This window comes from Mesorhizobium sp. WSM4849 (assembly GCF_055811385.1).
The window spans coordinates 1-56,581 of sequence record NZ_JBVVPW010000015.1 but is presented as its reverse complement, the minus strand read 5'-3'; the positions used below and the strand labels follow the sequence as shown (position 1 = coordinate 56,581).

The 56,581-nt window shown below is 62.9% G+C and carries 50 protein-coding genes, 2 pseudogenes and 1 riboswitch (1 of these 53 cut by a window edge); of the genes and pseudogenes, 35 read left to right on the top strand and 17 right to left on the bottom strand.

The window, feature by feature from the left end; translation table 11 throughout:
* Both AC0L3L_RS18520 and AC0L3L_RS18515 read left to right on the top strand, forming a co-directional pair.
* Positions 1-69: the 3' end of a heme-binding protein gene (locus tag AC0L3L_RS18520; protein WP_258121605.1), read on the top strand. It extends 954 nt beyond the left edge of the window; 69 of the gene's 1,023 nt are visible here — the last part of the coding sequence; its start codon lies beyond the left edge, outside the window; it ends in the stop codon at positions 67-69.
* A 307-nt stretch (positions 70-376) separates the two neighbouring features.
* On the top strand, positions 377-1,285 hold the full coding sequence (locus AC0L3L_RS18515; RefSeq protein ID WP_473638647.1) for a metallophosphoesterase: 909 nt from the start codon (positions 377-379) through the stop codon (positions 1,283-1,285).
* A 133-nt stretch (positions 1,286-1,418) separates the two neighbouring features.
* Here AC0L3L_RS18515 and AC0L3L_RS18510 read toward each other — a convergent pair.
* Positions 1,419-1,796, bottom strand: a pseudogene (locus tag AC0L3L_RS18510) (glycosyl hydrolase); the annotation flags it as partial.
* 135 nt (positions 1,797-1,931) lie between these two features.
* Here AC0L3L_RS18510 and ybgC point away from each other — a divergent pair.
* The 9 genes from ybgC (at position 1,932) to ftsH (ending at position 11,941) form a co-directional block, all read left to right on the top strand.
* Entirely contained in the window at positions 1,932-2,405 is a 474-nt protein-coding gene (gene ybgC / locus AC0L3L_RS18505; protein ID WP_473638646.1) for a tol-pal system-associated acyl-CoA thioesterase, read from the top strand.
* 290 nt (positions 2,406-2,695) lie between these two features.
* Positions 2,696-3,406 carry a protein TolQ gene (tolQ, locus tag AC0L3L_RS18500; protein ID WP_023799988.1) on the top strand — a complete coding sequence of 237 codons (711 nt, stop codon included), beginning with the start codon at positions 2,696-2,698 and terminating at the stop codon, positions 3,404-3,406.
* Between the two features lie 9 nt (positions 3,407-3,415).
* Entirely contained in the window at positions 3,416-3,874 is a 459-nt protein-coding gene (gene tolR / locus AC0L3L_RS18495) for a protein TolR (RefSeq protein ID WP_473638644.1), read from the top strand.
* Positions 3,875-3,881: 7 nt separating this feature from the next.
* The gene (locus AC0L3L_RS18490) at positions 3,882-5,039 is read left to right on the top strand and encodes an energy transducer TonB family protein (protein ID WP_473638643.1); all 1,158 of its coding nucleotides are present in this window, start codon (positions 3,882-3,884) and stop codon (positions 5,037-5,039) included.
* A 67-nt stretch (positions 5,040-5,106) separates the two neighbouring features.
* A complete protein-coding gene (gene tolB / locus AC0L3L_RS18485) occupies positions 5,107-6,390 on the top strand; it encodes a Tol-Pal system beta propeller repeat protein TolB (RefSeq protein ID WP_473638732.1) in 1,284 nt (427 codons plus the stop codon).
* Positions 6,391-6,639: 249 nt separating this feature from the next.
* Positions 6,640-7,146, top strand: coding sequence for a peptidoglycan-associated lipoprotein Pal (gene pal / locus AC0L3L_RS18480; RefSeq protein ID WP_027152911.1), 507 nt, complete (start codon positions 6,640-6,642; stop codon positions 7,144-7,146).
* 201 nt (positions 7,147-7,347) lie between these two features.
* On the top strand, positions 7,348-8,457 hold the full coding sequence (gene ybgF / locus AC0L3L_RS18475; protein ID WP_473638642.1) for a tol-pal system protein YbgF: 1,110 nt from the start codon (positions 7,348-7,350) through the stop codon (positions 8,455-8,457).
* Positions 8,458-8,515: 58 nt separating this feature from the next.
* Positions 8,516-9,889, top strand: a complete 1,374-nt coding sequence (tilS, locus tag AC0L3L_RS18470) for a tRNA lysidine(34) synthetase TilS (RefSeq protein ID WP_473638730.1) — start codon at positions 8,516-8,518, stop codon at positions 9,887-9,889.
* A gap of 123 nt (positions 9,890-10,012) precedes the next feature.
* Positions 10,013-11,941, top strand: coding sequence for an ATP-dependent zinc metalloprotease FtsH (ftsH, locus tag AC0L3L_RS18465; RefSeq protein WP_065011263.1), 1,929 nt, complete (start codon positions 10,013-10,015; stop codon positions 11,939-11,941).
* 226 nt (positions 11,942-12,167) lie between these two features.
* On the opposite strand, the gene AC0L3L_RS18460 is transcribed toward ftsH, so the two are convergent.
* Positions 12,168-12,830, bottom strand: coding sequence for a hypothetical protein (locus AC0L3L_RS18460; RefSeq protein WP_473638641.1), 663 nt, complete (start codon positions 12,828-12,830; stop codon positions 12,168-12,170).
* Positions 12,831-13,308: 478 nt separating this feature from the next.
* On the opposite strand from AC0L3L_RS18460, the gene glmM reads away from it, so the two are divergent.
* From glmM to serA, 5 genes are all read left to right on the top strand, one after another.
* Positions 13,309-14,661 carry a phosphoglucosamine mutase gene (gene glmM, locus AC0L3L_RS18455; protein WP_473638640.1) on the top strand — a complete coding sequence of 451 codons (1,353 nt, stop codon included), beginning with the start codon at positions 13,309-13,311 and terminating at the stop codon, positions 14,659-14,661.
* 224 nt (positions 14,662-14,885) lie between these two features.
* On the top strand, positions 14,886-15,731 hold the full coding sequence (locus AC0L3L_RS18450) for an outer membrane protein (RefSeq protein ID WP_473525660.1): 846 nt from the start codon (positions 14,886-14,888) through the stop codon (positions 15,729-15,731).
* Positions 15,732-15,921: 190 nt separating this feature from the next.
* Positions 15,922-16,671 carry an outer membrane protein gene (locus AC0L3L_RS18445; RefSeq protein WP_473486353.1) on the top strand — a complete coding sequence of 250 codons (750 nt, stop codon included), beginning with the start codon at positions 15,922-15,924 and terminating at the stop codon, positions 16,669-16,671.
* A 201-nt stretch (positions 16,672-16,872) separates the two neighbouring features.
* Positions 16,873-18,048 carry a phosphoserine transaminase gene (locus AC0L3L_RS18440; RefSeq protein ID WP_473525659.1) on the top strand — a complete coding sequence of 392 codons (1,176 nt, stop codon included), beginning with the start codon at positions 16,873-16,875 and terminating at the stop codon, positions 18,046-18,048.
* 179 nt (positions 18,049-18,227) lie between these two features.
* A complete protein-coding gene (gene serA / locus AC0L3L_RS18435) occupies positions 18,228-19,826 on the top strand; it encodes a phosphoglycerate dehydrogenase (RefSeq protein WP_123150140.1) in 1,599 nt (532 codons plus the stop codon).
* Between the two features lie 113 nt (positions 19,827-19,939).
* Here serA and AC0L3L_RS18430 read toward each other — a convergent pair whose 3' ends face one another.
* Positions 19,940-20,830 carry a DMT family transporter gene (locus AC0L3L_RS18430; protein ID WP_473486355.1) on the bottom strand — a complete coding sequence of 297 codons (891 nt, stop codon included), beginning with the start codon at positions 20,828-20,830 and terminating at the stop codon, positions 19,940-19,942.
* 320 nt (positions 20,831-21,150) lie between these two features.
* On the opposite strand from AC0L3L_RS18430, the gene AC0L3L_RS18425 reads away from it, so the two are divergent.
* Both AC0L3L_RS18425 and AC0L3L_RS18420 read left to right on the top strand, forming a co-directional pair.
* A complete protein-coding gene (locus tag AC0L3L_RS18425; protein ID WP_473486356.1) occupies positions 21,151-22,449 on the top strand; it encodes an adenylosuccinate synthase in 1,299 nt (432 codons plus the stop codon).
* Between the two features lie 73 nt (positions 22,450-22,522).
* Positions 22,523-24,205: a hypothetical protein gene (locus tag AC0L3L_RS18420; protein WP_473486357.1), complete on the top strand. Its 1,683-nt coding sequence runs from the start codon at positions 22,523-22,525 to the stop codon at positions 24,203-24,205.
* 27 nt (positions 24,206-24,232) lie between these two features.
* Here AC0L3L_RS18420 and AC0L3L_RS18415 read toward each other — a convergent pair whose 3' ends face one another.
* Genes AC0L3L_RS18415 through AC0L3L_RS18400 form a run of 4 tightly spaced genes read right to left on the bottom strand, consistent with a single transcriptional unit; the run spans position 24,233 to position 27,294 of the window.
* Positions 24,233-24,532, bottom strand: coding sequence for a CcdB family protein (locus tag AC0L3L_RS18415; protein ID WP_123150144.1), 300 nt, complete (start codon positions 24,530-24,532; stop codon positions 24,233-24,235).
* Positions 24,532-24,774: a type II toxin-antitoxin system CcdA family antitoxin gene (locus AC0L3L_RS18410; protein ID WP_473638639.1), complete on the bottom strand. Its 243-nt coding sequence runs from the start codon at positions 24,772-24,774 to the stop codon at positions 24,532-24,534. The genes AC0L3L_RS18415 and AC0L3L_RS18410 overlap by 1 nt, the downstream gene beginning before the upstream one ends.
* 56 nt (positions 24,775-24,830) lie before the next feature.
* Positions 24,831-26,648: an ABC-F family ATP-binding cassette domain-containing protein gene (locus AC0L3L_RS18405; protein WP_473638638.1), complete on the bottom strand. Its 1,818-nt coding sequence runs from the start codon at positions 26,646-26,648 to the stop codon at positions 24,831-24,833.
* 1 nt (position 26,649) lies between these two features.
* On the bottom strand, positions 26,650-27,294 hold the full coding sequence (locus AC0L3L_RS18400) for a thiamine diphosphokinase (protein WP_473486359.1): 645 nt from the start codon (positions 27,292-27,294) through the stop codon (positions 26,650-26,652).
* A 102-nt stretch (positions 27,295-27,396) separates the two neighbouring features.
* Positions 27,397-27,511, top strand: a riboswitch (TPP riboswitch).
* A gap of 43 nt (positions 27,512-27,554) precedes the next feature.
* Between AC0L3L_RS18400 and thiB the strand changes: the two genes are divergently transcribed.
* The 4 genes from thiB (at position 27,555) to AC0L3L_RS18380 (ending at position 32,778) form a co-directional block, all read left to right on the top strand.
* A complete protein-coding gene (gene thiB, locus AC0L3L_RS18395; protein ID WP_473525657.1) occupies positions 27,555-28,568 on the top strand; it encodes a thiamine ABC transporter substrate binding subunit in 1,014 nt (337 codons plus the stop codon).
* Between the two features lie 93 nt (positions 28,569-28,661).
* Complete coding sequence (thiP, locus tag AC0L3L_RS18390) at positions 28,662-30,281, top strand: thiamine/thiamine pyrophosphate ABC transporter permease (RefSeq protein ID WP_473638637.1); 1,620 nt, start codon at positions 28,662-28,664, stop codon at positions 30,279-30,281.
* On the top strand, positions 30,281-31,051 hold the full coding sequence (gene thiQ, locus AC0L3L_RS18385; protein WP_473638729.1) for a thiamine ABC transporter ATP-binding protein: 771 nt from the start codon (positions 30,281-30,283) through the stop codon (positions 31,049-31,051). Before thiP ends, thiQ begins: the two co-directional genes overlap by 1 nt.
* Before the next feature lie 299 nt (positions 31,052-31,350).
* Positions 31,351-32,778 carry a M48 family metalloprotease gene (locus AC0L3L_RS18380; protein WP_473638728.1) on the top strand — a complete coding sequence of 476 codons (1,428 nt, stop codon included), beginning with the start codon at positions 31,351-31,353 and terminating at the stop codon, positions 32,776-32,778.
* A 3-nt stretch (positions 32,779-32,781) separates the two neighbouring features.
* Here AC0L3L_RS18380 and AC0L3L_RS18375 read toward each other — a convergent pair whose 3' ends face one another.
* A complete protein-coding gene (locus AC0L3L_RS18375) occupies positions 32,782-33,645 on the bottom strand; it encodes an RNA polymerase factor sigma-32 (protein ID WP_095495354.1) in 864 nt (287 codons plus the stop codon).
* A gap of 331 nt (positions 33,646-33,976) precedes the next feature.
* Here AC0L3L_RS18375 and AC0L3L_RS18370 point away from each other — a divergent pair, with 331 nt between their 5' ends.
* The 3 genes from AC0L3L_RS18370 (at position 33,977) to AC0L3L_RS18360 (ending at position 36,360) form a co-directional block, all read left to right on the top strand.
* Positions 33,977-34,750, top strand: coding sequence for an amino acid ABC transporter substrate-binding protein (locus tag AC0L3L_RS18370; protein ID WP_473486363.1), 774 nt, complete (start codon positions 33,977-33,979; stop codon positions 34,748-34,750).
* A 159-nt stretch (positions 34,751-34,909) separates the two neighbouring features.
* Positions 34,910-35,590, top strand: coding sequence for an amino acid ABC transporter permease (locus AC0L3L_RS18365; protein ID WP_473486364.1), 681 nt, complete (start codon positions 34,910-34,912; stop codon positions 35,588-35,590).
* Positions 35,587-36,360 (top strand): amino acid ABC transporter ATP-binding protein, encoded by a 774-nt coding sequence (locus tag AC0L3L_RS18360; RefSeq protein ID WP_473638635.1) that lies wholly within the window; start codon positions 35,587-35,589, stop codon positions 36,358-36,360. The genes AC0L3L_RS18365 and AC0L3L_RS18360 overlap by 4 nt, the downstream gene beginning before the upstream one ends.
* Before the next feature lie 104 nt (positions 36,361-36,464).
* Here the strand turns inward: AC0L3L_RS18360 and AC0L3L_RS18355 are convergent, their stop codons facing one another.
* From AC0L3L_RS18355 to AC0L3L_RS18335, 5 genes are all read right to left on the bottom strand, one after another.
* Positions 36,465-37,046: a CarD family transcriptional regulator gene (locus AC0L3L_RS18355; protein ID WP_027152934.1), complete on the bottom strand. Its 582-nt coding sequence runs from the start codon at positions 37,044-37,046 to the stop codon at positions 36,465-36,467.
* Positions 37,047-37,412: 366 nt separating this feature from the next.
* Positions 37,413-37,751, bottom strand: coding sequence for a ferredoxin FdxA (fdxA, locus tag AC0L3L_RS18350; RefSeq protein WP_023762879.1), 339 nt, complete (start codon positions 37,749-37,751; stop codon positions 37,413-37,415).
* Between the two features lie 149 nt (positions 37,752-37,900).
* Positions 37,901-38,287 carry an RNA-binding S4 domain-containing protein gene (locus AC0L3L_RS18345; protein WP_473486366.1) on the bottom strand — a complete coding sequence of 129 codons (387 nt, stop codon included), beginning with the start codon at positions 38,285-38,287 and terminating at the stop codon, positions 37,901-37,903.
* 14 nt (positions 38,288-38,301) lie between these two features.
* A complete protein-coding gene (locus tag AC0L3L_RS18340) occupies positions 38,302-41,727 on the bottom strand; it encodes a helicase-related protein (RefSeq protein WP_473638634.1) in 3,426 nt (1,141 codons plus the stop codon).
* A 676-nt stretch (positions 41,728-42,403) separates the two neighbouring features.
* The gene (locus tag AC0L3L_RS18335; protein WP_473638633.1) at positions 42,404-42,988 is read right to left on the bottom strand and encodes a TetR/AcrR family transcriptional regulator; all 585 of its coding nucleotides are present in this window, start codon (positions 42,986-42,988) and stop codon (positions 42,404-42,406) included.
* 83 nt (positions 42,989-43,071) lie between these two features.
* Between AC0L3L_RS18335 and AC0L3L_RS18330 the strand changes: the two genes are divergently transcribed.
* Positions 43,072-44,322: an FAD-dependent oxidoreductase gene (locus AC0L3L_RS18330; RefSeq protein ID WP_473638631.1), complete on the top strand. Its 1,251-nt coding sequence runs from the start codon at positions 43,072-43,074 to the stop codon at positions 44,320-44,322.
* Positions 44,323-44,349: 27 nt separating this feature from the next.
* On the opposite strand, the gene phbB is transcribed toward AC0L3L_RS18330, so the two are convergent.
* On the bottom strand, positions 44,350-45,075 hold the full coding sequence (gene phbB, locus AC0L3L_RS18325) for an acetoacetyl-CoA reductase (protein WP_473638630.1): 726 nt from the start codon (positions 45,073-45,075) through the stop codon (positions 44,350-44,352).
* Between the two features lie 199 nt (positions 45,076-45,274).
* Positions 45,275-46,453, bottom strand: a complete 1,179-nt coding sequence (locus AC0L3L_RS18320) for an acetyl-CoA C-acetyltransferase (RefSeq protein WP_473638629.1) — start codon at positions 46,451-46,453, stop codon at positions 45,275-45,277.
* A gap of 299 nt (positions 46,454-46,752) precedes the next feature.
* On the opposite strand from AC0L3L_RS18320, the gene phaR reads away from it, so the two are divergent.
* A complete protein-coding gene (gene phaR / locus AC0L3L_RS18315) occupies positions 46,753-47,364 on the top strand; it encodes a polyhydroxyalkanoate synthesis repressor PhaR (protein ID WP_473486371.1) in 612 nt (203 codons plus the stop codon).
* A gap of 196 nt (positions 47,365-47,560) precedes the next feature.
* Here the strand turns inward: phaR and AC0L3L_RS18310 are convergent, their stop codons facing one another.
* A complete protein-coding gene (locus AC0L3L_RS18310; RefSeq protein WP_473525652.1) occupies positions 47,561-48,007 on the bottom strand; it encodes a hypothetical protein in 447 nt (148 codons plus the stop codon).
* Between the two features lie 101 nt (positions 48,008-48,108).
* Between AC0L3L_RS18310 and AC0L3L_RS18305 the strand changes: the two are divergent.
* The 4 genes and pseudogenes from AC0L3L_RS18305 to AC0L3L_RS18290 form a co-directional block, all read left to right on the top strand.
* Positions 48,109-48,309, top strand: a pseudogene (locus AC0L3L_RS18305) (helix-turn-helix domain-containing protein); the annotation flags it as partial.
* Positions 48,310-48,333: 24 nt separating this feature from the next.
* Positions 48,334-48,795: a TetR-like C-terminal domain-containing protein gene (locus tag AC0L3L_RS18300; protein WP_473486389.1), complete on the top strand. Its 462-nt coding sequence runs from the start codon at positions 48,334-48,336 to the stop codon at positions 48,793-48,795.
* A gap of 170 nt (positions 48,796-48,965) precedes the next feature.
* On the top strand, positions 48,966-49,748 hold the full coding sequence (locus tag AC0L3L_RS18295; RefSeq protein WP_473638628.1) for a 3-hydroxybutyrate dehydrogenase: 783 nt from the start codon (positions 48,966-48,968) through the stop codon (positions 49,746-49,748).
* A gap of 46 nt (positions 49,749-49,794) precedes the next feature.
* Positions 49,795-50,925 carry a patatin-like phospholipase family protein gene (locus AC0L3L_RS18290; protein WP_473486374.1) on the top strand — a complete coding sequence of 377 codons (1,131 nt, stop codon included), beginning with the start codon at positions 49,795-49,797 and terminating at the stop codon, positions 50,923-50,925.
* A 14-nt stretch (positions 50,926-50,939) separates the two neighbouring features.
* Here the strand turns inward: AC0L3L_RS18290 and AC0L3L_RS18285 are convergent, their stop codons facing one another.
* Positions 50,940-51,536, bottom strand: a complete 597-nt coding sequence (locus AC0L3L_RS18285) for a TetR/AcrR family transcriptional regulator (RefSeq protein WP_473638627.1) — start codon at positions 51,534-51,536, stop codon at positions 50,940-50,942.
* 122 nt (positions 51,537-51,658) lie between these two features.
* Here AC0L3L_RS18285 and AC0L3L_RS18280 point away from each other — a divergent pair, with 122 nt between their 5' ends.
* The 4 genes from AC0L3L_RS18280 to AC0L3L_RS18265 all read left to right on the top strand — a co-directional run.
* Positions 51,659-52,120, top strand: a complete 462-nt coding sequence (locus tag AC0L3L_RS18280; RefSeq protein ID WP_123150164.1) for a (2Fe-2S)-binding protein — start codon at positions 51,659-51,661, stop codon at positions 52,118-52,120.
* 2 nt (positions 52,121-52,122) lie between these two features.
* On the top strand, positions 52,123-54,396 hold the full coding sequence (locus AC0L3L_RS18275) for a xanthine dehydrogenase family protein molybdopterin-binding subunit (RefSeq protein WP_473638626.1): 2,274 nt from the start codon (positions 52,123-52,125) through the stop codon (positions 54,394-54,396).
* Positions 54,397-54,792: 396 nt separating this feature from the next.
* Positions 54,793-55,971, top strand: a complete 1,179-nt coding sequence (locus AC0L3L_RS18270) for an efflux RND transporter periplasmic adaptor subunit (RefSeq protein WP_473638625.1) — start codon at positions 54,793-54,795, stop codon at positions 55,969-55,971.
* A 2-nt stretch (positions 55,972-55,973) separates the two neighbouring features.
* Positions 55,974-56,581, top strand: a 608-nt coding sequence (locus AC0L3L_RS18265; protein WP_473638624.1) for an efflux RND transporter permease subunit, incomplete at its 3' end; no start/stop codon positions are given.

Here is a 56,581-nt window from a genome sequence, read left to right as displayed (position 1 = left end):
AGCATCAACACGATGGAGAAGGTCGCGGATGCCGACGCAATGAAGACAGCGGCGCCAGCCACGCCCTGATGCATGTCGCCCAAAAGTGCGCAGCGGTTTTGGGGCAACGACATGCATGGAAACAAACATTTGAAGCGCGTCGCATGAATCCTTTCAAACGCGGCGCACTTTGAGCCTGGTCCATCCCGACAGCGGGATGGGGCTCTATCTCATGTTTGAGCACCGGATTTTCCCAAAACCGGTACCCACTTTTGGGTCCGATGCTTTAGCTGCGCAAAATCTCCTAATCCTGGTCAGCTTGCCGGCACATTTGCGGATTTTAACGCGAAGCCTCGCGCTGTGGGACCGTCGGTTCCACGAACGATGGAGCTGAGCGATGATCACCAGACGTGGCTTCCTGCGCCTCATCGGCGGTTCTTTGTTATCGGCGGTGTCGCTCAGCGTTTATGCGGTTGGCCTCGAGCCGATGTTGCTGACGCAGGTAAAGCGCTATTCATTGACGCCGCCAAACTGGCCTGCAGGATTGCGGCTTCGGGTTGTCGCTCTCGCCGATATTCATGCATGCCGGCCATGGATGACGCCGGAGCGGATCAGGTCGCTTGCCGAACGGGCGAACACCCTGCAGCCGGATCTGATTGTCCTGCTTGGCGACTATGCAGCCGGCACACGCCTGGTTACGGACTGGGTGGATTCCTCCGAATGGGCGCCGGCCTTGTCCGGCCTGAGGGCGCCGCTCGGCGTGTGGTCAATCCTTGGCAATCACGACTGGTGGGAGGACCTTTCCGCGCAGGAGGCCGGGTTCGGGCCGACGGTGGCGCGCAGGGCGCTCGAGCGCGCCGGCATCCCGGTCCTGGAAAACGATGCCGTCCGCCTGGAAAAAGACGGGCATAACTTCTGGGTCGCCGGACTTGCGGACCAACTTGCGCTGCGGCCGGGCAAAGCCTGGGGCCGCAGCGGATTCAAAGGACTGGACGACCTGCATGGCACGCTGGCAAGCGTAAGCGACACGGCTCCCGTTATTCTGCTGGCACATGAGCCCGACATATTCCCGAAGGTCCCGTCACGGATATCGTTGACTCTTTCGGGTCATACCCATGGCGGACAGGTGCGGCTGTTCGGCTATTCTCCGGTCGTGCCATCCCGCTTCGGCAACCGTTTTGCCTATGGCCATGTCGTGGAGGAGAACCGGCACCTGATCGTCTCCGGAGGGCTCGGTTTCAGCATTCTGCCGGTGCGTTTTGGGATGCGCCCAGAGATTCTTTCGATCGACCTGGGTTCAGCCTGACCGTCAATGAAGTGACTTGATCGCGTCCATCACATCCGGCTCGGCCTTGTCGCCATCAAACGCCTCGACGATGCCGAAGGCGCCGCCATAGCTCCAGATCGACCATGCGAAGCCATGGGCTTCCGCGCGCGCGATGCATGTCGACGATCACTTTCAGTCCGGCGCGATTGATCATGCGCACCGAGCCCAGCACGCTGGCATAGAGGTCGTCGCGCAGCGCCAGCGTCTCGCCGGACAGGAACGGCGACGGGTCGACCGGCATGCGCAGGAAATCGAAACCGGCGCTCTTCAGCGCCTTGAGGTCATCGTCGTTGAGGAATTTGCGCCATTCCGGATAGGGCAGGATTGCCCGCCGGTCGCCCCATTTGTCCTCGCCAGGCCATGTCGTCCATTGGTCGAGGTTGAGGCCGCGCTTCATCGAAAAGCTCGCCGCCTGGCCCGGCAGCATCAGCGCAGCCAGCACAAGCAGCGCCGCCATCAGGGTCTTGATCATCGCCGTCAACAGTGCCATCGGGTTCATGCGCCAAGCTAATGCGTGTTGCCCAAAAAGTGTGTAGCGGTTTTGGGACAACGACACCGCACGGAAACAACCACCTAAAGCGCGTCGCGCTTCAGGTGCCCGGTCAGGCCCGAAAAGGAAAGCGCAATGGACGATCATGGTGAATCGGCAACGCTCTGCGTCGGGCTCTCCGGCGCGCTGACGGAATTCGGCCACCGGCTGATGGCGCGGGTCTATTATGCCGACACCGATTTCTCCGGCGTCGTCTACCACGCGCGCTATCTCGAATTTTTCGAGCGCGGCCGTTCCGATTATCTCAGGCTTGCCGGCGTCCATCACACCGAGCTTGCCGAGGGCAAGCATGGCGAAAAAATAATCTGGGTGGTGAGGCGCATGGAGATCGACTTCCGTGGATCCGCCCGCATGGACGACATCCTGACCATCGAAACGCGCACCGAGGACATTTCGGGCGCCCGCATCTTCATGGCGCAGCAGTTGAAGCGCGGCAGCGAGGTGCTGGTCGAGGCGCGGGTCGAGGCGGCGATTATCGGCGAAAACGGCCGGCCAAGACGTTTTCCGAAGGAATGGATCGCAGCCTTCATGCCCAAGACAAGTCGGTAAGTTCAAATCGGTAAGTTACCACCCAATGATCCGATGACGATGCCGGGCGGCTCGCCCAAGGCGCGGCAATGCGCCGCGCTGTCCGTCCTAACCCATCCTTAACCATAACGGTTCATGAAGAGGGTGGTGGAGATTGGAGAATCCAGCGCCTTCCTTTCACCAAGATTTGCTCCGAAAACGCCGGCAACGGTGCATTTTGGGGTTATTCCGCAAGCGTTGCGCGAACGGACCACAAGGGATGCCCATGGGCCAGCCGCCAGCCGTGCCCGGAAAATCTTAAGGACGTAACCATGGAAAATATCGCACTCGCCGAACCGGGCGCGCATTTGTCGATTTGGGCGCTGTTTACGCAGGCCGGCTGGGTGGTCAAGCTGGTCATGATCGGGCTGCTCTGCGCCTCGATCTGGACCTGGGCGATCATCGTCGACAAGCTCGTCGCCTATGGCCGTATGCGGCTCGCGCTCAATCGCTTCGAACAGGTGTTCTGGTCGGGGCAGTCGCTGGAAGAACTCTACCGCACGCTCGCCGACCGCAAGACGTCAGGCATGGGCGCCATTTTCGTCGCCGCCATGCGCGAGTGGAAGAAGAGCTTCGAGAAGGGGGCGAAATCGCCGCTTGGCCTGCAGACCCGCATCGACAAGGCGATGGACCTGGCGCTGACCCGCGAAATGGAAAAACTGGAAGGACGGCTTGGCTTTCTCGCCACCACCGGCTCGGCGGCGCCCTTCATCGGCCTGTTCGGCACGGTGATCGGCATCATGACCTCGTTCCAGGCAATCGCCGCATCCAAGAATACCAGCCTGTCGGTGGTCGCACCCGGCATTGCCGAAGCGCTGCTGGCCACGGCAATAGGCCTGCTCGCGGCAATCCCCGCCGTCATCGCCTACAACAAGCTGTCGTCGGACGCGAGCAAGATCGCCGTGCGCATGGAGGGGTTCGCGGACGAGTTCTCCGCCATACTCTCGCGCCAAATCGATGAAAAAGTCGCGCAGAAGACCTGAGGAACAATCATGGGAATGTCTGTAGGCGCGGGTGGCGGGGGACGCGGTGGTCGCGGCCACAGGCGGCGCGGCCGCCATCACGCTATGATATCGGAAATCAACGTCACGCCGATGGTCGACGTGATGCTGGTGCTGTTGATCATCTTCATGGTCGCCGCACCTTTGCTGACGGTCGGCGTGCCGGTCGACCTGCCGGAGACGAAGGCCAAGGCGATGAACGCCGATACCCAGCCGATCACGATTACGATCGACGGCACGGGCAAGATTTTCCTGCAGGAGACCGAAATTCCGCAGGAAGAGCTGGTCGCCAAGCTGCAGGCGATTTCCAAGACCGGCTACGAAGAGCGCCTCTTCATCCGCGGCGACAAGGCTACCAACTATGGCTCCGCGATGGAAGTGATGGGTCTCATCCAGGACGCCGGCTACAAGAACATCGCGCTGCTTTCACTGCCGAAACAGGATCAATAGACGTACGATGAAGACCGGCCTCACCACATCGGTGATCTTGCATGCGGTCGCGATCGGCTTCGGCCTGTTCACGCTGTCGGCGCCGGCGGCGTTGCCGGCGTCCGATGCCGAGTCTCTGGCAGTCGAAATCGTGCCGATGGAAGCGATCGCGCAGATACAGCAAGGCGACAAGAAAGCTGCGGTGAGCGAAAAGCCGGCGCCATTGCCGACCCAGCGTCCCGACATCGTGGCCGACGCGCAGACGGTCGGCGACAACAGCGTCGATACCGACAAGCCGCCGACGCCGGAACCCAAGCCCCAGCCGATCGATAAGGCTGAGGCGCCGCCGCCCGCGCCGACGCCGAAAGAGAAGCCGAAGCCCGAGGACGTGCCGAAGCCGAAGGAGCAGCCCAAGCCTGTCCCGGCGACGGAGGTCGTACCGGTGCCGCAGCCGAAGGAAGAGGTCAAGCCCGAGCCGGTCAAGCAGGCGGAGCCAAAACCGACGCCGGCAAAGGAGCCGGCGCCGACGCCGCCGCAGGACAAGACCGCCGCCATCGACCCGAAGCCTGAGGTCAAGCCGGACGCCGTCGCCGAGGCCATTGCCCGGGAGCCGCCAACCGAGACGACGCAGCTTCCGGACTCTGCGCCTGCCCCGCAGGCGCGGCCGAAGCCGCAGCCGGCCCAGGCCGAAAGCGCAAAGGCGCCGGAGCGCAAGGATGCCGACAAGCCAGTCAAAGAAGCCTCGTCCAGGCCAAAATCGGAAGACAAGCAGTTCAACGCCGACGAGATTTCCGCTTTGCTCGACAAGCGAAAGCCGTCCGGCGGCGGCGCCAAGCGCTCGACCCAGCAGGCGTCTCTCGGCGCCGACAAAAACCAGGGCCAGAAGCTTTCAAGGTCGGAGCAGGGGGCGTTGGAGGCTCAACTTGGTGGTTGCTGGACCCTGCCGGTGGGGCTCGAGGGTTCCGAGAATTTCATCGTCGTAGTCCGGTTCAACCTCGACGCCTCCGGCAAGCTGGACGGACGGCCATCTGTCGAAAAGTCGAGCGGAAGCCGCCCGTTCGACGAAAGTGCCGTGCGCGCGGTTCAGAAATGCGATGTGGCCGGTCTGCAGGTCCCCGCAGGCAAACAAGACATCTGGGCCGACGTTCGTGTCACGTTCGATCCGAGGGAAATGCTGGGCCTTTAGGCCTGGCGCCCCGTAGAATATTAAAGAGAAGCGAGAAGACATGAAATCCATCCTCCAGCCGCTCCTGATGATCATAGCGATGGCGCTGGGCATGACTGCCGCCGCCACCTTGCCGGCGCGGGCCCTCGTTGAGCTCAACGTCAACAAAGGCAATGTCGAGCCGCTGCCGATCGCCATCACCGACTTTCAAGGTGGCGATGCGCTGGGTGCGGAGATTTCCGGCATCGTCAGCGCAGACCTGAAACGCTCCGGCCTGTTCGCGCCGATCGACAAGAGCGCCTTCATAGAAAAGATCTCCAATCCGGATGCCGCGCCCCGCTTCGAGGACTGGAAAGTGATCAATGCCCAAGCGCTGGTCACCGGCAGCGTCAGCAAGGAGGCCGATGGCCGCGTCCGCGCCCAGTACAGGCTGTGGGATACGTTTGCCGGCCAGCAGATGTCCGGCGAGCAGTTCTTCGCCAACGACGCCAATACGAGGCGTGTCGCCCATATCATCGCCGACGCGATCTATGAACGGCTGACCGGCGAGAAGGGCTATTTCGACACGCGCGTCGTCTTCATCGACGAATCGGGCGCAAAGAACGCGCGCAAGAAGCGCCTCGCCATCATGGACCAGGACGGCGCCAATATCCGCTACCTGTCGGATGGCAGGTCGATCGTGCTGACCCCGCGTTTCTCGCCAAACCGGCAGGAAATCACTTACATGTCCTATGAAAGCGGCCAGCCGAAGGTCTATCTGCTGCAGATCGAGACCGGGCAGCGCGAACTGGTCGGCGACTTTCCCGGCATGACCTTTGCGCCGCGCTTCTCGCCCGACGGCCAGAAGGTGATCATGAGCCTGCTGCGCGACGACGGCAATTCCAACATCTTCGCCATGGATTTGAGGAGCCGCTCGACGACCAGGCTCACCAATTCGACGGCCATCGACACCTCGCCATCCTATTCTCCGGATGGCAGCAAGGTGGTGTTCACCTCCGACCGCGGCGGCCGCGCGCAGATCTATGTGATGGGCGCCGACGGTTCGGGCCAGACCCGCATCTCCTTCGGCGATGGCGTCTATTCGACGCCGGTGTGGTCGCCGCGCGGCGATCTCATCGCCTTCACCAAGCAGACTGCCGGCGAGTTCCAGATCGGCGTCATGCGCGTCGACGGTTCGGGCGAGCGCATCCTCTCAACCGGCTTCCAGCAGGAGGGGCCGACCTGGGCGCCCAACGGCCGGGTGCTGATGTTCTTCCGCGATTCAGCCGGCGGGCCGAAACTCGTTTCGGTCGATCTCACCGGCCGCAACGAACAGTCGATCCCGACGGCGAATTTCGCATCGGACCCGGCCTGGTCGCCGCTGCTCGAGTGAGAGGAATTGGAGAAATGAAGAATTGAAGAGATGGAGAAAACGGGATTCCTCAACTCTTCGATTCGCTCCTTTCCACGGCTTGGTCGCGTTTTAGCCGCATTTCCGCCTAGGGTCCGCGCACATTGTTGCCCCTCTGGTGACGGACGGCAGCCGAAACCAAATTTTAACCGTGTTTTTTGAACGCCGGTTAACCCAAACGTGGTTACTGGACGATCAACGAAATCACTCGAATTGCGAAGGAGAGGCGGCATGGGCCGTATCGCAGCACTTACCAGAAACCCGGCGATGATCGCGCTGGTGGCGTTGCTCGCCATCGCCGGTTGCGCCTCGAAGAAGAACCTGAACAGCGCCGCCGATCTCGGTCTCAGCGGCGCCGGAGCGGCAACGCCCGGATCGGCCCAGGACTTCACCGTCAACATCGGCGACCGCATCTTCTTCGACACGGATTCGTCCTCGATCCGCGCCGACGCGCAGACGACGCTTTCGCGCCAGGCGCAATGGCTGAACCAGTATAGGCAGTATGCCATCGTCATCGAAGGCCATGCCGACGAGCGCGGCACGCGCGAATACAATCTGGCGCTCGGCGCCCGCCGTGCCGCCGCCACCCGCGACTTCCTCGTCGCCAGGGGCGTTTCCGCCCAGCGCCTGAAGACCATTTCCTACGGCAAGGAGCGTCCGGTCGCGGTTTGCGACGACATCTCCTGCTGGTCGCAGAACCGCCGCGCCGTCACCACGATCAGCGGCGCCGGTTCTTGATCGGCAATTCTTGATCGGCAGAAATGCAACACATATGTGCGAAAGGCGGCCGCGGCCGCCTTTTTCATGTCCGGCGCCCGGATATCGGACTTGAAACAAAATTTGGCCGAAGTCCTGCGTCCTGGTAAGAGCCGAGGCGCCTGACGGTCCACTCCGATCGGAAGGCATGCAACAGGCAAACAATTTCACGGCGAGAGGCACATGCATTTCAGATCGGTCTTGAGCGGCACGCTTGCGCTGCTGCTCGTATCAAGCGTCGCCGCCCCGGCAAGCGGCGACGAGCAAGCTGCAGAAAAAAGCGGTTTTTCCTTCCGCCTGCCGACGCTCGGCATTTTCGGTGAAAAGCCGGGCATTTTCGGTGAAAAAAAGAAACCGGATCAGGCTCAATTTGCGCAGGATGGCACCGGCACTACGGCGCTGGAGGAACAGCTCCGCCAGATGAACGGCAAGATTGAGGAACTCAACTTCCAGGTGCTGCAGATGCAGGAGCAGATCCGCAAGCAGCAGGAAGACAACGAGTTCCGCTTCCAGCAGCTGGAAGGCGGTTCGCAAGGCGCGCAGCAACCAGCGGAGCAGAAAAAGTCGGACGCCACCACCAACCCCGACAGCAGCGTCGCCGAGGCTCCGGCGACGCACGCGCCGGCCGATGGGGGCACATCGCCAGCCGGCGACCAGAGCGGGGAGGTCATCGTCGAATCGCCGACAGGCGAACCCGGCACGGTGATCCAGGGCACGCCGCCGAAGACGTTCGGCACCATCACGGTCGACAAGAACGGCAATGTGATCGACGCCGACGGCAACACGCAGGCACATGCACCGGCGCAGAACACCGCTCCTGCTACCGGCGCCCAAGGCGCCGGCGACCAGGCCGCCGGCACGCAGGCCGGCAAGTCCGACGATACGGTGGTTGCGGCACTGCCCGCCACCGACGACCCGGAGGAGCTTTACCGCAACTCCTATCAGTTCATCTTGTCGGGCGACTACGGCACTGCCGAACAGGGTTTTCGCGACCACATCGCCCGCTTCCCCAAGGACGCCAAGACGGCGGACGCGCATTACTGGCTGGGTGAGTCACTGCTCGGCCAGCAGAAATACCGCGACGCGGCCGAGACCTTCCTCGCCGCCAGCAAGGATTATCCGAAGGCCAAGAAGGCTCCCGACATGCTGCTGAAGCTCGGTGTGTCGCTGGTCGGATTGAACCAGCGCGACGTGGCCTGCGCCACTTTCGGCGAGATCGGCAAGCGCTATCCCAACGTTTCCGGCGCGCTCAAGGAACGCGTCAAGCAGGAAAGGGCGCTCGCGGCGTGCTAGTTTTTTTCTTGCATGTCGTTGCCCCAAAACCGGGGCCACTTTTGGGCGACATGCATTGATGCTCGAAACCGAGCCTGACCTTTCGGTTTTTTCGCAGATCGATTTTACCAACGGCGCTGTTGCGGCCGTGTCCGGCGGCAGCGACTCGACCGCCCTTCTCCTTCTCCTCAAAGATCACCTCGACCGTACCGCGCCCGCAACGAAATTGCTGGCTGTGACGATCGATCACGGTCTGCGGCCGGGCGCGGCCGCTGAGGCGCAAGCCGTGGCCAGGCTTTGTGCCGGGCGCGGCATTGCCCACCGCATCCTGGTCTGGTCCGGACGCAAGCCGTCGACCGGCCTGCCGGCTGCCGCGCGTGAGGCCCGCTACCGGCTGCTGGCCGAGGCAGCGCAGGCGGAAGGTATCGGCCTGATCCTGACCGGCCACACTGCCGACGACCAGGCCGAGACCGTGCTGATGCGGCACGCGCGCGGCTATGGGGCACGCGAAGAGGGGCGAGGCCTTGCCGGCATGGCACCGGCCACCCTCTATGATTGGCGGATCTGGATCGCACGGCCGCTTCTCGGCACACGACGTGCGGCGCTGCGCGAAGTCCTGCGGCGCGCAAATGTCGGCTGGGCCGAAGACCCGACCAATGAAGACGAGGCTTTCGAGCGGCCGCGTATCCGCGCAGCGCTTGCCGACGGCAATGGCGCGCAGCGCGTGGAAGACGCGGTGGCGCTGGCCGCGCGGGCTGCGGTCGAGCGCGAACAGCTTGGCCATCACGCCGCCGCGCTGATCCGTGGCTTTGCCAGCAGGCCCGCCGCCGGCCTTATCCGTCTCGATCCGGGCTTTGCGACGGCCGGCGACGAGCCGGCGGCCGTCTACGCGCTGCGCATCCTGCTGGCGACTGTCGGCGGCGTTGCCTTTCTGCCCGACCAGGCCCGCAGCGAGGCGCTGCTCGACCGGCTGAGGGCCGCGCCATTTTGCGCTACATTGTCGCGGACGGTTGTCGATGCGCGGCGTGCCGGCATCTTCCTGCGTCGCGAAACCCGCAACCTGCCGCCCGCCGCTCCTGCCGTGGACATTGCCCTCTGGGACGGCCGCCGGAGGATCACATTGGGCGACGAACCCGGTGCATTATTGATCGCGCCGCTCGGCGCGGCTCGTGCCGCAAAACAGGCAATTGCCGAAGACGGCACGCCGCCAAGCCTTGTCCGCGCGGCTCTGGCGGCCGAGCCGGTGCTGTGGCGCGCAAGCGAATATCTTGTTGAATGCCTCGGTTCGGCGCAGGACAGCCCGGGATTGCCAGGAATGGCGGTATCGCCGGTCGTCGCGCCCTTTGCCCGCTTCCTGCCGTCATTCGATCTGACGCCGGCCGGAACGGTCGCCGCGCTGATCGGTGCGCCGGTTCTTCCTGCCTCGCCTTTCAGCGGCCACACTGCCGGTTGATCATGGGCGAAAGCTTAACCGCGACATGCTGTTCTGCTTGGCAAGGGAAGGCGCCATCCCTATGTTAGACCCAAGTTTCCTCTCACGACGCGTGTCCGCCAGCGGACGCCAACGGGACAATTGATGAATCCGAATTATCGCAATCTCGCGCTCTGGGCGATCATAGCGGTCCTGCTCATCGCTCTCTTTAATCTGTTCCAGACGCCGCAGACGCGCGGAGCAGCGAGCGATGTCCCCTATTCGCAGTTCCTGCAGGATGTCGCGGCTGGCCGGGTCAAGACGGTGACCATAGCGGGTGCCCGCATCTCGGGCACCTATACCGACACCTCTACCGGCTTCCAGACCTATTCGCCGGGTGATCCGTCGCTGGTTTCGAGACTCCAGGACAAGAACGTCACCATCAACGCGCGCCCCGAATCCGACGGTTCCAATTCGCTGTTTGGCTATCTCATCTCCTGGCTGCCGATGATCCTCATCCTTGGCGTCTGGATATTCTTCATGCGCCAGATGCAGTCCGGCTCCGGCCGCGCCATGGGCTTCGGCAAGTCGAAGGCCAAGCTTTTGACCGAAGCGCATGGCCGCGTCACCTTCCAGGACGTCGCCGGCGTCGACGAAGCCAAGCAAGATCTGGAAGAGATCGTCGAATTTTTGCGTGATCCGCAGAAGTTCCAGCGGCTTGGCGGCAAGATCCCGCGCGGTGTGCTGCTCGTTGGCCCTCCCGGAACCGGCAAGACGCTGCTTGCCCGTTCGGTCGCCGGTGAGGCCAACGTACCGTTCTTCACCATTTCCGGCTCGGACTTCGTCGAGATGTTCGTCGGCGTTGGCGCCAGCCGCGTCCGCGACATGTTCGACCAGGCCAAGAAGAATGCGCCCTGTATCATCTTCATCGACGAAATCGACGCGGTCGGCCGCCATCGCGGCGCCGGTCTCGGCGGCGGCAACGACGAACGCGAGCAGACACTGAACCAGTTGCTGGTCGAAATGGACGGCTTCGAATCCAACGAAAGCATCATCCTGATCGCCGCCACCAACCGGCCGGACGTGCTCGATCCGGCGCTGCTCAGGCCCGGCCGTTTCGACCGCCAGGTGGTGGTGCCGAATCCCGACATCGTCGGCCGCGAGAAGATCCTGAAGGTGCATGTGCGCAACGTGCCGCTGGCGCCCAATGTCGACCTCAAGGTGATCGCACGCGGAACGCCGGGCTTTTCCGGTGCCGACCTGATGAACCTCGTCAACGAATCCGCCCTGATGGCGGCGCGGCGCAACAAGCGCCTTGTCACCATGGCCGAGTTCGAGGACGCCAAGGACAAGATCATGATGGGCGCCGAGCGCCGCTCGTCGGCCATGACCCAGGCCGAGAAGGAACTCACCGCCTATCACGAGGCCGGCCACGCCATTCTGGCGCTGAACGTGCCGTCGGCCGATCCGCTGCACAAGGCGACCATCATCCCGCGTGGCCGGGCGCTTGGCATGGTCATGCAGCTGCCGGAAGGCGACCGCTATTCGATGAGCTACAAATACATGATCTCGCGCCTCGCCATCATGATGGGTGGCCGCGTCGCCGAGGAGTTCAAGTTCGGCAAGGAGAACATCACCTCGGGTGCCTCCTCGGACATCGAGCAGGCAACCAAGCTGGCACGCGCCATGGTCACGCGCTGGGGCTTCTCCGACAAGCTCGGCCATGTCGCCTATGGCGACAACCAGGAGGAAGTCTTCCTCGGCCATTCGGTGGCGCGCACGCAGAACGTCTCGGAAGAGACGGCGCAGATCATCGACGCCGAAGTGCGCCGGCTGATCGACGAGGCTTATTCGACGGCGAAATCCATCCTGACCAAGAAGAAGAAGGAATGGATCGCGCTGGCGCAGGGGCTTTTGGAATACGAGACGCTGTCCGGCGAGGAGATCAAGCAGCTGATCGCCGGCCACAAGCCCGCCCGCGATCTCGGCGACGACACGCCACCGAGCCGTGGCTCGGCCGTGCCGAAGTCCGGCAGCCGCCGCAAGAAGGGCCCGGAGCCCGAAGGCGGCATGGAGCCTCAGCCGTCAAGCTAGGCCCGCCCAAGAGGTTGATTTCGAAAACGCCGCGGTGTTGACCGCGGCGTTTTCCGTTCAGGAGGTGCCGTGATGAGGGCCGATCTCCCACGCAAGGGGGGAGATCGGCCGTCACTTCCGCTTTTACAAACCTTCAGCACTGCAGGCGCAATTTATCGCCGGCAGCAAAAAAGGCCCGCGAAGCTTGCGGCTCGCGGGCCTTGCTATCTTCGAATGTTGATGCCGATCAGCTCTTCAGCGCGGCATTGCAAAGGCTGTAGAAGCCGCCACCGTTCTGGATCCACTTGAGGCCACCCAGCGTCCCGGCATCCTTGTTGGCGTGGTACTGGTCGCGGCAGGTGTGCATGCGGGCCTTGGCCGGAGTTTCGCTGCTATACTTGGTGGAGATCGCCTTCGGAAACGTCACTCCCTGGGGAGCGATGCGGGTCGGCGTTTCCGGGTTGCTGGTGAGGCTTGCCTGATCGGCTGCCGGCACGGTGTCGTCGGAAGCACCGGCACCGCACTGGCTCATGCGGAAGTCGTTCCACTTCATGCCGTTCAGCGTGTTGCCGGTCTTGGCCGCCTGATATTTGGCGCTGCAATCCGCTCTCCTGAGGCCGTTGCCGGCGTTGACAGTTGCCGCTGCCTTGGTCGTCGCTGCAGCGGCCGCATCGATAGTTGCAGCGCTGGTGCTGTCCGCCTTGGCTGGCGTGGCATCGGCTGCGGCGGCCTCGGTGCCGCATTCTGCCTTGCGGAACTGGTTCCAGTTCTGGCCGCCAAGTGTTCCGGCGTCCTTTGCCGCGTTATACTTGGTGCTGCATTCGGCCATGGTCAGCGCATTGGCAGGCGCCGCCAGGAATAAAGTCACGACGGCAAGACCCGTCAAAGTGGCAAGTCGATGGATGAGCATGCGTCTTCTCCCTCATGTGTTCACGATATGTCCCATGCAAGCAATAGCACTCAACGACTGGTTGCGCCAGATGCTAAATAGCGCAAAAGCCGCCTGAAAGTGCATTATTTCCAAGAGAATGATGGAATCGCCGGCAGCTACTGTCCGCCAGATGCAATTTTTCCGGGCGTTTGCACGGAAAACGCGTATAGAGCGGCCACAGTCAGGAACGGCCTCACGACAGGTTGATCGGGTCGGCCGGTGCGGCGGACCTGATTGCCCGGACACTGACGACACACCAAAGAATGCAGATACGGTCTGAAGTTCCTGAAGGCTGCTGCCACAACCGGAGCAGGCAAACACACTAGCGTGACACAAAACACACAAACCAACAATTTTCTAAGGGTTGGCGACGTACAATAATGCATTGTGATGATAGGGCTCGGGCCAATTTGTGGCATGACGTGCCGGAAAAAGAACCATCGGGAAGCTGGCTAGCATGGCAGGAAGTTATTTCGGTACGGACGGCATTCGCGGGCGCGCCAACAGGTTTCCAATGACGGCGGAGGTCGCCATGAGGGTCGGCATGGCCGCCGGCCTTTCGTTCCAGCGCGGCAACCATCGCCACCGGGTCGTGCTCGGCAAGGATACCAGGCTTTCCGGCTACATGATCGAGAATGCGATGGTGTCGGGCCTGTGCGCCGCCGGCATGGACGTGTTCCTGCTCGGCCCGATTCCGACGCCCGCGGTCGCCATGCTGGTACGCTCGTTGCGCGCCGACATCGGCGTGATGATCTCGGCCTCGCACAATCCTTACTACGACAACGGCATCAAGCTGTTCGGCCCAGATGGCTACAAGCTCTCCGACGAGATCGAGGAGCGCATCGAGGGGATGCTCGACAAGGATATCGACCTGGCGCTCGCCGATTCGGACGGGCTCGGCCGCGCCAAGCGCGTCGACGGCGTTCATGACCGCTACATCGAATTCGCCAAGCGCACGCTGCCACGGTCGATGTCACTGTCGGGCCTCCGCATCGTCGTCGATTGCGCCAATGGCGCTGCCTACAAGGTGGCGCCCGAGGCGCTGTGGGAACTCGGCGCCGAGGTCGTCGCCATCAATGTCGAGCCCAACGGCTTCAACATCAACAAGGAGTGCGGCTCGACCCATCCGGCAGGCCTGCAGAGGAAGGTGCACGAAGTGCGCGCCGATATCGGCATCGCGCTCGACGGCGACGCCGACCGTGTCGTCATCGTCGACGAGAACGGCGCGATCGTTGATGGCGACCAGATCATGGCGCTGATCGCCGAGACCTGGCATCAGAGCGGACGGCTGGCCGGAGGCGGCGTCGTTTCGACGGTGATGTCCAATCTCGGCCTCGAACGCTTCCTCGGCGACATGAACCTGCAGTTGCACCGCACCAAGGTTGGCGACCGCTATGTCGTCGAGCACATGCGTGCGCACGGCCTGAATGTCGGCGGCGAACAGTCGGGCCACATCGTGCTGTCCGATTTTTCCACGACCGGCGACGGCCTCGTTTCGGCGCTCCAGGTGCTCGCCTGCATCAAGCGGCAGAACAGGCCGGTCAGCGAACTGTCGAAGAAGTTTGCGCCGGTGCCGCAGCTGCTGAAGAACGTCCATATTTCCGGCGGCAAGCCGCTCGAGGAAGCCCCGGTCAAGGCGGCGATCGAAGATGCACGCCACCGGCTGGGCAAGGCCGGGCGCCTGGTCATCCGGCCATCCGGCACGGAACCACTTATTCGCGTCATGGCGGAAGGCGATGACCAGCAATTGGTCGAGGCCGTCGTCAACGACATTGTCGGGGTCATTTCGGAAACGCGCAGCGCCGCCTGATCCTGCAGCTTTGCCAGTTCGAAAGCCCGCCTCCCGGCGGGCTTTTTTATTGGGTTGCATTCCAATTAATCCAGGGAAATGACGCGAAATCCTGAAAGATTTAGAGATTCATGGTTAAGCGATAAGGTTAAACGCCTTTTAACTTTTCCAATTCATTATCCACGACTGAAGCCAATCAGATTCGGACGCGTTCGCTGTGCCGAGGGTTCTCAGGGGTGACAAGCATGTTGAATACAGCAAGAACGGCCCTCTTTGCCGCGCTGCTCGCGGGCGCGGCCGGACCAGTGTTCGCCGCCGACTTCGTCGAGCCGCCCGTGGTCGAGCCGGCTCCGCCGCTGCCGGTCTACGAGCCGCCGGTCGAATATGGCGGCTGGTACATTCGCGGCGACATCGACTATCACTGGTCGGAGTTCCGCGGCGGCGACTACATCACTTATAGCGCGGCCCCGCCGCAGAATCCCGGCAGCTTCGACAGCGGCGAGTTGGACGGCGCCTTCTCGGCCGGCGCCGGCGTCGGTTACCAGATCAACCAGCATTTTCGCACCGATCTCACTCTGGACTGGATGAGCAAATCCGATTTCCGTGGCTCGACCAGCGGCTTCTGCGGCATTAATCAAACGCCCTGCACCTCGACCGACACCTCGTCCTATTCGGCGCTGCTGCTCCTGGCCAATGCCTACGTCGATATCGGCACCTGGCACGGCATCACGCCCTATGTCGGTGCCGGCATCGGCGGCGCCTGGGTCAAGTGGGATACGCTGCACAACAGCGATATCGACGGCGATTTCGAGCATCATGGCGGCAAGGACTGGCGTTTTGCCTATGCTGCCATGGCGGGCGCATCCTACTGCCTGACTGATCGCGTCAAGCTCGATGTCGGCTACCGCTTCAGTCATATCGAAGGCGGTAAGATGTTCGATTACGCTTCAGACAGCAATGTCGGTCCCGGCTATGACAAGGGCATCAATGTGCACGAAGTGCGCGGCGGCCTGCGCTATCAGTTCGGCAACTCGGACTGCGCCCAGCCGGTGCCGATCGCCTACGAACCCGAACCGGTCTACACCAAGTAATCACTTCGAGAGCAGGTTTGCAGACCGCCCGGCAAAAGCCGGGCGGTTTCCGTTTGTGTCGGGAAAGCGCATCAAAATCAATTCGCTAACGTCCTGTTATCCTTAACCGCCACTTAACCACTATGGTTAACAATGCTTCCTGAAACGGCGCTCGCGATCGCGAATGGCGCCACCTTCGGGAGCCGGGATCATGACAGTCAAATCGCGTATAGCGCTGGCGCTTGCAGCAATCGCCCTGATGCCGCTGTCTCAAGCGCTTGGCGCCGACTACGATCCGCCGATCTATGTCGACCAGGCGCCGGACTATGTGCCGGTCGAAGTCGGTTCGGGATGGTATCTGCGCGGCGATGTCGCCTATTTGCCGGAAAAGAGCTTCGAAGATGAGGATTTCGCCTTCACACCGGCGAGCTTCAGCGACAATGAGGATCCGATCTTTGCCAGCATCGGCTTCGGCTACCATTTCAACGACTATCTGCGTGCCGATCTCAATTTCGGCTATCTGCCCGGCAATAAGATCGGCGTCGGCTATGATGACGGAACGACCGTGGCATCAGCGTCCCTGAAGAACTACGCCTTCTCGGGCATGCTCAACGGCTATGTCGATCTTGGCACCTATGTCGGGATCACGCCCTATCTCGGCGCGGGTATCGGTGTCGTCCAGAGCAACCGCAAGCTTTCAGCGAGCTATTTCACCGACAACAATGACCCTACCGACGATTTCGTTCTGCAGGACGACAAGACCCAGTATTCCTTCGCTTACACGCTGAATGCAGGCCTTGCCTATCAAGTGTCCAAGAATTTTTCCGTAGATCTGGGCTATCAGTATTTTTCCGCGCCCGACGCCGAATATGCGACTGCCGAGAGCCTGACTTCCTATCCGATCGACAAAGGGATCAGCAATCATCAAGTCAAGCTCGGGTTGCGTTACGACCTCTGGTAGGAGCTGCGCACGCGACAATCTTGACGGCGGATCTTCGGGGCCGCCGTTCGTGTTTCGAGGCCATGACATTCTCATCACAGGTGATCAGTATCCCGTCAGCGACAAAAACTTTCCTCTTGACGCTGGAAGCCTGAACGCATATCGCCGTCCGTGGGCCACCCCTCCCCAACGAGGGGCCACTATCTGGAAGGATAGACCACGATGACGACGCATACGAAGCCCGGACCGCGTCCGGCAAATCCCAATTTTTCCTCAGGTCCCTGTGCAAAGCGTCCCGGCTGGTCGGTCGAGGCGCTGGCCAATGCCGCGCTCGGACGCTCGCACCGCGCCAAGATCGGCAAGACCAAGCTCGAACAGGCGATCGAGCTGACGCGAGAGGTCCTCCAGATTCCCGCAGATTACCGCATCGGCATCGTGCCGGCGTCGGACACCGGCGCGGTCGAGATGGCGCTGTGGTCGCTGCTCGGCGAACGCGGCGTCGACATGGTCGCCTGGGAGAGTTTCGGTTCCGGCTGGGTCACCGATGTGGTCAAGCAGCTGAAGCTCGCCGACGTGCGCAGGATCGAAGCCGGTTACGGCGCGCTGCCGGATCTGGCAAAAATCGACTTCAACCGCGATGTCGTCTTCACCTGGAACGGCACGACATCAGGCGTGCGTGTGCCGAACGGCGATTTCATCCCGGCCAGCCGCAAGGGCCTGACCATCTGCGATGCGACCTCGGCGGCCTTTGCTCAAAAGCTCGATTTCCAGAAGCTCGATGTCGTCACCTTCTCCTGGCAGAAGGTGCTCGGCGGCGAAGGGGCGCACGGCGTGCTGATCCTCAGCCCGCGCGCCGTCGAGCGGCTGGAAAGCTACAAGCCGGCCTGGCCGCTGCCGAAAATCTTCCGCCTCACCTCGGGCGGCAAGCTCATCGAAGGCATCTTCAAGGGCGAGACCATCAACACGCCGTCGATGCTGTGCGTCGAGGATTATCTCGACGCACTGCGTTGGGCGAAGTCGATCGGCGGCCTCGATGCGCTGATCGCCCGCGCCGACGCCAATGCCGCCGTTCTCGACGGCTTCGTCGGCAGATCCGCATGGCTCGGCCATCTGGCCACCGACCCGGCGACGCGGTCGAACACGTCCGTCTGTCTTTCCTTCACCGACCCGGATATCGCGGCACTCGACGCCGACGGACAGGCGGCCTTCGCCAAGGCAATTGTCTCGGATCTCGACAAGGAAGGCGTCGCCTACGACATCGGCGCCTATCGCGACGCGCCGCCCGGCCTGCGCGTCTGGTGCGGGGCGACGGTCGAGACTTCCGATCTCGAAGCGCTGCTGCCGTGGCTCGACTGGGCCTTTGCCGCACAAAAGGCGTCGCTCAAGGCGGCCGCCTGACCCCTCCCCCTTGAGGGGAGGGTGGCCCGAAGGGCCGGTGGGGTTGCCTCCACCAACTCAACGGTCCGCCATCCAGAAAGAAAAGATTTCGGCGGCGTCCGGCCGCAACGACCCACCCGGCGCTCGCGCCGACCCTCCCCTCAAAGGGGGAGGGGCGCCAATCGCAAAGGACCAAGCCAATGCCCCGCGTTCTCGTCTCAGACAAACTCTCCACCACTGCCGTGCAGATCTTTAGGGATCGCGGCATCGACGTCGACTACCTGCCCGACCTCGGCAAGGACAAGGAAAAGCTGCTCGAAGTGATCGGCCAGTATGACGGCCTCGCCATCCGTTCGGCGACGAAAGTCACCGAGAAGCTGATCAACGCCGCCACCAAATTGAAGGTGGTCGGCCGCGCCGGCATCGGCGTCGACAATGTCGACATCCCGGCGGCGAGCCGCAAGGGCATCATCGTGATGAACACGCCCTTCGGCAATTCGATCACCACCGCAGAGCATGCCGTCGCCATGATCTTCGCGCTGGCCCGCCAGATACCGGAAGCCAATGCCTCGACCCATGCCGGCAAGTGGGAAAAGAACCGCTTCATGGGCATCGAGATCACCAGCAAGACGCTGGGCATCATCGGCTGCGGCAACATCGGCTCGATCGTGGCCACGCGCGGCGTCGGCCTGAAGATGCATGTCATCGCCTTCGACCCTTTCCTGTCGGACAGCCGTGCCGAGGAACTCGGCGTCGAGAAGGTCGAACTCGACGAGCTGTTCGCCCGCGCCGATTTCATCACCCTGCACACGCCACTGACCGACAAGACGCGCAACATCATCGACGCTGCGGCGATCGCCAAAATGAAGACCGGCGTGCGCATCATCAACTGCGCTCGTGGAGGGCTGATCGTCGAGGCCGACCTGATCGCGGCACTGAAAAGCGGCAAGGTGGCAGGTGCCGGCATCGACGTGTTCGAGGTCGAACCGGCGGAGCAGAGCGAACTGTTCGGCATGGAGAATGTGGTGGCGACGCCGCACCTCGGTGCGTCGACGATGGAGGCGCAGGAGAATGTCGCCCTGCACGTCGCCGAGCAGATGGCCGACTATCTGATCAAGGGCGCCGTTTCCAACGCCATCAACATGCCGTCGATCACCGCCGAGGAGGCGCCGCGCCTAAAACCTTTCGTCAAGCTGGCCGAAGTGCTCGGCGCCTTTGTCGGCCAGGTCACAGAGGACCCGATCAAGGAGGTCGAGATCCTTTTCGACGGCTCGACCGCGACGATGAACACGCGCGCGCTGATCAGCGCCACCCTTGCCGGGCTGATCCGGCCGCAGGTCTCCGACGTCAACATGGTGTCGGCGCCGATCATGGTTAAGGAGCGCGGCATCATCGTCGCCGAGGTCAAGCGCGACAAATCCGGCGTGTTCGACGGCTATATCAAGCTCACGGTCAAGACCGAGCATAGGACGCGTTCGATCGCCGGCACCTGCTTTTCGGACGGCAAGCCGCGCTTCATCCAAATCAAAGGCATCAACCTAGACGCCGAGGTCGGCCAGCATATGCTCTACACGACGAATGCCGACGCGCCCGGTATCATCGGTCTGCTCGGCACGGTCTGCGGCGAGAACGGCGTCAACATCGCCAATTTCCAGCTCGGCCGCAACCGGCCTGGCGGCGATGCCATCGCGCTGCTCTATCTCGATGCTCCGTTTCCGGAAAACGTGCTGGAACAGGTGCGGGCGCACAAGTCGATCGACTCCGCCAAGCGGCTGCATTTCGATGTGGGCGGCGCCTGAAACATGCCCGCGCGCGCCCCGCGTGCTCTACAAGCACACGGGGCGTTTCGACAATAATGGCTGCGACGGGCTCTGGATTGCACCATTCTGATCCGATCCCGAACATTTGCCGGCTAAATCGCCAGCTTCCTTCCGCTGTATTCGGCGAGGCTGATGCCGCCGAGCACCAGCACGAGGGCCAGACCCTGATAGAGCTGGAATGTCTCACCGACGATCAGCACCGACAGCAGCGTACCGAAGATCGGCACCAGGTTGATGAACAGGCCGGCCCGGTTTGCGCCGATCAGTTCGTTGCCCCTGATATAGAAGATCTGCGAGACGACTGAGGCGCCGATCGCGGTGTAGAACGCTATCGCCCAGCCGCGCGCATCGGGGACGATGACCTTGCCGGCGGCCAATTCCCACAGGAAGAAAGGCAGCGAGGTGACAAGTGCGGCAATCGACAGCGCCAGCATCAGGCTTTGCCAGCGTATGGCCGGCTTCAGCCGCAGCCCGACCGAGTAGAAACTGTAACAAAGCACCGCGATCAGCATAATGGCGTCGCCGAAGTTGAGATCCAGCTTGAGAAGCTGGCGCAGATCGCCATGGCTGGCGGTCAGGGCGACACCGATGATCGTCAGCACGACGCCGGCGATCTGCACCTGGTTCACACGCAGGCGAAACAGCACGAAATTGGCTAGGATGATCACGATCGGGATCGCCGCCTGCTCGATCGAGACGTTGATCGCCGTCGTGTAATTGAGCGCCGTGTAGAAGATCGCGTTGAAGAAGGTGAAGCCGCAGGCGCCGAGCCCGCCAAGCAGCAACCAATGCCGGCGCACCACCGGCCAATCCTCGCGCAGCGCTCGCCAGCCGATCGGCAGCATGATCAGAACGGCCAGAACCCAGCGCAGGAAGACCAGCGTCATCGGCGAAATGTGGTCGACCGCCAGCTTGCCGGCCACGGAGTTGCCGCCCCACAGCAAGGTGGTGAACAGCAAGAACAGATAGGCGGTTCGATGCATCGCGAAATTCCAGCCGGGCGAGGGGCAGGCGGAGGGTCTATGCCGAGCTATTGTGGTGGTTCGCCCAAGTAAATGATGTCAAAGGCGAAAATTGTTGTGCCTGAGGGCGCTTTCGGCGGTAAAGAATGGTCGCGCTCGCCGGGTCTTGACGTTATAGAGCGACGTGCGTCCACTTGGACGGACAAAGTACGCGTCTCAAGGCTTGAATGTCCGCATCGTGCTTTCCGAAATCGATTCCGATTTTCGGGCCTATGCGATAGAAGCCTGTCGTTTCGAACCATTTCAAGCCGCTCCGAGCGGCGCCTCAAGGGAAAAGAAACATGGCCAACGTGGTGGTCGTCGGCTCGCAATGGGGCGACGAGGGCAAAGGCAAGATCGTTGACTGGCTATCGGAACGCGCTGACGTCGTCGTGCGCTTCCAGGGCGGCCACAATGCCGGCCATACGCTGGTCGTCGACGGCAGGGTCTACAAGCTGTCGCTGCTGCCGTCCGGCGTGGTGCGACAAGGCAAGCTGTCCATCATCGGCAATGGCGTCGTCTTCGACCCGCACGCCTTCGTCGCGGAAGTGGCGAAATTGAAGGCGCAAGGCGTCGAGGTGACGCCCGAGCGCCTGAAAATAGCCGAAAACACCGCGCTTATCCTGTCCTTGCACCGGGAGCTGGACGGATTCCGCGAAGACGCCGCCTCCAATTCCGGAACGAAGATCGGCACGACCCGTCGCGGCATCGGCCCCGCCTATGAGGACAAGGTGGGCCGGCGCGCGGTCAGGGTGATGGACTTGGCGGATTTGGAAACGCTGCCCTTGAAAGTCGACAGGCTGCTGACGCATCACAATGCGCTGCGTCGTGGGCTCGGCCACGCCGAGGTCACGCACGACGCCATCATGAGTGAGCTGATTTCGGTCGCCGACGAGATCCTGCCCTATATGGACCGCGTCTGGAAGATCCTCGACGACAAGCGCCGCGCCGGTGAACGCATCCTGTTCGAGGGCGCGCAAGGCACGCTGCTCGACATCGACCACGGCACTTATCCGTTCGTCACCTCGTCGAACACGGTCGCCGGTCAAGCGGCCGCCGGATCCGGTGTCGGTCCGGGCGCCATCGGTTATGTGCTCGGCATCACCAAGGCCTATACGACGCGTGTCGGCGAAGGTCCGTTCCCGACCGAACAGAAGAACGAGATCGGCGAGTTCCTGGGCACGCGCGGCCACGAGTTCGGCGTCGTCACCGGCCGCAAGCGCCGCTGCGGCTGGTTCGATGCCGTGCTGGTCCGCCAGGCCGTCGCCGTCAACGGCATCAAGGGCATCGCCCTGACCAAGCTCGATGTGCTCGACGGGCTGGACGAGATCAAGGTCTGCACCGGCTACCGCCTCGATGGCGAGGCGATCGATTATCTGCCGGCCAGCCAAGGTGCGCAGGCGCGCGTCGAACCGGTCTACGAGACGCTGGAGGGCTGGAAAGGCACCACCGCGGGCGCCAGAAGCTGGAACGATCTGCCAGCCCAGGCAGTCAAATATGTCCGTCACATCGAGGAGCTGATCGGCGCGCCGGTCGCACTCCTTTCCACCAGCCCTGAACGGGACGACACAATACTTGTGACCGATCCGTTTCAAGACTAGATTCTCAGCCGTTCCGGGCATCGCGGCCGATTTGCGGGGCCGGCCCAGAAACGAAATGCAGGTCGACTGAAGCATGGCAGATTTTGTTGGTGCTCTGAAAAAGACGCTCAATGGTCTCGGCGAGCCGTCGCCGGAGGTACGCGCGAGGGTCTATGACAAGGCCCGTTCAACGATCGCGGACAAGCTGGCCAAGATCACACCGCCGCTGGCGCCTTCGGTCGTTGCCCAGCATAAGCGCACCCTGGAAGACGCCATCGCCAGCGTCGAGCGGGATTATACCAGGAGCGTGCCGGCATCCGATCCGCTGTCGGAGCTGGAAGACATCTTCTCCTCCATCGACCGCAACAAGAACCAACCCAGCCATGTTCGGCAGCCGGCAAAGACCGAGCCGGCATGGCAGCCGGCAGAGACTGAGCCGGCATGGCAGCCGGTAAAGACTGAGCCGGCAAGGCAGCCGGCGCCTGCCGCCAAAGCCGCGCCGAATTGGCAAAAACCGCCATCCGTTGCTTCTCCTCCAGAGCACACCGATGCGGTGCCTTCGGTCGCGGATCTTCCAGCGGAGGACGAGAAGAGCGATACCTTTAGAGACGATGTCTTTCCCAACGACGAGGAGCCGGCGCCGGACACCTTTCAGCGTCTGCGTCCTGCCGAGCGGAGGCGCAGCTCTGGCGGGCTGATCGCCGCTGTCGTCGCTTTGCTCGTCGTCGCCGGCGGCGGCTATGGCATCTGGCTGAACAAGGACGCGTTCAGCAATATGCTAGGTCTCAACAGCACGACGGTCGCAACCATAGAGCCGCTAGTGAAGCCGACCCCGGCCGAGCCGGCTACCGATGCCGCGGCAAGGCCTCCGGCAGCTGCGGCTCCAACGGATGCCGAGGGCACAAAGTTCACCCAGCGGCTGACGCCCGAGGGCGGTGAGGTCGATCCCGGCCCCGCTCCAGGACAAAGCGGTATCGGAGAGGGCGAATCCGTCGCAGCACTGACCACGCCGCCGCCGGCTGCACCTGCGCCTGCCGCGCCGGCCGGCGATACGCCAGCCACGACTGCGCCCGCCACGCCGGGTGCTGCCCCCGCAACGCCGCCTGCCGATGGCGCCACGCCGGCGCCGGCGGCGCCGACCGATAGCGCAGCCGCCCCGGCAGCGCCGGCCCCCGGTGCTGCGCCGGCCGCGCCGACAGCCGCGCCTGCGGAAACCGCGCTGGCGGTCGGCCAAAAGGCGATCTTCTACGAGGAGCGCACCAGCACCGCCCAAGGCTCGGCCGAGCCCGGCAGCATCGTCTGGTCGCTGGTACAGGAATCGCCCGGCGGCAATCTGCCGCCCGAGCCGGCAATCCGCGCCGAGGCGAGCATTCCGGGTAAGGACGTGCAGCTGCGCATGACCATCCGCCGCAACACCGACCAAACGCTGCCGGCCAGCCACATCATCGAGATGATTTTCCTGACGCCCGATGGTTTCGACGGCGGCGGCGTCGACAATATCCTGCGCGTCGCCATGAAGGGCTCTGAACAGGATGCCGGCAGCCCGCTGATCGGCATCCCGGCGAAAATCGCGGACGGCTTCTTCCTGGTCGCTCTCAACGACACCAAGGCGGACGAAGACGCCAATCTGACCCTGCTCCGGGGCCAGAAATGGATCGACGTACCGGTCGTCTACAAGACCGGACGGCGGGCGCTGCTCACCATGGAAAAGGGCATTCCCGGCGAGAAGGTGTTCGACGAGGCGCTGAAGGCCTGGCAAACAAAAGAGGCGGGCTGAGGCCGGGGCTCACCAGCCTCAACCCTCTCAGAAGCCCTGGAATAGCATGTCGAGCGCGGCCACGATGTCGTCGTGGCGGCTGGAAAGATTTCCTTCGGCGGCACGCAATTCAGAAGCCATCAAGGCTGACATGAATTGAGTGACCATGACATGGTCACTGCCGTTGATCGTGAAGGTGGGGTTTAGCCGGCGCCCCGGCACCGGGGCCATGTTGGGCGGCATCAACGGGATAACAATCCTTGTGTTTAGACCTTCAAGAAGATCAGCCTGAACGTCGAGCAGATAGCCGTCGCCTTCAGCTCTCCGGTAGAAATCGTAACGCGCCATCAAAACGGCCGGTACTTGGCCAGTGGCAGTCTGTTGCGCCTGACATAGTCGTTAGAGCTCTCGATCGCCTCCCTGTTTTCCTCCTGCCACCGGCGCGTTTTTTCGGCTGAAATCGCCTTGGCGATACCCTCCTCGGCGGCGCGAGATATATTAATACCGAGCGCCTTGGCGTCCTCGATCAATCTGGAGTCGATCGAGGTATTGACCGATTTTCGTTGGGCTTTTGGAGTCGACTGAAGCATGGAGCAGCTCCCATTTATGCGCATAAGATAGGCGCATAAAAGCACGCATGCAATGCCTACCCCTCCATCTCCTCGCGCAACATTTCAAGTTCCAGCCATTCCTCCTCGAGCGCTGCCAGCGTGGCGCGCTCCTTGTCGAGGGCGGCGATGGTCTTCTGGAACGAGGCCGGATCGCGCTCGTAATAGGCTGGGTCGGCGATGTTGTTCTCCAGCCGTGAGATCGAGGCGTTCACCGCCTCGATCTTCTTCGGCAGCGATTCCAGCGCGAATTTTTGTTTGAACGACAGTTTTTTTGAGCCCTTCGGCGCGGGTGCTTCGCTCCTGCCTGCCGCCACCACTTCGCTGGTCTCGGCCTTTGGCCGTGCCTTGCGGTCGTCCAGCCTGGTGCCGCCGCGCTGCGCCAGCATGTCGGAATAGCCGCCGGCATATTCGATCCAGCGGCCGCCGCCGTCCGGCGCGATCAGGCTGGTCACGGTGCGGTCGAGGAAATCGCGGTCGTGGCTGACCAGGATCACCGTACCGGCAAAACCGGCGACCAGTTCCTGCAGCAATTCCAGCGTCTCCATGTCGAGGTCGTTGGTCGGCTCATCGAGCACCAGCAGGTTCGCCGGCCGCGCCAACACGCGGGCGAGCAGCAGCCGCGCCCGCTCGCCGCCCGAAAGCTCGCGCACCGGCGTGCGCGCCTGTTCCGGTTTGAACAGGAAATCCTTCATGTAGGAGACGACGTGGCGCTGCTCGCCATTGATGACGAGGTTCTCGCCGCGCCCGTCGGTGAGGTATTGCGCCAGTGTCTCTTGCGGATCGACCGCGTCGCGTTTCTGGTCGAGCGTGGCGATCTCCAGATTGGTGCCGAGCCGCACCGTGCCTGAGTCCGGCTTCAATTCGCAGGTCAGCATCTTCAGCAGTGTCGTCTTGCCGGCACCGTTCGGGCCGACCAGGCCGACGCGGTCGCCGCGCTGGATGCGGGTCGAGAAGCCCTTGACCACAGTGAGGTCGCCAAACCTCTTCTCGATGGTCTTGGCCTCGATCACCAGCTTGCCGGATTCGGCGGCGTCGCTGGCCACCATGGTCGCCGCACCCTCGGCGCCGCGATGGCCACGAAAGCGCTGGCGCATGGTCTGCAGTTCGCCGAGCCGGCGCATGTTGCGCTTGCGCCTTGCAGTCACGCCGTAGCGCAGCCAGTGCTCCTCGCGCACGATCTGGCGGCCAAGCTTGTGCTGCTCGCGTTCTTCTTCTTCCAGAACGGTGTCGCGCCATTCCTCGAAATGGCCAAAGCCCTTGTCCAGCCTGCGGGTCTGGCCGCGATCGAGCCAGACGGTGGCGCGCGACACGCGCTCGAGGAAGCGGCGGTCATGCGAGATGACGATCAGCGCCGAAGAGGTGCGGGCAAGCTCCTCCTCCAGCCATTCGATGACCGACAGGTCGAGATGGTTGGTCGGCTCATCGAGGAGGAGAATGTCGGGCTCCGGCGCCATGACGCGGGCAAGGGCGGCACGGCGCGCCTCGCCGCCGGAGAGATCGTTCGGCCGCTCGTCGCCGGACAGGCCGAGATGCTCCATCAGATAGGTGGCGCGGTAGGGATCGTCGGCGGGTCCGAGCCCCGCCTCGACATAGGCGCGGACGCTGGCGAAACCATCCAAGTCGGGCATTTGCGGCAGGTAGCGCACTGTCGCCGAGGGCTGGCGGAACACCTCGCCGTCCTGCGGCTCTATCAATCCCGCAGCGATCTTGAGCAACGTCGATTTGCCCGAGCCGTTGCGGCCGACCAAAGCGATCTTGTCGCCCGCCGACGCCGTCAGTTCCGCCCCGTCGAGCAGCGGCGTGCCACCGAAGGTCAGTTTTATGCCGTCGAGATTGAGAAGTGGCGGCGCCATGTCAGCTTCCAGGTAAGGGGAATGGGTGGGCGAGCAACAGCGCGCGGCCACTGCTCAGCGCAATTTCCAGCCGGCCCTTGACCTCGTTGGAAATGGTCAGCGACGAACCGAACGCCATCTCGATATGGTTCAGCGGCCATTTGGCGCCGGTCACGGTCAGGCCGGTAAGGTCGGAAAAGCCGAGAATCGAAAACAGCGTGCCATCGGCGTAGTCGAAGCCGGCCTTTCCGCGAAGCAAGGGAGTGCCTTCCTGTGCGCCGCTGGTCAAAAGCACCTCCGTCCCTGCCTCGGCCAGTCGGACACTGAGCGCCAGGTGCAGGAAGGCGTGGTCGGTGCGCTTGCCGCCGAACGCGCCGGCGAGCACGAGACTGGTCGCGCCGCGTTCGAGCGCGGCGGCGATAGCCAGTTCGCCGTCGGTCTTGTCCTTTTCTGCCGGAAACACCTGGCGGGCCACGGCGGCCAGCTCGTCCGGCAAGTCCGCCGGCACCGAATCGAAGTCGCCGACCCAGAGTTCCGGCGTCAGGTTCAGCGTCCGGGCATGGCTCATGCCGGCGTCGGCGGCGATGACACGGGAGCCTTCGACCTGGCGGTCGAGCAGCGGCGTGCGGATTAGATCGCCGCCAAGCAGGATGGTGAATTTGCTCATATGCGTGGCCCTTACCAGCCCTGCTTGCCAAACGGAAGGCCGCGTTCCAGATGCCCGGCAAACTTCCGCTTGCGCCGCAACCAGGCTGGGCCTATGTGTCGAAACGCTCTAACGGGGTGCTGGACGCGATCTTCGCGAACCAGCTGAGAGGCGACCATGCCAACCCGCTGAACCTGATCCGGTTTGTACCGGCGGAGGGATTAGACGTTTCGGACAGCCCGACGCCTCAATTCCTTTCAACGCGAACGAAGGAGGCGCCGATGCGCACGTTTTTATACACTCTAGTTTCGGCAGTGCTGCTTGCGGCGACTGTTCCCGCCGGCATCGGGCCGGCATCCGCGCAGGAAAAACTCACCGTCTATACCTATGAGAGCTTCACCGCCGACTGGGGTCCAGGCCCCGCGGTGAAGAAGGCCTTCGAGGCCGAATGCGGCTGTACTCTCGAATTCGTCGCGGTCGCCGACGGCGTCGCCCTGCTCAACCGCGTCAAGCTGGAAGGGGCCGCGACCAAGGCCGACATCGTGCTCGGCCTCGACACCAATCTGACTGCGGAAGCCAAGGCCACCGGCCTGTTTTCGCCGCATGGTGCCGTCATCGATGTCAATGTGCCGGGCGGCTGGAGCGACGATGTTTTCGTGCCGTTCGACTATGGCTATTTCGCCGTCGTCTACGACACCGAAAAGCTGAAGACGCCGCCGAAGAGCCTGAAGGAATTGGTCGAGGGCAATGCCGATGAGAAGATCGTCATCCAGGATCCGCGCACCTCGACGCCCGGTCTCGGCTTGTTGTTGTGGGTGAGGTCGGTTTATGGCGACAAGGCGCCGGAAGCCTGGGCCAAGCTTAGGGCAAAGGTGCTCACCGTGACGCCGGGCTGGAGCGAGGCCTATGGCCTGTTCACCAAGGGCGAGGCGCCGATGGTGCTGTCCTATACCACGTCGCCGGCCTATCACATGGTCGCCGAAAACACCGAACGCTATCAGGCGGCGTCCTTCGAGGAGGGCGCGTATCTGCAGATCGAGGTTGCCGGCATCACCACGTCAGGCGCGAAGAACCCATTGGCGAAACAGTTCCTGACTTTCATGACCGGACCGAAATTCCAGGATGTCATTCCCGAGACCAACTGGATGTTCCCGGCCGGCAAGACCGAGAAGCCGCTCAATCCGGCTTTCGACAAGCTCGTCAAGCCGACCAAGACTTTGCTTTTCAGCCCGGAAGAGGTCGCCGCCAATCGCAAGGCCTGGGTCGACGAATGGCTGTCGGTGATGAGCAAGTAGCTTGTGATTGAAAGATGATTACTCTACGGCGCCCGGGAACTCGACCTCAGCCATATTTTCTGCTTCGACGATCGTTGAACTAGGCAGGGCGGCATGCATACCGGATATCCTGCCGATCCCCGCGTCACCGCCGGCACCATCGCGCTTGCCGCTGTTGCGCTGCTGGTCGGCGGAGCGTTCGCCGGGCTCATCGTCGAAGGCGCCCGCGACCCGTCCGGCGCCGCGTCGACCTTCGATTCCTACCTCTTCCGGGTCGCCCGTTTCACGCTGTTGCAGGCTTTGCTGTCGACACTGCTTTCCGTCGTGCCGGCGCTGTTCGTTGCGCGGGCGCTGTCGCGGCATCCGCGCTTCTTTGGTCGCGGCCTGATCCTGCAGCTCTTCGCCGTGCCGCTTGCGCTGCCGGCCATCGTCGCCGCACTCGGCATTCTGGCTCTCTATGGCCGTGCCGGCTATTTCGCCGGCGTGCTCACCGCGATTGGCGGTCTGGGCTGGCCGGGCATATACGGCCTGTCCGGCATCCTCATCGCCCATGTCTTCTTCAATCTGCCGCTGGCCACGCGGCTGTTCCTTGAAGCGCTGACGACAGTGCCGGCCGACCAGTGGCGGTTGGCGAGCCAGCTCGGCATGGGCGCCAGATCCGCCTTCCGGCTGATTGAATGGCCGACGCTGCGTGCGGCGCTGCCGGGCGTCGCTGGGCTTGTCTTCATGCTCTGCATCACATCCTTTACCATCGTGCTCACGCTGGGCGGCGGGCCGCGTGCGACGACATTGGAGGTCGCCATCTACCAGGCACTGCGTTTCGATTTCGATCCTGCCCGCGCGGTGACGCTGACACTGCTGCAGATCGCGCTGACCTTCGTCGTTGTGCTGGCATTGATGCGGCTTGGCGCCAACATCGTCGGCGACGCCAACCTGCCGGTGGCATCGCGCCGCTATCTTTCGGCCGGCCCGGCCGAGACCGTGCTGAATACAGCATTGATCGCTCTCGCATTGCTGTTCGTCGCCGGGCCGATGGCTGCCATGGTGACGTCAGGCCTTGGCGCCGATCTCGGCCGGCTGGCGGGCGAGATCGCGGTGCGGCAGGCGACGCTGACCAGCGCCGTGCTCGCCCTGCTGGCGGCGCTGCTTTCAGTGGCGCTGTCGCTGTCGCTCGTCATGGCACGACGGGCGCTGGCCTTGAGGCGTCGCGTCGGCGCCAGGACGCTGCTCGAATACGCCACCGATACCGGCGCCGGCTTCGTCCTCGTCGTGCCGCCCATCGTCATCGGCGCCGGCTGGTTCCTGCTCCTGCGTGCTGTCAGCGACGTCTTTGCCATCGCCCCTGTCATGGTCGTCACCGTCAATGCGGTAATGGCGATGCCGTTTGCCATCCGCGCCATTCGCCCCGGCTATGATGCGGCGAGCGAACGCCACGAACGGCTCTGTTTGCTGCTTGGCATTTCGGGCTGGAACCGGTTCCGGCTGGTCGACTGGCCGTCGCTGCGGCGGCCGCTCGCCACCGGTTTCGCGTTCGCCATGGCTTTGTCGCTCGGCGATCTCGGCGTCATTGCCCTGTTCGGCAGCGACTCCCTGCAGACACTGCCTTACCTCTTGCTGGCGCGCATGGGCAGCTACCGCACGATGGACGCGGCAGGCCTGGCGTTGCTGCTCGGCCTGGTTTGTCTTGCGCTTGTCCTGGCCGCTGACTGGCTGGGGCAGGGAGAAAAATCATGATGCTCAACAGCGCGGAAAGCGGTACGGCCGTGCGGCTGGAAAAGGTCTCGTTCAGCTATCGCGAAGCGCCGTTTTTATTCGATGTCGAGTTCGCCGCCTCGAAGATCACCGCCATCATGGGGCCGAGCGGTTCGGGAAAATCGACGCTGCTCAATCTGGTGGCCGGCTTCGAGACGCCGCGATCGGGCCGCGTGCTGATCGGCGGCGCCGATGTCGGCGCCAAACCGCCGTCGGCGCGGCCAGTGTCGATGGTGCTCCAGGAAAACAATCTCTTTGCCCATCTTTCGGTCGAACGAAATGTCGGCCTTGGCCGCTCGCCGTCGCTCAGGCTGGCCGAGGGCGACCACGCTGCAATCGCCGGGGCGCTCAAGCGCGTCGGCCTTGCCGGCAAGCAACAGCGCCTGCCGCGCGAACTCTCCGGTGGCGAGCGGCAGCGCGTCGCGCTCGCCCGCGTCCTGGTGCGCGACCGGCCGGTGCTCTTGCTCGACGAACCGTTCGCCTCGCTCGGACCGGCCTTGCGCGACGACATGCTCGATCTGGTAGCCGGCGTCCATGCGGAGCGGCGCATGACGGTGCTGTTCGTCACGCATCAGCCGGAGGATGCCCACCGTATCGGCCAGGACATGGTGTTCCTGGACAATGGCACGGTTGCCGCAACCGGGACTGTCGCCGATTTTTTTACCAAGGCTGGACCGGAGGCCTTCCGACGCTATATCGGTGCAGGTCCGTTTGGCGCGGGATCACGAGATGTTGCCCGGAAGCGGACATAATTTACGGCCAAACCGGCTTCAGGCGATGTGGTGCTTGCTTGCCATGGTCAAAGTAGTGTGACTAGGTCCTCCGATACTGGTCCGGCATAGGTTGTGATTTGCCACTACGGTGTGCCATGCGTGCTCATGGCCGCGAAGGACGCTGTGGCAGTTGATTGTGCGCATGATCCTTTCTGAAAATCGATGCCCGATTTTCGGGGCCATGTGCTGAGACCCGAAAGGAAGCTGTTCTGCCGACCGGCACCGACAGAGTGAGAAGGAAACCGCTGGCGCGCTTCCTCGCGCTGGCCGGCTTTGCCATGGCGCTGGCAAGCTGCCAGATGTTCACGCCGCCGGACGTTCAGGAATCCGGCTTCCAACCTTCCAGCAAACCGATCACGGTCGACAATGTCGCCGCCAACAGCAAGCTCGCCGAAATGGCGAAGGCGCAGCATCCGCGCATCCTGGCCACTTATGGCGGCGAGTATTCCGATCCCAAGCTCGAGCGCATGGTCGCCAAGGTCGTCGGCAGCCTGACCGTGGTGTCGGCCAACCCGAGCCAGACCTACCGCATCACCATCCTTAATTCGCCCAACGTCAATGCTTTCGCGCTGCCGGGCGGCTATCTCTACATCACGCGCGGCCTGTTGGCGCTGGCCAACGATTCGGCCGAGCTCGCCGCGGTCATCGCGCATGAGATGGGCCACGTCACTGCAAACCACGGCTTGCAGCGCCAGCAGCTCGAGGCTGAGGAGGGGTTTGCAACCAAGGTCGTCTCCGACGTGCTCGGCGACAGCCCGACCGCCAAGGCGGCACTGATCCGCGGCAAGCTGCGGCTTGCCCAGTTCTCGCGCAATCAGGAGCTTGAGGCCGATGGCATCGGCATCAAGTCGATCGGCGAGGCGGGCTTCGATCCCTTTGCCGCCGGCCGCTTCCTGCAGTCGATGTCGGCCTACACCGATTTCCGCTCGATCAGCGGCGCCACCGACGCCAGCCTCGACTTCCTGGCGACGCATCCTAACACGCCGCAGCGCATCGATCTGGCGCAGCGTCATGCCCGCCAGTTCGGCGCGCCCGGCGTCGGCACGCGCGACCGCGACGCCTTCCTCGCCGGCATAGACGGCCTGCTCTACGGCGACACGCCGGAGGAGGGCTATGTGCGTGGCGAAACCTTCCTGCATCCAGGGCTCGGCGTGTCGTTCTCGGTGCCCGACGGCTTCATCATCGACAACTCGGCCGCGGCGGTGACGGCAACCGGGCCAGGCGACATAGCGATTCGCTTCGATGGCGTTTCGATCGACAAGAGCCGCTCGCTGACCGACTACATCCGCAGCGGCTGGGTGGCCGGTCTCGACGAAAGCAGCGTGCGCCAGGAAACGATCAATGGCAACGACGCGGCGACGGCGCATGCCAGTGCCGAGGGCTGGCAGTTCGACATCGCGGTGATCCGCGCCGGTGGCCAGGTCTACCGGCTGCTGACGGCTGCCCCTTCCGCCAGCGCCTCGCTGGATGCCGTGGCGCGCTCGGTCAGCGGTTCCTTCCGTATCTTGAGCGCGGCCGAGAAAGCGGCGCTGAAGCCGCTGCATATCCGCGTTGTCACGGTGCGGCCCGGACAGACCATGGGTTCGCTCGCCGCGCAGATGGTCGGCGTCGACCGCAAGCTCGACCTGTTCAGGGTGCTCAATGCGATGTCGCCCGGTGCAGCCGTTTCGGCCGGCGACAAGGTCAAGATCATCACCGACAAATAAGAGTCAGGCGGCGGTCGCCAGAAACTCGGGGTTTTGCTTCACCAGCGCCACCTTGAGCTTTTCCATGGCGCGTGCCTCGATCTGGCGGACGCGTTCCTTGGAGATGCCGAGCGCCTCGCCGAGGGCTTCGAGCGTCGCGCCCTCGTCGCTCAGCCGGCGCTCCTCGATGATCCTGAGCTCGCGGGCATTGAGCGCGCCGAGCGCCGTTTTCAGCCAGACAGAACGGCGTTCGACATCGATCGTGTCGCCCACGACCTCGTCCGGCAAAGGATCGTCCGAAACCAGGAAATCCATTCGCTCGGTGGCGCCCGCATCGTCGGCGAGCGGCTGGTTGAGCGAGCTATCCGGTGCCGAAAGGCGGGAGTCCATCATCGCCACGTCAGCCTCGGAGACGCCGAGCGCGACCGACACCTCGCGATAGAGCGAGGTATTCGAGATCGGCTCGGCACCGTTCGCCAAGCGGGCGCGCAGGCGCCGCAAATTGAAGAACAACGCCTTTTGCGCCGAACTGGTGCCGCCACGCACGATCGACCAGTTGCGCAGGATATAGTCCTGCATCGAGGCGCGAATCCACCATGTCGCGTAGGTCGAAAACCGCACCTCGCGTTCCGGTTCGAAGCGGGCCGCCGCCTCCAGCAGGCCGACATGGCCTTCCTGGACCAGATCGCCGAGCGGCAGACCGTAGTGGCGGAATTTCGAGGCCATGGAAATGACCAGACGCATATGTGCCATGGCGATTTGGTGCAGCGCCTGCTGGTCGTTGTCTTCCTTCCAGCGCAGCGCGAGAAGATGCTCTTCGTCGCGCTCGAGATAGGGGGCTTTCATCGCCGCGCGGACCATGGTTCGCCCTGCCATATCTTCCATCATGCCACGCTCCCTGTTCCGGGCGTTGCGGTGCGATCGCTCGAACCCTAAGCTGGCATCGTGGTTGAATTGGCGACGCCGCGCCCTACAACAGCCAAGAACGTGCCACGCGGGTGAATGGTTCCGCCGCTGATGTCGCGTGGATTGCACTGCCGAAAGCTCGTTGCGGTGGTCGCTACGTGGTCGGTTGGCGCGACTCGATGTGGTTTTGAGAATTGGATTTCGAAAGCGTCTCATTTTTGAAATCTGGTTCCTTATTTCGCCAGCCCGCATCTGTCAGTTTCCGGCGCTCACAAATGCGGCGTACGCCGGCCAATGACGGGATCACAGAAAAATGAAATGGCTCAATTCGCTTATCGTCGCCGCAATACTGCAGGTACTGGCCGTCACATCAGGCCATGCCGGCGCCAATCTCGAGCAGATCAAGCAGGCCGGTGTCTTCAAGGTCGGCACGGAGGGTACCTATGCCCCCTTCACCTATCATGATGCCTCGGGCGCATTGGTCGGCTTCGATGTCGAGATCGCCAAGGCGATCGCCGAGCGCCTCGGCGTCAAGGCCGAATTCCTCGAAGGCAAATGGGATGGGCTGATCGCCGGCCTCGACGCCAAGCGCTATGACGCCGTCATCAACCAGGTCGGTATCACCGAGGAGCGCAAGGCCAAGTATGATTTCTCCGATCCCTATATCGCGTCCAAGGCGGTGCTGATCGTGCGCGGCGACAATACCGACATCAAGAGCTTTGCCGACCTCAAGGGCAAGAAGGCGGCGCAGTCGCTGACCTCGAATTTCGGCAAGCTCGCCGAAGCGAACGGCGCCGAACTCGTCGGCACCGATGGTTTCGACCAGTCGATCCAGCTGCTTCTTACCGGCCGTGCCGACGCCACCATCAACGACAGCCTGTCCTTCCTCGATTTCAAGAAGCACAAGCCCGACGCCAATGTGAAGATCGCCGCGCAGGAAGAAAACGCCGACTATTCCGGCGTCCTCGTGCGCAAGGGCGATCCGGAACTGGTCGCCGCCATCAATCAGGCGCTGGCCGATATCAGGGCCGACGGCACCTACCAGAAGATCGCCGACACTTATTTCGGCCAGGACGTTTCGAAGTAAGCGCATTTCACGGAGCGGGCCGGTTGCCGGCCCGTATGGCAGGTATCGCGGCGAGCTGTCTTTGACGGCCGCCGCTTTTCGCGTGATATGGCGGCCGTATGATCGCGCTTCGATGCTGCCGGGGCGGTTTTGGGCGGCCATCTCGCAAGGAGGGTTTTCGTGCCGCACTGGCTGCAACTGATGCTGGACTCGTTGCCCACGCTGCTATGGGCCGCGCTGATCTTCACCGTGCCGCTAACGCTGCTGTCGTTCGCATTCGGTCTCTTCGTAGGACTGGTTGCGGCGCTCGTTCGGCTGTTCGGTCCGAAGCCGCTGGTCGCCGTGGTCCGCTTCTACGTCTGGATCTTCCGTGGCACGCCGCTTCTGGTGCAGCTCTTCCTGATCTTCTACGGCCTGCCCTCGGTCGGCATCCTGCTCGACGCTTTTTCAGCTGCGTTGATCGGCTTCACGCTCAACATCGGCGCCTATACGTCGGAGATCATCCGCGCCGTCATAGGCTCGGTGCCGAAGGGGCAGTGGGAAGCGGCCTATTCGATCGGCATGACCTGGAGCCAGGCGATGCGGCGCACGATTCTTCCACAAGCAGGCCGCGTCGCGGTGCCGCCGCTGTCAAACACCTTCATCTCGCTGGTCAAGGATACATCGCTGGCCGCCGCCATCACCGTGCCGGAGATGTTCCAGGCGGCGCAGCGCATCGTCGCCACCACCTATGAGCCGCTGATCCTCTATGTCGAGGCGGCGGCTCTCTATCTGGCGCTGAGCTCGGTGCTGTCGGCGTTGCAGACGCGCTTGGAAAAGCGGCTCAGCCGCTATGGCGGCTTCCTGGAGGCGCGCTCATGATCGGTCTTACCGACATCGAGAAGCGCTTCGGCGACAACCTAGTGCTGAAGGGCGTGACGGTCACCATCGAGGAAGGCAGCGTCACCGCCCTTGTCGGTCCCTCGGGCGGCGGAAAAAGCACGCTTCTGCGCTGCATCAACCTGCTCGAGATGCCGACTTCGGGCACGGTGCGCATCGGCGACGACGCGCTCGAATTCCATCCCGGCGGCAAGGTTTCCGGCACGGCCATCCAGCGCCTGCGGCTGCAGACCGGCATGGTGTTCCAGAATTTCCAGCTGTTTCCGCACCGCACGGCAATCGAAAATGTCATGGAGGGGCTGGTGACGGTGCTGAAATGGCCGGTCGAGCGAGCGCGCGAGCGGGCGCTCGCTCTGCTCGAAAAGGTCGGCATGGCGCACAAGGCCGATGCCTGGCCGGCGACCCTGTCAGGCGGCCAGCAGCAACGCGTGGCGATTGCCCGGGCGCTGGCGCCATCGCCGAAAGTGCTGCTGTGCGACGAGCCGACCTCGGCGCTCGATCCGGAACTGGCTCAGGAGGTGGTCGACGTGCTCAGCCAGCTCGCTCGTGAGGGCACCACCATGGTGATGGCGACGCATGATTTGCGCCTCGCTTCGAAGATCGCGCAGGAAGTGGTGTTCCTCGACGCCGGCGCCATCGTCGAGAAAGGCCCCGCCGCTGTTTTGTTCAGCAATCCGGAGCGGCAGCGAACCAAGCGGTTCATCGCGACGCTGAAGCAGGAAGCGGAGAAGGAAGGCGGCGGCGAAGGTTAATGCATGTCGCCCAAAAGTGCGCAGCGGTTTTGGGATAACGACATGCATAAAAAGAGAAACCCGGCGCGAGGCCGGGTTTTTCCAAATTCGAAGGCGAGAAGCGCTCAGGCTGCTTCTTCCTGCTCGGCTTCTTCGTTGTCGGCCTTGGCGCCGCGCTTCGGACCCTTGTTGAGATTCACCTCGATGAGGCGCACCGCTTCGGTTTCCGACATGCGGTTGACGGCCGCGATCTCGCGCGCCATGCGGTCGAGTGCCGCCTCATAAAGCTGGCGCTCGGAATAGGACTGCTCCGGCTGGTTGTCGGCGCGGTAGAGGTCGCGCACCACTTCGGAGATCGAGATCAGGTCGCCGGAATTGATCTTCGCATCATATTCCTGGGCGCGGCGCGACCACATGGTGCGCTTGACGCGGGCGCGGCCCTGCACGACCTTCAGCGCGCGATCGACATAATCCTCTTCCGACAGCTTGCGCATGCCGATGGAGGTCGCCTTGGCAACCGGCACTTTCAGACGCATCTTGTCCTTCTGGAAGTCGATGACGAACAGTTCCAGCTTGTGGCCCGCAACTTCCTGCTCGTCGATCGAGACGATCTGGCCGACGCCGTGCGCCGGATAGACGATGTACTCGCCGGTCTTAAAACCGTGACGCGCTGCGCTGGACTTCTTCTGCGGGGTGATTGTTGCCATTACGCCATGAACTCCTTGGTGTGGTACCGGCATTCTGCCGGCCGAACTCGCGCGATCGGGTAACCGATCGTTAGCCGCACAACTACGAACCCACCGGAAAAGCCGAGGCCGGCAAACCGCATAATTGCGACCGCCTGCCCCAGATCACTCTGGTCCGGATTGAGAAATTCACCTTTCAGTGATTTGGGGCGTTTGCGCCATAAATCGACGTTGTGTCACCGGCATGTTTGGTTGATGTAGCACAAAAAGTCGGAAGAATCAAGGTTTTGCTGCACGCGCGAAGGCCATGTGCCATCGCCGCCTGCCAAGGCAGTTAATGTACCATGCCTTTTAGGCGGCGTTATGCTGGCTGAAACAGCGGTCTTGTCAGTCGCCCTCGCCGGGCTCGGGGGAGAAATATTTCTCAAACTTGCCGGCCTCGCCATCGAAGGATTTGGCGTCGGCCGGAGGCTCCTTCTTGGCGGTGATGTTGGGCCATTTATCAGCGTATTCGGTGTTGATCTGCAGCCATTTGTCGAGACCCGGCTCGGTGTCGGGCTTGATCGCGTCTGCCGGGCATTCCGGTTCGCAGACGCCGCAGTCGATGCATTCGTCGGGATGGATGACGAGCATGTTCTCGCCTTCGTAGAAGCAGTCGACCGGGCAGACCTCGATGCAGTCCATGTATTTGCATTTTATGCAATTGTCGGTCACGACATAGGTCATCGGTCGGCTCCCGGACGTCCCGTTTTTGTTAGGCTTTTTTGGTGAGGTAACGTCTTTACCCGCCGCTTGCAAGGGCAGCCATTGCGCGCGATACCGGTGTTTCCGGAATGGAATTCCAGAGGGGCGATGCGGCGAAGCCCGGTTATGCGTCAGTCGTCGCCTAACAACCGGTCGGTCTCCCGGCGTTCCTTCTTGGTCGGGCGGCCGCTGCCGGCATCGCGCAGCGCGGGAATCGCATCGGCAACGGCCTCGCCCTTCGGCGCGGGCGGCGGCGACATATCCTCGTAGAGCATGCGCGCTTCTTCGGCAGGGCCGCGCCGGCTTCCCGTGCGGAGCACCTTCCAGACGAAGATGCGCCGCTCGAGAGTGATGGTCAGGACGTCGCCGGCCCGGACCAGATCGGAGGCCTGCGCTGCTTTGTCGCGATTGATGCGGACGCGTCCGGCCACCACCAGCTTCGCTGCCAGCGAGCGCGATTTCACCGCACGCGAAAAGAACAGCCATTTATCGATGCGCTGGCGGCCTTCGGCGACCATCGGAGCGAGCGAACTTACTTCTTCAGCTGGTCGCGCAACGCGGCGAGCTTGGCGAATGGAGAATCCGGGTCGAAGCGCACGGGACGCTCCTCGCGAGGCTTAGGCTGGAACGCGGGCTTTCCACCTGGTGCGCCACCCTTGCCGTCCTGCCTGCCGCCCTTCCAGTCCGGCCGGCTTTCGCGACGATCGGGACGCTCGCCCTGCGGCTTGCCGTCGCGCCGTTCCCCTGCCTCACCCTGAGGCTTGGGCTTGAACTTGCTGCGGTCGAAGCGCGGCTTGCCGGCGCCGTCGCCGTCGCGGCGTCCTTGATGGGGGGGCCGGCTGCCTGGAGCGCCGGCCGGTTGTCCGCCGGTGGCATCTGCCGGTGCGTCGCCACGGCCATCGCGGGCGGCTTGCCCGTTGCGCGGGCGATTGTCCCTGTCACGGGGCCGGCTGTCGTGGTGGCGGTGGCGCGGACGCTGGTCGAAGCGGCCCTGCCGCCACAACAGGATGGGTTTTGGTTCTTCGGCCTCTTTCTCGGCCTCTGGAGCAGCCTCGCCGGTGGCGGCTGCCGCCGCCGCGGCAGGTTCGGCCGACACTGCGCCCGTCGCAGGCGAGGCTTCGGGAGCCGGCTCTGCAGGTGCGACCGCAATCTCGGTGGCTTCGGGTTCTGCCTCTGGCTGAGCCGCGGGTACCGCAGGCATTTCAGCTGCGGCTTCGGCTGCAGGCAGTTCCTCTTGCGTGAACTCAGCCGGCGCTTCCAGCTGAGCTTCTGCGACAGGCTCCGCTTCGGTGGTGGTTTCCGCGGGCGCTTCGGCTGTGGTCTCTGCCACTGCATCCGGCTCCGAACTCTCGGCCGGCGCCTCGGCGGCTGCGTCCGCAACCGCGGCGTCCGCTGCCTTGGCCTGCTCGGCTCGCGCAGCTTCTTCCGCCTCCTGCTTGGCCGCGGCGGCTTCACGCGCGGCATTGTTCTGTGCCTCGAGCCGCGCCCTCACCTCGACTGCCGGCTTCGGCTCCGCTCGGTAGCCGAGGCCTTTCAAAATCTCTTCCATGTCGTCGGCCGTAGCGCCGAGGATCGACATCATCGGCGGCGTCACCATGAAAGACTGACCGTCATAGGCGCCGTCGGGCCGCTGACCGAGGCCCGGCTTCCAGTTGGTTGCGGGCCGGATCAGGTCGGCCAACCGTTCAAGGATGTCGACGCGCACCGCGCGACGGCCGAGATTGCGGTAGCCGGCCAGTTTGTAGAAGGCCTTGTCGAACGTGGGATCGATGACCACCGAGGTGCGGCCGGAGGCCAGCGCGTGGACCACATCGCCAAAGCCGGGCTTGTCCTTGCCGTCGTTCTGCAGCGCCCACAACAGCGTCACCAGTCCGGCCGGGGCCGGCTTGATCAGCGCGGGCGCGAAGACGTGGTAGGCGCCGAAGCGCACGCCGAGCCGGCGAAGGGCGGCGCGGCCTTCCTGGTCGAGCGACTTCATCTCCTGGGCGATGTCGCGGCGGTTGATGAGGCCGAAATGCTCGACGAGCTGGAAGGCAATGCCGCGGCCGATGCCGGTGATCTGCTCGGCGTTCTTGAGGTCGACCAGCGGCTTCAGCAAGGACTCGATCTGGAAATTGACGAAGCGCTCGGCGCGCGCCGCGACCTTGTCGCGGGCTGGTCCGGTGAGCTGCTCGTCGGCCAGCAGCACAAGGCGCGGCTTCAACGGCTCGTCGCCTGCGACCAGCGTGCCGATCGGCGCGCCGATCCAGCGCAGCGTGCCGTCGGAGCCGAGCGCGATGTCGCCATTGGCCGAGGCGCCGAAGCGTTCGGCCCGCGCCTCGAATTCGGCTGCAAGCGCCTTCTGGGCTGCTGTGCGCACTGCCTTGGCGTCCTCGCCGCCGGCGCTCTGGTCGGCGGTGAAGCGGAACCCTTGCAACTCGCCGACATGATGGCCTTCGACGAGGACAGTTCCGGTTGGGCTAATTTCGGCTTCAGGCATGGTATTTTCTCTAAGGCGCCGCATGAGGACGGAAGTCCTGCGGTCTACGAAGCGTTTCGTCAACCGCTCATGCAGCGCATCCGACAATCTGTCTTCGATTTCGCGCGTCTTTTCCTGCCAGTGTGCCTGATCGGCCAGCCAGCCGGGCCGGTTGGAGACGAATGTCCAGGTGCGGATCTGGGCGATCCGGTGCGACAGCGTGTCGATGTCGCCCTCGGTGGTGTCGGCACGGCGCACCTGCTCGGCCATGTAATTCTCGTCGACATGGCCATGCCTGGCAAGGTCCATGTAGATCGAGGCGATCAGGTCGGCATGCTGGGCAGGCGCGATCTTCCTGTAGTCGGGAAGGGCGCAGGCCTCCCACAACAGCGCCACGCGCTTGGCGTTGGTGGCCAAGGCCCGGATATCCTCGTCGCGGGACAAATGCTCGAGCGCCTGCGCATCCACAGCCGGTAGCGCACGCGTCAGGCCTTCGACCGGCGCGTTGGTCTCGGTGGAGCGCTTCAGCGCATCGAGGCTGGCGAAATCGAAATGCGCGGTGCGCCATTGCAGCACTTTCACCGGGTCGAACTCATGCCCTTCGATCTTCTTGACCAGATCTTCGTCGAGCGGATCGACCTGGCCGGTGACGCCGAAAGTGCCGTCGCGCAAGTGCCGGCCGGCGCGGCCGGCGATCTGGCCGAGCTCGGCCGCCGTCAGGTTGCGATACTGGTAGCCATCGAATTTACGGTTTTGAGCGAAGGCGACATGATCGAGATCGAGGTTCAGGCCCATGCCGATCGCATCGGTGGCGACCAGGTAATCGACATCACCCGATTGGAACAGCTCCACCTGCGCGTTGCGAGTGCGGGGTGATAGCGCGCCGAGCACGACGGCCGCACCCCCTTGCTGGCGGCGGATCAGTTCGGCAATCGCATAGACCTCGTCGGCGGAAAAGGCGACGATCGCCGTGCGTCGCGGCAGGCGGGTCAGCTTCTTCGAGCCGGCATAGGCGAGATGCGACAGCCGTGGCCGGGTCACCACCGACACGCCCTTCAGCAGACGCTGGAGGATGCCGTGCATGGTGGCTGCGCCGAGCAGCAATGTCTCCTGGCGGCCGCGCAGATGCAGGATACGGTCGGTGAAGATGTGGCCGCGCTCGAGATCGCCGGCCAGCTGCACCTCGTCGATGGCGACGAAGGCGGCGTTGGTCTCGCGCGGCATGGCTTCGACGGTACAGACCGAATATCTGGCACCGTCGGGCTGGATCTTCTCCTCGCCGGTGATGAGCGCCACCTTGTGAGCGCCGACCTTCTCGCAGACGCGTGAATAAACCTCGCGGGCGAGCAACCTGAGCGGCAGGCCGATGATGCCGCTTTCATGCGCCACCATGCGCTCGATGGCGAGATGGGTCTTACCGGTGTTGGTCGGCCCGAGCACGGCAGTCACGTCGCGGCCCGAGAGGATCAGCGGCTCAATATGTTTCGGCGGGATGTTCATCGACCTGGAAATCAGGCTCTCTTCTTCGCGTTGTCGGGAGCGCGCCCCGTGGCGGCGCGTGTGACAGCCGACACATAGGGATTTCGAGTGCGAAGCGAAAGCGGAATGTTCCGACTGCAGCTCGAAGGCTCTCGTCTGGTGTTGTCAACCGGTCCTGATTAACAGTTGGAACGAGTCTGGAACGAATCAGCTACGAATCGCTGACTCTTGCTGATTCAGGTTTTGTTCACGGCTACATCTGGACTTTTTGCCGACGAGTCTCACCACATGCTGAATCGCCGAACTGGCCCGATTCATGCAGGGCGGACGTCCTCCTTAACAGTTGCCGGTAAACGATCGGCGCAGGCCGGCGGGCATCACCCAACATTATGAAATTATTGATCTTTCCTAACGCGCCTTTACGGTTTGAGGGATGTTTTCAGCCTTTGTCGTTAACCTTCCGGTCAAAGCCGGAACGAAACGGCGACGAATCAGCGCTGGCGGGTGTTTCCCGGTTTGTTCACCCCAATATGTTGTGTCGTGAACAGGTTTTCCACCTGTTATCCACAGGCGAGGAACAGGGTTTTGCACAGGCTGTGCGGCCGCCGTTAACTTTTGCGTGCCGCTTCGGCACAAATCGGTGTCAACGTCCGTCGGTCGGCGCAGTCGCGCACGAGGACCAGACCAGACTCCAGGTTCAAGAAACGTCCTCTCCCACGGCATAGCGCTGCAAGGTAGGGCCGACGTTCTGAATGATTTCATCGTGGGACAGGGCGACGACGGGCGGAAGCCGCAGCAGGTATCGGCACATCGCCAAACCCAGCAACTGGCTCGAAACGAGCCCGGCACGTCGACCCGCGTCGGCGGGATCAGCGACCGCCGCAACCACCGGCCTGACCTGGTTGCCAAATACGTCACGCAGCTTTTCGGCGGCGAATTCGTTCGACGTCGCCGAACGCAGCAGAATTGCCATGCCAGGACCGCTGGCCGCGCCCTCCCAGATTTCGAGAAAACGCCTGATCAGCGTTTCACCGATGGTGTTTCGGTCGATCACCCGAAGTGCCGGCAATTGCAGGTCGACGACCGCCGCCCTGGCGAACAGCTCGTCCTTGCTGCGGAAATAGCGGATCACCATGGCCGGATCGATCGAGGCATGCGCCGCGACGTCGCGGATGGAGGCGCCGTCATAGCCGCGCTCGGCGAACAGGAGCCTCGCGGCCTCGAGGATTTGGGCGCGCGTGCGGTCCGACTTGCTGGGTTTCTTCGGCTGATTCTCGGTCATGAAAATTCATATGCCAACGGCCGTTGACAAATGCAATAGCTTCGACTAGAAAGTCAACGATCGTTGACAAATGGAGAGAAAAAATGTTGCCCGATACAACGGAAGTCCTGATCATTGGCGCCGGCCCGACCGGCATGGCGCTGTCCATCGTGCTGCACCAGGCCGGTGTCGATCATGTTCTGATCGACAGGCTGGCGCAGGGCCTTCAGACCTCGCGGGCTGGCGTCATCCACTCGCAGACGCTGGAAACGCTGGAGCCTCTCGGCGTCACGCAGCGGCTGAGCGAACTTGCCCTGAAGCTGCAGAATTTCGCCATCCGCGACCGCAATCGGGCGCAGCTCACGCTTGATTTCGGCAAGCTTCCGTCAAGGCATCCCTATTTGATGATGCTGCCTCAGAACCTGACCGAGCAGGTGTTCGCCGAACGGATCGCAGCCCTGGGCGGTGTGATTCACCGCATGGTCGAGGCCAAGGCGGTCGTTCAGGATGCTGACGGCGCGCGCGTGACGGTGGTCGAGAACGGCCGCGAGAAACTGATATCGGCACGCTATGTCGTTGGTGCCGACGGCATGCAAAGCCTGGTGCGCAGGTCGACCGGCATCGAGTTCGACGGCGCGGCCTATGACGCTTCGTTCGTACTCGCCGATGTTCGTCTCGACTGGCCGGTTGGGCCGACGGAAGTGTCGCTGTTCTTTGCACCGGCCGGGCTGGTGGTGGTGGCGCCGCTTCCGGACGGATCGTACCGGGTCGTCGCGACAATGGATGACGCACCGGAAAAGCCCGAGATCGCCGACATCCAGGCGCTGCTCGACAGCCGCGGACCGACCAAGAAAAGAACCCGGGTGCTCGACCTGTCGTGGAGCTCGCGTTTTCGTGTGCATCACCGCCTGGTCCGCTCGTACCGCAAGGACCGGTTGTTCCTCATGGGTGATGCCGCGCACGTGCACAGCCCGGCGGGAGGGCAAGGCATGAACACCGGCATCATCGACGCGGTCGTGCTTGGCCAGTTGCTTGGCGACGTGGTGAAAGGCGTGCGTCCGGAAGCGGAGCTCGACCTTTACGAAGCGCTGCGCCGCCCGGCGGCCCAAGAGGTGCTTGAACTGGCTGCCACGATGACCGGGATGGCGCTTACCCGCAATTCGGTGAAGCGGTTCGCCCGCAATCTCGTGCTTTCGGCGCTGAACCTCAATCCATTCCTGAAGCGTCGCATCGCCTTGAAACTGTCAGGCCTCAGCCGGGCGCCGCTTGCCCGCCTGCCGGCCCCTTCGCGCGAGCCGGGTCCGATCGCCAAGACCGAGCCTGCAGCCGGACCAGGGCTGAAGCTTGTCGCCTGACAGCCGCTACTATCCGGTTCCGCCGCCTCAGGTGATGTACTGGCCGCCATTGGCGGAGATGGTCGAGCCAGTGATGAAACCGGCATCGTCGGAAGCGAGGAAGACGACGCAGCGTGCGATCTCTTCCGGCTCGCCGAGGCGGCCGACCGGGATCTGCGGGATGACGCGCTCGTTGAGCACCTTTTCGTCCATCGCCCTGACCATCTCGGTAGCGATATAGCCGGGGCAGATGACATTGACGGTGATGCCGGCCCGCGCTCCTTCCTGGGCGAGCGCCTTGGTGAAGCCGATGTCGCCGGCCTTCGACGCCGAATAATTGACCTGGCCGGTCTGACCCTTCTGGCCGTTGATCGAGGAGATGGTGATGACGCGGCCGAACTTGCGGTCGCGCATGCCGCCCCACAGCGGGTGGGTCATGTTGAACACGCCGGAAAGATTGGTGTCGATGACCTCTTTCCATTGCTCGCGCGTCATCTTGTGGAACATGGCGTCGCGGGTGATCCCGGCATTGTTGACCAGAACGGAGACCGGGCCGAGATCGGCCTCGATCTGCTTAATGCCGGCGGCGCAGGCATCGTAGTCGGCCACCGACCATTTGTAGACCGGGATGCCGGTCTCTGCCTTGAATTTCTGCGCCGCTTCGTCATTGCCGGCGTAGTTCGCGGCGACATGATAGCCGGCGTTTTTCAGGCCGATCGAAATCGCGGCGCCAATACCGCGCGACCCGCCGGTGACGAGTGCTACCTTTGTCATGGTTTCCTCCCTTTTTAATTCGTGAGTGGCGGGCGCTGAACGCTCTAACGGCGATTGAGCCCGTTCGCCACCGACTATTTCATGGCTTGGCTGGCGCATGAACCCCGAAAATCGAAATCGATTTTCGAAAAAGGATCATGCGCAAGTGCTACAGCCTCCTTTGCACGTCCCAAGGGACGCCCGGCGCTGTAGTCTGTCTTCAGAGTGCTTCCACGCACATGGCGACGCCCATGCCGCCGCCGATGCACAGCGTGGCGAGGCCCTTCTTGGCACTTCTGCGGCGCATCTCGTAAACCAGCGTGTTGAAGATGCGGGCACCGGAGGCGCCGATCGGATGGCCGATGGCGATGGCGCCGCCATTGACATTGACGATGGACGGATCCCAGCCCATGTCCTTGTTGACGGCGCAGGCCTGCGCGGCGAAAGCCTCGTTCGCTTCGACCAGGTCGAGATCGCCGACCGACCAGCCGGCCTTGGCCAGCGCCTTGCGCGAGGCGGGAATAGGCCCGGTGCCCATGATCTGCGGATCGACACCCGCGGTCGCCCAGGACACGATGCGCGCCAGCGGCGTGATGCCGCGCTTTGCGGCTTCCGCCTCGGTCATCAGCAGCACAGCGGCGGCGCCGTCATTGATGCCGGAGGCATTGGCGGCGGTCACCGTGCCGTCCTTGTCGAAGGCCGGTCTTAGCTTGGTCATGGCGTCGATCGTGGCGCCGTGGCGGATATATTCGTCCTGGTCGACTGTCGTGTCGCCTTTCTTGCCCTTGACGATGAAAGCCACGATCTCGTCTTTGAATTTGCCGGCCTTCTGTGCGGCCTCTGCCTTGTTCTGGGAGGCCAATGCGAGCCCGTCCTGGTCCTCGCGGGTAATCTGGAACTGGCGAGCGACGTTTTCGGCCGTGTTGCCCATGTGGTAGCCATTGAAGGCATCCCAAAGCCCGTCCTTGATCATGGTGTCGATCATCTTGTAGTCGCCCATCTTGACGCCGGCACGCAGGTGTTGAGCGTGCGGGGCCAGCGACATCGATTCCTGCCCGCCGGCGACGATCACCCTGGCATCGCCGGTGGCGATCTGCTGCATACCGAGAGCAATAGCGCGCAGACCTGAGCCGCAAACCTGATTGAGGCCCCAGGCCGTGGTTTCCTTTGGCAGGCCGGCATTGATAGATGCCTGGCGGGCGGGGTTCTGGCCCTGAGCCGCGGTCAGCACCTGGCCGAGGATGACCTCGTCGACCTCCGCCGGCTCGACACCGGCACGGGACAGCAGTTCCTTGATGACCACGGCACCAAGCTCATGCGCCGGGGTGGCGGCAAAGGCGCCGTTGAAGGACCCGACGGGCGTGCGCGCCGCACTGGCGACAACGATAGCAGCGGACATGTTCTTCTCCAGACTTCGAGGTATCGAGTTTTGGTATCGTCAGGGCTTTTCTTGCCCTTTCAATGATCCAAGTCAAACCTGAAATGAGCATGACGGCCATGCGTCGCAAGCAGGTCGCTCGCGATCGTGGAAACAGTCTGGCGCATTGCTGCGCAGCATATTTGGGCCGCCATGCAGCATTAATTTATCCCGCACTGCACAAACCGCTTGGAATTGTGACGCTTTTGCGCATATCCTTGAAAAGGCGCAATCGTTACCGGCAGCTTACTCAAATGCGCCGGTGTCCTGGGAGGATGCTGATGGCCGCGAAAGACGAACCGATTATCATCAAGAAATATGCCAATCGCCGCCTCTACAACACCGGCACCAGCACTTATGTGACGCTCGAGGACCTTGCCGAAATGGTCAAGAAGGGCGAGGAGTTCACCGTCCAGGACGCCAAGACCGGCGACGACATCACCCATCCGGTGCTGACCCAGATCATCTTCGAACTGGAGAACAAGGAAGGGCAGAACATGCTGCCAATTCCATTCCTGCGCCAGTTGATCGCCTTCTACGGCGACCAGATGCAGATGATCGTGCCGAGCTTCCTCGAACAATCGATGATCGCCTTCTCAAAGGAACAGGAACGCTTCCGCGAGCAGATGAAGGGTGCGTTGGGCAAGTCGCCGCTGGACATGATGAAGATCGCCACGCCGATCAAAGCGCTGGAAGAGCAGACGCGCCGCAATATGGAGATGTTCCAGAACGCCATGCGCCTGTTCACGCCCTTCCCACCCGCAGGCTTGAATGGCTCTTCCGCAGCGCCGGCGGAGCCGCCCAGGAAAGAAACGTCGGAAAAACCTGACGACCTTCAGGAGTTGAAGGAACAGATCGCCGCCATGCAGCGCAAGCTCGACACCATGTCGTGATCGCCGGCCGGACCGAACCCGGCCGAAATCTCTCATCAGTAGACCGTGTCAGAAAATCTCCGCCTCGAATGAGGCTGAGGGACTCCGGCCACGCTAAAGCGCGTCGCGTTTGATCGGCCTCATGCGACGCGCTTTAGGTTGTTGTTTTATGCATGTCGTTATCGCAAAACCGCTGCACACTTTTGCGCGACATGCATTATTTCGTCGTCACCGTCACCAGAGCGGTAACGGGTTTGCCGTCCACAAGAATGGGCTTGTGATGATCATCGGCAAGTAGCACGCCGATCACGTGCTTGCCGGCGGCATCCGGACAATGGCCGAAACGAGCCTTGATAAGATCGCCGCCAAAGTCGCTGTTCATGCTGTTGTACGGCTTGCCGGGGATGTTGCAGGTATCTCCGGTGGGATCGATCTTCATATGCACGTGGCCGCATTGGCCGACGCCGTCGCATTCACCCGCTGGCAGCAGCGTGAAGTTGCTCCTGACGATGACGCCTATCGCCTTCTCGGGATCGTTGCCGAGTTCGATGACCGAACCGGCCACCGGCCAGACGATTTCCAGGGTTGGCCGATCTTCGGCCTGGGCAGACCCGAGCGACAATAAAGAGAAAGCGAGGACAGTCGTTGCGATGATGCGAAGCATGGTAACCTCCGTTGACGTTGTAATCACTGATTACATAGGAATCGCTCGGGCGCAAGAAAATAATCGGTGATTACATTTCGGCCTCGTGCTATTGGGCAGGCATGACCAACCCAACGGATTCCGGCGAAGCCGCCAACCCCAAGCGCTATCATCACGGCAATCTGGTTGAGGCCTTGATCGCTGCTACCGTGGAGATCATCGAAGAGCGCGGAGCAGAGCATGTCTCCGTGCGTGAGGCCGCAAAACGTGCCGGCGTCTCGCCCGGCGCGCCATTCCGGCATTTTCGGTCGAAAACAGCGCTGCTGACCGCTGTCGCCGAACAGGCCATGAACCGGCTGACCGAAGCCGTTGCCGATGCACAGTCCAAAGTCGACAGCGCAGATCCCATCGTGGCCTTCGAAGCGATCGGACAAGGCTATCTGGAATGGGCGATCAGCAATCCGACGCATTTCCAGATCATAAGTTCTCGAACGCTGATTGATTTCGACGCGTCGGATAGTCTTCGTGATCAGAATGAAGCCGTTCGCCGAAAGATGATCGACCTGCTGACCCAAGCGCTACAAGAAGGTCGGCTTGCTCCGGACACCGACTTTGACCATCTGGTGCTTGCCGCGCGCGCATTTGTCTACGGGTTGGCGCGCATGGCGATCGATGGTCATTTTCCGGAGTGGCATCCGTCCGAGCCGCCATCGCTCGCCGCGCGCAGAGCTCTCCATCTTTTCATGAGCCGGATTTCATCCAAAACGCAATCTCAGGAGCACCCCGAAGTGGCTACCCGGGATCGCTGACAAACTGTTTTCACACGGTCTGTCAGGCGCACAACTTCGAGTGAGGGTGTCCTCATTCATGACAAAAATTTCATGTCATCGCCAATCCGCGCCGCTGTTCTTGCGCCGCACGAGACATATATGCTGCACTGCAATATGCTTCCGTTAGCACCTTACTGAAGGATTTCGCCTTGCCCAGCAGAAAAACCGCCATCGTCACCGGTTCCACCTCGGGCATCGGCCTGGCCATCGCCCATGCGCTTGCGGCCGACGGCTGCAACGTCGTCGTCAATTCCTTTTCCGACACTGCCGACGACCAGGCCATCACCGATGCGATCGCCAAACATCACGGCGTGAAGACCGCCTATATCAAGGCAGACATGTCGAAGCCGGCCGAATGCCGGGCTCTGGTCGCGAAAGCAGCCGAGACGTTCGGCTCGGTCGACATCCTGGTCAACAATGCCGGCATCCAGCATGTCGCGCCGGTGGAAGAATTTCCCATCGAGAAATGGGACGCGATCATTGCCATCAATCTGTCGTCGGCCTTCCACACCATCGCTGCCGTGATCCCGCTGATGAAACAAGCCGGCGGCGGCAGGATCGTCAACATCGCCTCGGCCCACGGGCTGGTCGCCTCGCCGTTCAAGTCGGCCTATGTCTCGGCCAAACACGGCATCATGGGGCTGACCAAGACGATCGCTTTGGAACTGGCGCGCGACAAGATCACCTGCAACGCCATCTGCCCCGGCTATGTGCTGACGCCGCTGGTCGAGGCACAGATCCCCGACCAGATGAAGGCGAACAAGATGGACCGCGACACTGTGGTCCGCGAGGTCATGCTCGAAAAGCAGCCGACCAAGGAGTTCGTCACGGTCGAGCAGGTTGCTGCTGCCGCGGTGTTCCTGTGCTCGGATGCGGCGGCGCAGATCAACGGCACGCATATTTCGGTCGACGGCGGCTGGACCGCCCAGTGAATTTGCCGCGCGAAACAAATCTGGCCGACAAATCAAAGGCAACGCCATGACGACGAACGGCAAGGTGGAGGAGCCCAAGAAGATCAACGTCGCGCTGCAGGGTGGCGGCTCGCACGGCGCCTTCTCCTGGGGGGTGCTCGACCAGTTGCTGGAGGACGGACGGCTCGACATTGCGGCGGTTTCCGGCACCAGCGCCGGCGCCATGAACGCGGTGGCGCTGGCCGACGGCTTCGTTCGCGGCGGCGTCGAGGGCGCGCGGCAGAAGCTCGACGATTTCTGGCGCGCGGTGGCGCGGAAGGGCCGGTTCAGCCCGGTGCAGCGCATGCCGTGGGACGTGGCCTGGGGCAATTGGTCGATCGAGAACACGCCGGGCTATCTCTTTTTCGACACCATGTCGCGGGTGTTTTCGCCCTATGTCGCCAACCCGCTCGGCCTCAATCCGCTGCGCGACGTGATTGAAAAGGAGATCGATTTCGGCAATGTGCGCGCCTGCAAGTCGATGGAGCTGTTCATCTCCGCGACCAATGTCGAGACCGGGCAGTTACGCGTCTTTTCCGATGGCGAGATCGACCTTGACACGGTGATGGCGTCGGCTTGCCTGCCGCAGCTGTTCCGCGCCGTCGAGATCAAGGGGGTGCCCTACTGGGATGGCGGCTATGGCGGCAATCCGGCGCTGTTCCCGTTCTTCAAGACGACTGCCACCGAGGACGTGCTTTTGGTGCAGATCAATCCGGTGGTCCGCGAGGGGACGCCGAAGAGCGCCAACGAAATCCAGAATCGCATCGACGAGATCACCTTCAACGCCGGACTCTTGCGCGAATTCCGCTCGATCGCCTTCATCAAGGAGCTGATTGCAGCCGGCCGGCTGCCGCATGGCGAATACCGCGACATCCGCATGCACCGCATCGATGCCGACGAGGCGTTCAAGGACCTGTCGGCATCGTCCAAGGTCAATGCCGAATGGGCATTCCTGACCTATCTGCGCGACCTTGGCCGCACCGCCGCCAGCGACTGGCTGGAGGAGAATTACGACGCCGTCGGCAAGCGGCCGACGCTTGATCTCTCAGGCGAACTCGATGACGGCTTCAAGCCGGTGCGTGGTCCGGCACCGGGGCGGCGGGTCAAGGAGTTCCTCGCGGCACGCAAGAAGCCCGAAGCAGCGCGTCGCCGAGCCTGAGGCGTTTTGAATTGTCAGCTTTTTTGCAAGGCTAGATCGATCACCTTGATCAGCGCGGCCGCGGCCCGCCGCTGCTCGTCCGGATCGCTGATGCGCATCTTCATGCCTTCCAGCCCGTCGAGCAGCATGTCGGCCAGCAATTTTGCCGACAAGCCCTTGGCGGTGAGATCGACGCCATTGCGTCCGGCCTCGCTCTGGATCGCTGCGGCGACATGCTCGGCAAACCGGCTGCGCCAGCAGCCGATCAAGTCGGCGAGACTCGACTTCATGTCGAGGAGTTCGGCGCCATGCGGCGAGGCGTGGACGGTGCGCGTCATCGAGATCAGCGCTTCGTCGATGGCCCGCATCGTGCGCTCGGCAAATGGTTCTTCGCCGGCGAGTGCCGTTTTCGCCTGCTCGAGCGAGCGGGAGAGCAGCATCAACGCGATGGCGCGATAAATATCGGTCTTGTTCTTGAACTGGAGATAAAGCGCCGGCCGCGACATGTCGGCGGCACGCGCAATGTCGTCCATGGTGGTGCGGGCGAAACCATAGGCCAGAAACACCTTCATCGCGCTGTCCAGAATGCGGACGCGCTTGGGGTCGGTGGCGATGTCCTCGATCTCGATCATGGCGCGACTTTATCCTGCAAAAGCTCTGTTGACAAAATGACGTAATTTGTCAAGATGTATGAGGACGAAATGGCCGACCGTCCTTTTGCCTCGGGCTGTGGACGACAACAAAGGGTATCCCGATGCGCCTCACCGTCGACGGGCAGGCATTCGACGTCAATGCCGATCCCGAAATGCCGCTGCTGTGGGCGCTGCGCGATCTCATGGGCAAGACCGGGCCGAAGTTCGGCTGCGGCATCGCCGCCTGCGGCGCCTGCACGGTGCATGTCGACGGCCAGCCGGTGCGCTCCTGTTCATTGCCGGTCGGTGAGGTCACCGGCGCGGTCACCACGATCGAAGGCATCGGTACCGAAGGCAGACTGCATCTGGTACAGCAGGCATGGCTGGAAGAGCAGGTCGCCCAATGCGGTTACTGCCAGGCCGGCCAGATCATGAGCGCGGTGGCGTTGCTCGACGAGGTTGCCGACCCGACCGATGCCGACATCGACGATGCCATGGGCGGCAATCTCTGCCGCTGCGGCACCTACCCGAAGATCCGTGCGGCGATCAAAAGAGCGGTCGTGCTCAAGACGGCGGGGATCTGACTATGGCCAGTGTCGGAAAGATCGCCCGCCGCACGTTTCTCATCGGAGCGGCTGCCATCGCGGGCGGCATCGCTGTCGGTTACTATTACTACCGCAAACCCTACCCGAATCCGCTGGAAGGCTACCTCGCCGCTGATGAAGCGACCTTCAACCCCTATGTGAAGATCGGCGCCGACAACACCATCACCATCGTCGCGCCGCGCGCCGAGATGGGCCAAGGTATCTCGACGACGCTTGCTGCCATGGTTGCCGAAGAGCTCGATGTCGGGCTCGACCAGATCAAGGTCGAGCACGGCCCGGCCTCCTACGCCTATTTCAATGCGGCGATCCTGGAAGAGGGCGGTCCGTTCGCCTTCTTCGACGAAAGCATGACCGCGGAAATAGTGCGCGCCGGCATGGGCGTGGTCGGAAAATTCCTCGCCCTGCAAGGCACCGGCGGTTCGACATCGACGCTCGATGGTTTCGGCAAGATGCGGCAGGCAGGCGCCGCCGCGCGGCAGATGCTGATTGCAGCGGCCGCGCAAAAGTTCGGTATAGCTGCCGCCGATCTGGAAACGGCCAATGGCTCGATCCTGCACAAGGCGTCGGGCAAGTCGCTGACCTATGGCGCTGTCGCCGCGACCGCCGCGACGATGGCGCCGCCCGCGGAAATCAGGCTCAAAGACAAAGCCGACTGGAAACTGCTCGGCAAACCGCAAAGACGCATCGACATGCTGGCCAAGGTCACCGGGGCGCCGATCTTCGGCATCGACGTGACGCTGCCGGAGATGCTGTACGGCACGGTCAAGATGAGCCCGCGCTTCTGGGCCAAGCCGGTCAAGGCGGATTTCTCCAACGCCGAGAAAATGCCTGGCGTGATCAAGATCGTGCCGATCGACACGAATTACGGCCACGGCTTCGGCATCATCGCAGAAAACACCTGGGCGGCGTTCAAGGCGGCGGAGGCGATCGACGCCGAATGGGCCGATCCCGAATATCCGCTGGACAGCGCCGGCATTTCCGAGGTGCTGGAGCAGGCGCTCGGCACCAAAGGGTCGGTGATGCGCGACGATGGCGATGTCGATACCGCCTTCGCCGATGCGCCGCGCGAAAGGATCGTCGAGGCCGACTATGCGGTGCCTTATCTGGCACATGCGACGATGGAGCCGATGAACGCCACGGCGCGGCTGAAGGACGGCGTCCTCGACATCTGGTGCGGCAACCAGGCGCCGACCTTGGTACGGCAGCTTTGCGCCAATGCTGTCGGCATTGAGCAGGACAAGGTCAGCGTCCACACCACCTTCATGGGCGGCGGCTTCGGCCGACGTATCGAGGTGGATTATGCGCTCTGTGCTGCGCTGATGGCGAAAGAAACGGCAGGCCGGCCTATCAAGGTGATTTGGACGCGCGAGGAGGACATGCGCCACGACGCCTACCGGCCGGCTTCGGTCGGCAAATTCCAGGCGCGGCTTGGCAACGACGGCATACCGTTCGCCGTCGACATGACAATCGCCTCGCCATCGCTGATAGCCAGCACCTTGCGCCGGTTGTTTCCCTCGATCCCGCCGCTTGGCCCCGACAAGTCCATTGTCGATGGGGCCTACGACCAGCCCTACACCATCCCGAATTACCGGGTCAGCGGCATTGCTGCGCCCGCCTCCATCCCGGTCGGCTTCTGGCGATCGGTCGGCTGCTCGATCAACGGCTTCTTTCATGAGGGCTTCATGGACGAGATCGCCACCGCCGGGAAAGTCGATCCGGTCGAACTGCGCAAGACGCTGATGGCTGCCTGTCCGGCGGCGGTGAAAGTTGTCGAGAAGGTCGCCGCGATGGCGAAATGGGGCGAGGCGCTGCCCGCCGGCAAGGCCAAGGGCATGGCGTTCACGCTGTCCTTCGGCAGTTGGGTCGGTGAGATCGTCCAGGTCGCCGACACGCCGTCCGGAATCCGCATTGAGAAGGTGTGGATCGCCGCCGATGTCGGCACCGCGCTCGATCCTGATATCATCGAGGCGCAACTCGTCTCCGCCGCCATCTACGGCCTGTCGGCAGCGATGGGTCAGGAAATTACTTTCGCCGACGGCATGGTCGAACAGTCGAATTTTCATGACTACGACGCCATGCGCATCTCCCAGTGTCCGGCGTTCGAAGTCGCCATCCTGGAGAATTTTCACAAGATGGGCGGCGTCGGCGAAGTCGGCACGCCGCCGGCGGCACCGGCACTCGCCAACGCCATCTTCGCACTAGCAGGCAAGCGCATCCGGACACTGCCCTTGTCGAAGGAGGTGACCTTTGCATGAAGTATTGCCATCATGCTGACAGTTGCTGCCATGCTGTTTCGATGGCGCCTCCCCAGCGGCAGAGGAAAGCCAAGGCACGGCACCGATGACGGTCGATGCAGCCAAGACTTGCCCGAGGAACGCGGCCTAGCGGTTGCTTTCGCATCCGCGCTGCGCGGAGTGCGATGTCGCAGACGAACGGCCGCGCTGGTCCGGCGCGCCTGACGGCGGCGGGCGCATCCTGTCCAGCGAAGTATTACCCATCAACTTTTCTGACTATATTGCGGTGCAACTTTGATGTAGAAGCTCGTTCGCCGATCACGGCAAGTTGAACACGGCCTTGCGCGCACCCATATCGGCGACGCGCCGAGTTAGAAGACGCGGCCTGGCCGAACTCCGCGCAATGGAAAAACGACGATGCCGAAATACAGGTTTCACAAGCTTGCAGCCATTGTTGTGCTTGTCGGGTTCGCTGCATGGATGGTGACGGGCGAGTTCTCGTCCGTCGGCAGCGCGGCCGCCGATAAACCCAAGGCGGGGGAGGTCGAGCAGCCAAAGGCGGCTGACGCCGGCCAGGCCAAGCCCGCTGAGGCAGAGCAGCCCAAGGCGCCGTTGCGCAACGTCGCGATCATAACCCCGCCTAGGCGTACCTATGCGCGCGCCATCCGCATTTCCGGACTGACCGAAGCCGACAAGCGCGCGGTCCTGGCGACGCGCGTCGCCGGCGTCATCGACAAGCTGCCGGTCAAGCAGGGACAGCGCGTCACGACCGGCGACCTCGTGCTGATGTTGGCAGCCGAGGAAAAGCTCTCGGCGGTCAGCAACGCCAAGCAGCTTCTGGTTCAGCGTCGGGCCGAACTCGATGCAGCATTGCGGCTGATGAAAACCGGCAATCTGCCCAAGCTGCAGCTCGATACGGCTCGCTCCAGCCTGACGCTAGCCCAGTCGCACCTGGAAGCCGCGCAGGCCGAGCTCGACCGCAACGAGGTGAAGGCGCCGTTTGACGGCGTCATCGACCGTGTACCGGTGGAGCTCGGCAGTTCCGTGATGCAGGGCGGCGAAGTGGCGACCATTCTGAGCCTCGATCCGGTGATCGCCCGCGGCGAGGTCAGCGAACGTGATCTCGGCTATCTGAAGATCGGCGACAAGGCGAATGTACGATTGGTCAGCGGCCAGAATGTCGAGGGCACCGTGCGCTATATCAGCCGCGACGCCTCGTCCGCCACCCGCACCTTCCGCGTCGAGATCGCAATCCCCAACCCCGAGGGCACCATTCCGGCCGGGATGACCGCCGAGATCGCGCTGAGCGCCCAGCCGACCGACGCAGTCATGCTGCCGCGCTCCGTGGTGACGCTGGGCGACAAGGGCGACCTCGGCATTCGCGCCGTCGACAAGGACGACAAGGTCGTGTTCTTCCCGATCGACTTGGTCGACGACACGCCAACCGGCCTGGTGCTCGGCGGCATCCCTGCCGATGCGCGCATCATCGTCGCCGGCCAGGAACTGGTGAAGGAAGGCGAAGTGGTCAAGCCGGTCGAGGCCGACCAGGCGACCATCCAGAAGCTGTTGGGCGAAGCGACGGCCGGGACGCAGTAATCATGGATATCGTCAAACTCGCAATCAGCAATGCCCGGCTGACCATTTCGGTCCTGGTCTTCCTCATCCTCGCGGGTGCGGTCGCCTATCAGTCGACACCCAAGGAAGCGGAACCCGACGTTCCGATTCCCATGATGTATGTCAGCCTGATCTATCAGGGTATCTCGCCCGAGGATTCGGAGCGCCTTCTGCTGCGGCCGATGGAAGCCAAGCTGAAGAGCCTCAAGGGTCTCAAGGAGATGCGCTCGGCCGCCTTCCAGGGCGGCGGCTATGTGCTGGTCGAATTCCACCCGCAGACGGATCTGGCGACGGCGTTGCAGGACACACGCAGCAAGGTCCAGGACGGCAAGGCCGACCTGCCGCAGGCAGCCGAGGAGCCTGTAGTCTCCGAAGTCAACGTCTCCGAATTCCCCGTCCTTGTCGTGACGCTGTCGGGCGAAGTGCCCGAGCGCATGCTCACGGCGGCGGCGCGCGAGTTGCGCGACCGCATCGAGGAAGTGCCGGGCGTGCTGGAAGGCGCGCTGCAAGGTGCGCGCGACGATCTCGTCGAAGTCGTCATCGATCCGATGAAACTGTCTTCCTACGGGCTGCAGCTCGAGCAGCTGATCGG

What these genes read in the sequence shown, in the direction of transcription:
- thiP (WP_473638637.1), top strand. Translation starts at nt 28,662, where the DNA reads ATGCATACCGGATATCCTGCCGATCCCCGCGTCACCGCCGGCACCATC.
- AC0L3L_RS18370 (WP_473486363.1), top strand. Translation starts at nt 33,977, where the DNA reads ATGAAATGGCTCAATTCGCTTATCGTCGCCGCAATACTGCAGGTACTG.
- AC0L3L_RS18410 (WP_473638639.1), bottom strand. Translation starts at nt 24,774, where the DNA reads ATGCTTCAGTCGACTCCAAAAGCCCAACGAAAATCGGTCAATACCTCG.
- phbB (WP_473638630.1), bottom strand. Translation starts at nt 45,075, where the DNA reads ATGACAAAGGTAGCACTCGTCACCGGCGGGTCGCGCGGTATTGGCGCC.
- AC0L3L_RS18340 (WP_473638634.1), bottom strand. Translation starts at nt 41,727, where the DNA reads ATGAACATCCCGCCGAAACATATTGAGCCGCTGATCCTCTCGGGCCGC.
- AC0L3L_RS18345 (WP_473486366.1), bottom strand. Translation starts at nt 38,287, where the DNA reads ATGGTCGCCGAAGGCCGCCAGCGCATCGATAAATGGCTGTTCTTTTCG.
- AC0L3L_RS18270 (WP_473638625.1), top strand. Translation starts at nt 54,793, where the DNA reads ATGCCGAAATACAGGTTTCACAAGCTTGCAGCCATTGTTGTGCTTGTC.
- serA (WP_123150140.1), top strand. Translation starts at nt 18,228, where the DNA reads ATGCCCCGCGTTCTCGTCTCAGACAAACTCTCCACCACTGCCGTGCAG.
- AC0L3L_RS18445 (WP_473486353.1), top strand. Translation starts at nt 15,922, where the DNA reads ATGACAGTCAAATCGCGTATAGCGCTGGCGCTTGCAGCAATCGCCCTG.
- AC0L3L_RS18375 (WP_095495354.1), bottom strand. Translation starts at nt 33,645, where the DNA reads ATGATGGAAGATATGGCAGGGCGAACCATGGTCCGCGCGGCGATGAAA.
- AC0L3L_RS18430 (WP_473486355.1), bottom strand. Translation starts at nt 20,830, where the DNA reads ATGCATCGAACCGCCTATCTGTTCTTGCTGTTCACCACCTTGCTGTGG.
- AC0L3L_RS18460 (WP_473638641.1), bottom strand. Translation starts at nt 12,830, where the DNA reads ATGCTCATCCATCGACTTGCCACTTTGACGGGTCTTGCCGTCGTGACT.
- AC0L3L_RS18320 (WP_473638629.1), bottom strand. Translation starts at nt 46,453, where the DNA reads ATGTCCGCTGCTATCGTTGTCGCCAGTGCGGCGCGCACGCCCGTCGGG.
- AC0L3L_RS18360 (WP_473638635.1), top strand. Translation starts at nt 35,587, where the DNA reads ATGATCGGTCTTACCGACATCGAGAAGCGCTTCGGCGACAACCTAGTG.
- tolB (WP_473638732.1), top strand. Translation starts at nt 5,107, where the DNA reads ATGATCATAGCGATGGCGCTGGGCATGACTGCCGCCGCCACCTTGCCG.
- tolQ (WP_023799988.1), top strand. Translation starts at nt 2,696, where the DNA reads ATGGAAAATATCGCACTCGCCGAACCGGGCGCGCATTTGTCGATTTGG.
- AC0L3L_RS18335 (WP_473638633.1), bottom strand. Translation starts at nt 42,988, where the DNA reads ATGACCGAGAATCAGCCGAAGAAACCCAGCAAGTCGGACCGCACGCGC.
- AC0L3L_RS18515 (WP_473638647.1), top strand. Translation starts at nt 377, where the DNA reads ATGATCACCAGACGTGGCTTCCTGCGCCTCATCGGCGGTTCTTTGTTA.
- AC0L3L_RS18425 (WP_473486356.1), top strand. Translation starts at nt 21,151, where the DNA reads ATGGCCAACGTGGTGGTCGTCGGCTCGCAATGGGGCGACGAGGGCAAA.
- AC0L3L_RS18405 (WP_473638638.1), bottom strand. Translation starts at nt 26,648, where the DNA reads ATGGCGCCGCCACTTCTCAATCTCGACGGCATAAAACTGACCTTCGGT.
- AC0L3L_RS18300 (WP_473486389.1), top strand. Translation starts at nt 48,334, where the DNA reads ATGAACCGGCTGACCGAAGCCGTTGCCGATGCACAGTCCAAAGTCGAC.
- ftsH (WP_065011263.1), top strand. Translation starts at nt 10,013, where the DNA reads ATGAATCCGAATTATCGCAATCTCGCGCTCTGGGCGATCATAGCGGTC.
- AC0L3L_RS18285 (WP_473638627.1), bottom strand. Translation starts at nt 51,536, where the DNA reads ATGATCGAGATCGAGGACATCGCCACCGACCCCAAGCGCGTCCGCATT.
- AC0L3L_RS18310 (WP_473525652.1), bottom strand. Translation starts at nt 48,007, where the DNA reads ATGCTTCGCATCATCGCAACGACTGTCCTCGCTTTCTCTTTATTGTCG.
- tilS (WP_473638730.1), top strand. Translation starts at nt 8,516, where the DNA reads ATGCTCGAAACCGAGCCTGACCTTTCGGTTTTTTCGCAGATCGATTTT.
- AC0L3L_RS18420 (WP_473486357.1), top strand. Translation starts at nt 22,523, where the DNA reads ATGGCAGATTTTGTTGGTGCTCTGAAAAAGACGCTCAATGGTCTCGGC.
- thiB (WP_473525657.1), top strand. Translation starts at nt 27,555, where the DNA reads ATGCGCACGTTTTTATACACTCTAGTTTCGGCAGTGCTGCTTGCGGCG.
- AC0L3L_RS18415 (WP_123150144.1), bottom strand. Translation starts at nt 24,532, where the DNA reads ATGGCGCGTTACGATTTCTACCGGAGAGCTGAAGGCGACGGCTATCTG.
- AC0L3L_RS18490 (WP_473638643.1), top strand. Translation starts at nt 3,882, where the DNA reads ATGAAGACCGGCCTCACCACATCGGTGATCTTGCATGCGGTCGCGATC.
- AC0L3L_RS18275 (WP_473638626.1), top strand. Translation starts at nt 52,123, where the DNA reads ATGGCCAGTGTCGGAAAGATCGCCCGCCGCACGTTTCTCATCGGAGCG.
- AC0L3L_RS18440 (WP_473525659.1), top strand. Translation starts at nt 16,873, where the DNA reads ATGACGACGCATACGAAGCCCGGACCGCGTCCGGCAAATCCCAATTTT.
- ybgF (WP_473638642.1), top strand. Translation starts at nt 7,348, where the DNA reads ATGCATTTCAGATCGGTCTTGAGCGGCACGCTTGCGCTGCTGCTCGTA.
- AC0L3L_RS18380 (WP_473638728.1), top strand. Translation starts at nt 31,351, where the DNA reads ATGGCGCTGGCAAGCTGCCAGATGTTCACGCCGCCGGACGTTCAGGAA.
- AC0L3L_RS18355 (WP_027152934.1), bottom strand. Translation starts at nt 37,046, where the DNA reads ATGGCAACAATCACCCCGCAGAAGAAGTCCAGCGCAGCGCGTCACGGT.
- phaR (WP_473486371.1), top strand. Translation starts at nt 46,753, where the DNA reads ATGGCCGCGAAAGACGAACCGATTATCATCAAGAAATATGCCAATCGC.
- glmM (WP_473638640.1), top strand. Translation starts at nt 13,309, where the DNA reads ATGGCAGGAAGTTATTTCGGTACGGACGGCATTCGCGGGCGCGCCAAC.
- AC0L3L_RS18290 (WP_473486374.1), top strand. Translation starts at nt 49,795, where the DNA reads ATGACGACGAACGGCAAGGTGGAGGAGCCCAAGAAGATCAACGTCGCG.
- pal (WP_027152911.1), top strand. Translation starts at nt 6,640, where the DNA reads ATGGGCCGTATCGCAGCACTTACCAGAAACCCGGCGATGATCGCGCTG.
- ybgC (WP_473638646.1), top strand. Translation starts at nt 1,932, where the DNA reads ATGGACGATCATGGTGAATCGGCAACGCTCTGCGTCGGGCTCTCCGGC.
- fdxA (WP_023762879.1), bottom strand. Translation starts at nt 37,751, where the DNA reads ATGACCTATGTCGTGACCGACAATTGCATAAAATGCAAATACATGGAC.
- AC0L3L_RS18400 (WP_473486359.1), bottom strand. Translation starts at nt 27,294, where the DNA reads ATGAGCAAATTCACCATCCTGCTTGGCGGCGATCTAATCCGCACGCCG.
- thiQ (WP_473638729.1), top strand. Translation starts at nt 30,281, where the DNA reads ATGCTCAACAGCGCGGAAAGCGGTACGGCCGTGCGGCTGGAAAAGGTC.
- AC0L3L_RS18450 (WP_473525660.1), top strand. Translation starts at nt 14,886, where the DNA reads ATGTTGAATACAGCAAGAACGGCCCTCTTTGCCGCGCTGCTCGCGGGC.
- tolR (WP_473638644.1), top strand. Translation starts at nt 3,416, where the DNA reads ATGGGAATGTCTGTAGGCGCGGGTGGCGGGGGACGCGGTGGTCGCGGC.
- AC0L3L_RS18280 (WP_123150164.1), top strand. Translation starts at nt 51,659, where the DNA reads ATGCGCCTCACCGTCGACGGGCAGGCATTCGACGTCAATGCCGATCCC.
- AC0L3L_RS18330 (WP_473638631.1), top strand. Translation starts at nt 43,072, where the DNA reads ATGTTGCCCGATACAACGGAAGTCCTGATCATTGGCGCCGGCCCGACC.